Consider the following 56,151-nt stretch of genomic DNA (forward strand, 5'->3'; position numbering starts at 1 on the left):
ACCTCGGCATCGAGTCGGCACCCCTGGAGCGGCTGCGCGGACACCTGCTGTCGGTCGCGATCCCGGAGGACTCGCGGATGCACGGCGTCGAGGTGGGCGAGCTGCGCCTGCCGCCGGGGGCCGCCGTCACCCTCGTCGTCCGTGACGGAAAATCGTTCGTGCCCACGCCGACGACGGTCCTGCGGCACGGGGACGAACTGCTCGTGGTCGCCACCGACCCCGTCCGCGACTCCGCCGAACGCCGGCTGCGCGCGGTCGGCCGGGGCGGCAAGCTGGCCGACTGGCTGGGCGCGGGGAGCTGAGAGCGGGAGCTGAGCGCGGAGACGCCCGCGCGCGGGCAGGGGGTTTTCGGCGGGACGCGGGGGTGCACGTACCATGAGGGCACCTGATCGAACCAACTCTGCCTGACGCAGAGCTGGCGCGACCGTATGGCGGCCGGGACGCCCCCTTTCCATGGGCCTCGGTATCTACCGCAGTTCCGCGCAAGAGGACAGCTCTCGGCGCTCCCCGCGAGGCGAGTGAGCCGACGGGGCGCGCTGCCCCGGAGGCGAACGACCCATCACAAGGGGCCGCGCTACCAGGCGGCAGAAAGGCACGGCCGTGGCATCCACGGTCACCACCGAGCCGTCCGAGAACACGGCCGCACCGTCGCGCCCGGGCTACGGGCAGCTGCTGCGCACCCGCGGCGCCTGGACGTTCCTGCTCCCCGGCTTCGCGGCCCGCCAGCCGTTCGCGATGCTCACCCTCTCCCTCGTACTGCTCGTACGGCACACCACCGGGTCGTACGGCGCCGCGGGCGCGACGGCCGCCGCCACCGGCGTCTCCATGGCGCTGTTCGCCCCGTACAGCGGCCGCCTCGCCGACCGCTACGGCCAGCGCACGGTGCTGACCCCCGGCGTCCTTGTGCACGCGCTGTCCGCCCTGGGGATGACGGCGCTCGCCCTGTCGCACGCGCCCTTGTGGACGCTGTTCGCGGCGGCCGTGCCGACCGGCGCCTCGGTGCCGCAGATCGGCCCCATGGTGCGCGCCCGCTGGGGCGTCACCCTCGGCCGGTCGCCCCTGATGGCCACCGCGGCGGCCTTCGAGTCCGTCACGGACGAACTGACCTTCGTCGTCGGCCCGCTGCTGGCGACGGCCCTGTGCACCGGCGTCCACCCGGCCGCCGGTCTGGTCGCCGAGGCCGGGCTGACCCTCGTCGGCGGCCTGCTGTTCGCCGCGCGCAAGAGCACACAGCCGCCGGTGAACGACGACCGGCACGCGCGCGTGCAGCACGCTTCCGCGCTGCGCGTCCCCGGGGTGCGCGCCCTGGTGGCCGCCTTCCTGGGCATCGGCTCCGTCTTCGGCGGCATGCAGGTCTCGCTCGCCGCGTTCACCCAGTCCCTCGGCGAACCCGGCCTGAACGGCGTCCTGTACGGCGTCTTCGCCGCGGGCAACATGCTCTCCGGCGTCGTCTGCGGCGCGATCGCCTGGAAGAGCGCACCGCAGCGGCGCCTCGTCCTCGGCTACGCGGCGCTCGCCCTGACCGCGTCCGCCCTGTGGGCCGCCCACTCGGTGCTCGCCCTGGCGGGCCTCGGCCTGCTGGTCGGCATGTGTATCGCGCCCGCTCTGATCACCGGTTACACCTTGGTCGAGGGCCTGGTCCCGGCCGGGGCCCGCACCGAGGCGTTCACCTGGCTGACCGGGGCCGTCGCACTCGGCCAGGCGGCCGCGGTCACCGTCGCCGGGCAGTTGGAGGACCGCCTGTGGGGAGGCGCCGGTTTCCTGGTGCCGATGGCGGGGACCGTGCTCGCCCTGGCCACGCTGGTGGCGCTGCGCTCGCGGCTGGCCGCCCGGAGCGAGAGCCGCACCGTGACGCGTGGTGTGGGTCACCGCGCGGCGGTCCCGGTGGACTGATCCACCGGAATACGTCACACTGGATCGTCGTTAGCACTCATCGAGTGAGAGTGCCAGGAGGAAGACAGTGCCGACCTACCAGTACCAGTGCACCGAGTGCGGCGAGGGCCTCGAGGCGGTGCAGAAGTTCACCGACGACGCCCTCACCGAGTGCCCCAGCTGCGCCGGCCGCCTGAAGAAGGTGTTCTCGGCCGTCGGCATCGTCTTCAAGGGCTCCGGCTTCTACCGCAACGACAGCCGCGGCTCCTCGTCGAGCAGCAGCACGGCCTCGAAGTCGTCGAGCTCTTCGTCCTCGTCGTCCTCGTCGACCTCGTCTTCGTCCTCCTCCGACTCGAAGACGTCCTCGTCGTCCTCCTCGTCGTCGAGCTCGTCGAGCCCGGCCGCCTGAGACACCTCCCGCAGACCCTGCCGTCGGCCGACGGCGGGGTCTGCGGCGTTCCCCGGTGGGGATTCCCCCGCGTTTTGGCGGGCGGCTAGTGTGCTCACCATGGCGAACGCAGAGATCGGCGTAATCGGCGGCTCGGGCTTCTACTCGTTCCTGGACGACGTGACCGAGATCCAGGTGGACACCCCCTACGGGCCGCCCAGCGACTCCCTCTTCCTCGGCGAGATCGCGGGCCGGCGGGTCGCCTTCCTGCCCCGGCACGGACGCGGCCACCACCTGCCGCCGCACCGCATCAACTACCGGGCCAATCTCTGGGCGCTGCGCTCCCTCGGCGTCCGCCAGGTCCTCGGCCCCTGCGCGGTGGGCGGTCTGCGCCCCGAGTACGGGCCGGGCACCCTGCTCGTACCGGACCAGTTCGTGGACCGTACGAAGTCCCGCGCGCAGACGTACTTCGACGGGCTGCCGCTGCCCGACGGCACCGTGCCGAACGTGGTGCACGTGTCGCTGGCCGACCCCTACTGCCCTACCGGCCGGGCCGCCTCGCTGAAGGCGGCGCACGGCCGGGACTGGGAGCCCGTGGACGGCGGCACGCTGGTCGTGGTCGAGGGGCCGCGCTTCTCCACCCGCGCCGAGTCCCTGTGGCACCAGGCGCAGGGCTGGTCGGTGGTCGGCATGACCGGCCACCCCGAGGCGGCGCTCGCCCGTGAACTGGAGCTCTGCTACACGTCGTTGACCCTGGTCACCGATCTCGACGCGGGCGCGGAGACCGGCGAGGGCGTCTCGCACGACGAGGTGCTGCGGGTCTTCTCCTCCAACGTGGACCGGCTGCGCGGCGTGCTGTTCGACGCGGTGGCGGCGCTGCCGGACAACGCGGCACGGGACTGCCTGTGCACGGGCGCGCTCGGGGGAATGGATCCGGGGTTCGTGCTGCCGTAGTGGCCTTAGTGGGCCTTAGTGGGCCTTAGTGGCCTTAGTGGGGAGGCGGGCTCGGGCGGCGGCGTCGCTGGTGGCGGTGCTGCCGGACAACGCGACGGCGGCGTTGCCAGTGGCGGTGCGGAACGTCCCGTTCGGGTGAGCGAGTTGTCCACAACCGGCCGGTAGCCCACGGGCTCCGGCGAGCTTCGGCGTGAGGCCTCATTGTGGGGATCGCCAGCCGATTCCTCGCCGCAGGTGGTGACTTCCGATGCCGTTCCCGCCCGTTGTCCCGTCCGCTCACCGTCCCTTCCCTTCACATGCCGGCCCCGCCTCCGACACTCCTCCGCGCCCGGACGCCCCCGCCCCGTGCGAGGTGCCGCACTTCGCGCCGGTGCGGGTGCGCGGCGGGCGGTACCAGCTGCAACGGCTCGTACGGCACCGCAGGCGCGCACTGGCGGCCGGCCTCGCCGTCACCGCGGCGGCGCTCGTGGCCGCCGGGCCGCGCGCCGCGCCGGACCAGCCCCGCGGTGAGCGGCCACCGCGCGGACACCCCGCGGCGGATCCGGTACGACGCCACGGCGCCGGCTCGGTGGTGACAGTGACGGCGCCGGTGCGGATCGCCGACGCGGCCACCGTGCGGCTGCTGCGCCCCGGCGACCGGGTGGACGTCATCGCCGCGGGGGATCCAGCGACGGGCGGCGACGCCCGGGTGGTCGCGCGCGGGGCGCGCGTGGCAGAACTTCCGGAGGCTGTGGACGACGGCGGAGACACGGGCGCGCTGGTCGTGCTCGCGGTGCCCCGCTCCACGGCGGCCCGCCTCGTCGGGGCGGGAGCCACGGCACGGCTGGCGGTGACGGTGTGCTGAACGTCTCCGTCCGTCATTCCGGAACATGTCTGTCAAGTCCCCCGATCGAGCGAGTGAATTGGACAGGACGGCCCAGTCGTGCCGTAGGTTGCGGAGCGTTTTGTTCCACCCCCTGTGTATGCAAGGAGAGGCCTCGAGGTGAGCGAGAAGAAGGAACCGGGCATCTTGGAGGGCTTCAAAGCCTTCCTGATGCGCGGCAACGTCGTCGATCTGGCAGTCGCGGTGGTCATCGGCGCCGCCTTCACGAACATCGTGAACGCGGTCGTCAAGGGCATCATCAACCCGGTGGTCGGCGCGATCGGCACGCAGAACCTCGACCACTACAGCACCTGCCTGAGCTCGACCTGCAAGGGCACCGACGGCATCATGCTGATGTGGGGCTCGGTCCTCGGCGCCACGCTCCAGTTCGTGATCACCGCCGCGGTGGTCTACTTCCTGATGGTCCTGCCGATGGCGAAGTACCTGGCCCGGGTCGAGGCCCGCAAGAAGGCCAAGGAGGGGACGCCCGAGGTCATCGCGATTCCCGAGCAGAGCGAGGTGGACGTCCTCAGGGAGATCCGCGACGCCCTGGTCGCGCAGCGCGGCTCGGGCCACGACGCCCGCTAGCCGCGCGCCGGTCGCGGCGACCGAGCGGCGCAGGGACGGTACGCCTGTCCCGGGGGACCGTACCCTTGAGGCATGAGTACCGCCCCTGCCCCCCGGTCGAGCGACCCGAAGAACGCGCTGGTCTTCGACGACCCGCTGAACCAGCAGTCCTCGGACGACACGGACCGCGGGTGGGGCGAGCGGAGCGACAGCGACAGCGCCGCCGACCTCAAGCGCTTCCTCGACGAGAAGCCCCCGCACCACCTCTGAGCCGGCCCCATGGCCGCCGCGTTGGGAATTCGCCCCGGTTTTCTGTTCTGCTGAGGACCATGACGTCGAGTTCCGCACCGGGCCCCGCCTCCCCGGACGCACAGCATCACCCGCAGCACCCCAGACCCCTGCGCCGCCTGACCGCCCGCGGACGCACGGAGGCACACCGGGTCTCCTCACCGCTCGAGCTCTTCTTCGACCTGTGCTTCGTCGTGGCGATCGCCCAGGCGGGCATGGAGCTCGTCCACGCCGTGGCGGGCGGTCACGCCGGTGGCGGCGTTCTCAACTACGCGATGGTCTTCTTCGCGATCTGGTGGGCCTGGATGAACTTCACCTGGTTCGCGTCGGCGTACGACAACGACGACGTGCTCTACCGGGTCGTCACCCTGGTCCAGGTCGCTGGCGCGCTGGTGCTGGCCGCGGGTGTCTCCCAGGCCTTCGAGCACCGCGACTACCTTCTCGTCTGGCTCGGCTATGTGATCATGCGGCTGGCGATGGCCGCGCAGTGGCTGCGGGCGGCGCGATCGGCCGAGGGCACGGAGAGAACGGCGGCCCTGCGGTACGCGGGCGGTGTCCTGCTCTGCCAGGTCGGCTGGCTCGGCCTGGTGGTCCTGCCCGAGCCCGCGCGCCTCTGGGTGTTCCTGGTGATGGTGATCGTCGAACTGTGCGTGCCGCTGTTCGCGGAGAAGGCCCGCGCCACCACCTGGCACCCACACCACATCGCCGAGCGGTACGGGCTGTTCACGATCATCGTGCTGGGCGAGACGATCGCCGCGGCCACCGTCGCCGTGAAGTCCGCGTTGGCCGCGCACGGCGGGCTGGAGACCCTGCTGCCGATCGCGGCGGGCGGACTGCTGACCGTCTTCTCCGCCTGGTGGATCTACTTCGTGGTGCCCATCCACGGGTATCTGCGCTCCTCCAGGCAGGCGTTCCAGTGGGGGTACGGCCACTACCTGATCTTCGCCTCGGCCGCCGCGATCGGCGCCGGGCTGGAGGTGTCGGTCGAGCAGGCGGTGGGCGAGGCGAAGATCTCCACCCTGGCCGCCTCGGCGGCGGTGACCCTGCCGACGGCGCTCTACCTGGTGACCGTCTGGGTGCTCCACTCGCGCCACTTCAAGATCGGCCCCTTCCAGCAACTGCTCCAGCCGGTCACGGCGTTGCTGGTGCTCGGCTGCACCTTCCTCGATGAGTGGGCGGTGCTGGCGACGGGCCTCGTGTGCGCGGCGTCCCTGGCGGTCGGCGTGACCCTGGCCGCCCGCACGGGTCCGCGTGGGCGGCGAAGAGAGGCGCCCGCCACCGCCTGATCACTGCCGACCGGGCCCGCGCTGGGACAGACTGGCCGACATGACAGTTGACGCGCTGACGGATGTCGCCGGCGTCCGGGTGGGACACGCGACCCGCACCGGCGACGGCGGCCTCACCGGCACCACGGTCGTGCTGGCTCCGGAGGGCGGGATGGTCGCCGCCGTGGACGTGCGCGGCGGAGGTCCCGGCACCAAGGAGACCGACGCCCTCGACCCGCGCAACGTGGTGCGCCGGATCGACGCGATCGTCCTCACGGGCGGCAGCGCCTACGGGCTCGACGCCGCCTCCGGTGTGATGGCGTGGCTGGAGGAACGGGGACGCGGGGTGCGGGTCGGCCCGGATCCCGCGCACGTCGTCCCGGTGGTCCCCGCGGCCTGCGTCTTCGACCTGGGGCGCGGCGGCGACTTCCGGACGCGGCCGGACGCGGACCTGGGACGTGCGGCCGTCGAGGCGGCCGCGGCGAGCGCACCGGGCGTGCCGGTGGACGAGGGCTGCGTGGGGGCCGGCACGGGCGCCGTGGTAGGGGCGCTCAAGGGCGGCGTCGGGACCGCGAGCACCGTCCTCGACTCGGGGATCACGGTGGCCGCGCTGGTGGTCGCCAACGCGGCGGGATCGGCGCTGGACCTCGAAACAGGCGTGCTGTACGGGGAGTTGTTCCAGGGGCGCGTGCGCTACCCGGAGGCCGGTGTCCACGCGGTGGCGCGTGAGCGGCTGGCCGAGGCCGCCGCGAGGAACACCCCGCCACCGCTCAACACCACGCTCGCGGTGGTCGCCACCGACGCGGAACTGACGAAGGCACAGGCGCAGAAGGTGGCCGGCACCGCACACGACGGCATCGCGCGCGCCGTACGTCCGGTGCACCTGATGAACGACGGGGACACCGTGTTCGCGCTGGCCACGGGTGCCCGCCCGCTCGACGCCGGGGACCCGCTCGCGCTCAACGGGATCCTCGCGGCCGGCGCGGACCTGGTGACCCGCGCGATCGTCCGCGCGGTGCGCGCCGCCGAGCCGGTGGACGGACCGGGCGGATCATGGCCGTCGTACAGGGAGTTGTACGGCGGCCGATAACGGGCAGGTGGTGGACGGGGGTGGGAACTATCCGTACGGGCGGCGCGTTTTCGCGACGTACGTTTTCTCGGTTCCCGGACATGATGTCCGACCGAGGGGCTACGGTATGCACCCACCAGGTGACATGCAGCGACGCCGGGAGAAGCCTTGAGCGTTCCGTACGAGACGGCTGAGCACGAGCCGGCCGAGTCGCCCGAGTCTCCGGAGGAGCACCTCGCGCGGCTCCTCGGCCGTGCCCTGAACTCCTTCGAGCTGCCCGACGAGGTGATACGACAGCTCGACTGCGCGCTGGCGCACGACAGTTCGCTGCACTCCGCCCACCACAGCGCGGGGCTGCACCGCGAGACGTACCGCCACACCTGGCTGCTCCACGACGGTTCGGCGGTCACGCTGTGGGAGCTCGTCCACAACACGGCACCCGGCAGCGATCCGCAGCACGAGGTGTACGTCGACGAGGAGGAACTGCGCACCGCCACCGGGCGGTTGCCGCTGCCGCCGGAGACGCCGGACTTCGAACTGCCGGTACTGGTGCAGCTGTCGCCGATCCCCGAGCCGCGGCACATGTACGTGCCGGACGGCTCGGCCGACCACGCACGACGTCTGCTGCGCCGCGCGGAGAACGCGGACCGGCCGGACGCCGAGACGACCGCGCTGCTGGCGACGGCCCTCGCCCACCAGATCACCCAGGCCTTCGGCCGCCCGGGGCGCACCGCCCGGCCGGGACTGTCCTTCTCGCTCTACGAGCACGCGTTCCTGCTGCGCGACGGCAGGGAGCTGTCGCTCTGGGAGGTCGAGCACACGGCGACGCCCGACGGGCGCCACATGTGCGAGGTGTACGCGTCGGAGGACGCGGCCCGGGAAGCCATGGACCGCCGGGCCGCCCGCCACCGCTGAGCCACCCCGGAGCCACGCCTCGACTGACCCGACCGGCAACGACCGCACCTACCCGGCCCCGCACACAGATGAAGCCGGACTCCGGCACCCGGGGGGAAGGTGCCGAAGTCCGGCTCTGGGAAGGTCCCGCCGCCGGGGGCGCTTGCGTCGGGACGTGGTTGTGGGGGCCGACGGGGTCCGAGGGAGGGGGCTCGGACCCCGAACTCGTGGGCCCTGAAAGGTTGTTCCCGCGGGCTCACGGGTTGAAGCGACGGGACAGCGCCATGTTTGCGCCGTCTTCCGCCACCGGCGTGCGCGGGAGACCGGCGCCGTACGCCGCCTCCCCGCGCGCCGCCGGGACGGTCATGCCGCCGCGTCGAACCCGGTGTCGCGGGCCAGCTTCTTCAGTTCGAGCAGGGCGTGCTTCTCGATCTGGCGGATGCGCTCGCGCGTCAGACCGTGCTCCTTGCCGACCTCGGTCAGGGTGCGCTCCCGGCCGTCCTCGATGCCGTACCGCATCTTGATGATGGAGGCCGTGCGCTGGTCGAGACGGCCGATCAGGTCGTCCAGTTCCTCGCTGCGCAGGAGCGTGAGCACCGACTGCTCGGGGGTGACCGCGGAGGTGTCCTCCAGCAGGTCGCCGAACTGGGTCTCGCCCTCGTCGTCCACCGACATGTTCAGGGAGACCGGGTCGCGGGCCCAGTCGAGCACGTCGATCACGCGCTCCGGCGTGGAGCCGAGCTCGGCGGCGATCTCCGCGGGCTCGGGCTCACGGCCCTGCTCCCGGTTGAACTCCCGCTGCACGCGCCGGATCCGGCCGAGCTCCTCGACCAGGTGGACGGGCAGCCGGATCGTGCGGGACTGGTCGGCTATCGAGCGGGTGATCGCCTGACGGATCCACCAGGTCGCGTACGTGGAGAACTTGAAGCCCTTGCGGTAGTCGAACTTCTCGACCGCGCGCACCAGGCCAGCGTTGCCCTCCTGGATCAGGTCGAGCAGGGGCAGGCCGCTGCGCGGGTAGCGACGGGCCACGGCCACGACCAGGCGGAGGTTGGAGCGGATGAAGACGTCCTTGGCCCGTTCGCCCTCCGCGACCAGGGCCACGAGTTCGTCACGAGTGGCGTCCGTCGCGGACTCCTCGTCGCCGTCGAGGACATGCTGCGCGAACACGCCCGCCTCGATGGCCTGGGACAGCTCGACCTCCTTGGCGGCGTCGAGCAGCGGCGTGCGCGCTATCTCGTCGAGGTACATGCCGACCAGGTCGCGGTCGGCGATCTCTCCGCTGTGGGCGCGAACACTTGCCGAGTCGGCCGTCTCGCCGGTGGCGGACTTACGACGGGCGACGGCACGGGTTGCCATGCGTGCTCCCTTGCGATGGTGGCTAGCGGGTGGCTCCAGCGGACGCTCGGCACCCCGGAGCCTGTAGCCCGCTCCGAAACCCTCGGAGCTGTCGGTATCTCTCTCGGAACTCTCCCCGAGTGCCCTGCATCCGATGGAAACAACGACTGGAATCCGGACAGAATTCCCAACCTGCCCGCCAATTTTTCTGATCATGCAGTACCCTGTCGGCCCACATGGGAGGCACGATGCCGTCAGAGCGGACAGAGGTGCAGGTCAGGCCGGGGATCGAGAGCGACCTGGCGGCCCTGACGGACCTCTACAACCACTACGTGCGCGAGACGCCGATCACCTTCGACACGGCCCCTTTCGCGCCGGAAGAGCGCCGCCCCTGGCTGCTCTCCCACCCGGAAGACGGTCCCCACCGCCTGATGGTTGCCCGGGACGCGGACTCCGGGGACGTTCTGGGCTACGCGACCTCCAGTCCGTACCGCGCGAAGGCGGCGTACGGCACCTCCGTGGAGACGACGGTCTACGTCGCCCCGCATGCCGGTCGCCGGGGCGTCGGCACGCTTCTCTACAAGGCCCTCTTCGAGGCGCTGGCCGGCGAGGACCTGCACCGCGCCTATGCGGGCATCGCGCAGCCCAACGAGGCCTCGACGCGGCTGCACGAGCGGTTCGGCTTCCGGTACGTCGGCACGTACCGCGAGGTGGGCCGCAAGTTCGGCCGCTACTGGGACGTGGCCTGGTACGAGAAGGAGCTCTGACCCTCCGGACGGACCCCGGGCTCCGACCCCGGGCTCTCTCAGTCGAACTGCACCGACCGCTTCGCCATTCCCATCCAGAACCCGTCGATCACCGACTTCTGCGCCGCCGGCCCGCCGGCCTCCGCCGCGCCCATGGTCACGAACAGCGGGGCGAAGTGCTCGGTGCGGGGGTGGGCGTAGCGGCCGGCCGGGGCCTTGTGGAGGAAGTCCAGCAGGGCGTCCCAGTCGCGGTTCTCCAGCGCGCGGCGCCCCCAGTCGTCGAACTCGGAGGACCAGCTGGGCACAGCGCCCGCGTGCCGCAGCGCGGCCAGGTTGTGCGTGAAGAAGCCGGAGCCGACGATCAGCACGCCCTCGTCGCGCAGCGGCGCGAGCCTGCGGCCGATCGCCATCAGCCGGACCGGGTCGAGGGTCGGCAGGGAGACCTGGAGCACGGGGATGTCGGCGCCGGGGTACATCTCGACGAGGGGGACGTACGCCCCGTGGTCGAGGCCGCGGTCCGGGATGTCCTGCACGGGCATGCCGGGGGCGCGCAGCAGCTTGCGCACGGACTCGGCGAGCTCGGGGGCGCCGGGGGCCTCGTACGTCACGCGGTAGTAGTGCTCGGGGAAGCCCCAGAAGTCGTACACCAGGGGGATGGTCCGGGTGGCGCCGAGGGCGAGCGGGGCCTCCTCCCAGTGGGCGGAGACCATGAGGATCGCCTTGGGGCGCGGCAGAGCGGCGGACCAGGCGGCGAGCTGGCCGGGCCAGACGGGGTCGTCGGCCAGCGGCGGGGCGCCGTGACTGAGGTAGAGGGCGGGCATGCGCTCCTGGGCGGCGGCGGACATGGCGGCGACTCCTTCCCGGTCCTTCAACCGGTCCTTCCCGGTCCTTCCCGGTCCTTCCCGGTCCTTCCCGGTGGATGCCGAGACGGACACTCGACCGATTGCTTTAACTCTCAAGCAGCCTTCTGGAGAAACCGTACGCCCCACTTGTTCAACTTTCAAGGAGCCCCCTCGTACAGTGGACACATGACCCCGGCACCGGCATCCGACTCCTCTGCGCAGCACCGCTGGCTCACCGCCGAGGAGCAGCGCGTCTGGCGTTCGTACCTCCAGGCCACCACCCTGCTGGAGGACCACCTCGACCGTCAGCTCCAGCGTGACGCGGGCATGCCGCACATCTACTACGGCCTCCTCGTCCAGCTCGCCGAGGCCCCGCACCACCGGCTGCGGATGACCGAGCTGGCCATGCGGGCGAAGATCACCCGCTCCCGGCTCTCGCACGCGGTCGCCCGCCTGGAGCGCAACGGCTGGGTGCGCCGCGAGGAGTGCCCCGCCGACAAGCGCGGTCAGTTCGCGGTGCTGACCGAGCAGGGCGCCGACGTGCTGCGGCGCACCGCGCCCGGCCATGTGGACGCCGTACGCCAGGCCCTGTTCGAGCGGCTGACCTCGGCACAGCAGAAGGCCCTCGGCGAGATCATGGAGATCGTCGCCGAGGGCCTTCAGCCGAGCGAAGCGGGTGCGGACCTGCCCTGGCTCCGCTGAGCCGGGGCGGCCGGTCGCGTCAGTGGGCGACGACCGGCACCGCCACCTCGTCCTCGGCGCCCTCGGCCTTGCCCGCACCGCCGGAGGCCGCGACCGTACCGCCCGGGCGGCCGGCGTTGACCAGCGCGAACACGATGACCGCGGCGGCGCCCAGCATGCCGACGGCGAACCAGATCGCGGTGCTGTAGCCGTGCACCATGCCCTGGAGCTGGACCAGGCGCTGCTGCGGCGCGGTGGCCGCCGTCGCGATGTGGTCCTTGATGTACGCGGTCGTCGCGGAGGCGGCGATCGTGTTCAGCAGGGCCGTGCCGATCGCGCCGCCCACCTGCTGCGAGGTGTTGACCATCGCGGAGGCGACACCGGCGTCCCGGGGCTCGACGCCCTGGGTGGCCAGGGACATGGCCGGCATGAACGCCGTACCCATGCCGAGGCCGAGCAGCACCATCGCGGGCAGCACGAGCGCGGCGTACGACGAGCCGATCTCCAGCTGGGACAGCAGGAGCATGCCGACGCCGGCGGTCAGGAAGCCGGGGCCCATCAGCAGCCGGGGTGCGACCCGGTTCATCAGGCGGGCGCCGATCTGCGTCGAGCCGGTGATCATGCCGGCGACCATCGGGAGGAAGGCGAAGCCGGTCTGGATCGGCGAGAAGCCCTTCACGACCTGGAGGTAGTACGTCAGGAACAGGAAGGTGCCGAACATCGCGGTGATCGCGAGACCGAGCGAGAGGTAGACGCCGCCGCGGTTGCGGTCGGTGACCACGCGCAGGGGCAGCAGCGGGGCCTTGACCTTGGCCTCGGTGATCACGAAGGCGAGCAGCAGCACCGCGGAGGCGACGAACAGCGCGATGGTCACGGCGTCGGACCAGCCGTCGGACTCGGCGCGGGTGAAGCCGTAGACGAGGGAGACCAGGCCGAGGGTCGACAGGATCACGCCGGGGATGTCGAGCGGCGAGCGGTTGCGGCCGCCCTCCGGCTCACGGATGACGAAGTACGCGCCCGCGGCCGCGACGATCGCGAACGGGATGTTGACGAAGAACGTCCAGCGCCAGTCCAGGTACTCGGTCAGCACACCGCCGAGGATGAAGCCGACGGCGCCGCCGCCACCGGCGATCGCGCCGTAGATGCCGAACGCCTTGGCGCGCTCCTTGGCGTCGGTGAACATCACCGCGAGCAGCGAGAGCGCGGCCGGCGCGAGCAGAGCGCCGAAGACACCCTGGAGGGCGCGGGCGCCGAACATCATGGCACCGCTGGTCGCCACGCCGCCGAGCGCGGACGCCGCGGCGAAGCCGGTCAGGCCTATGACGAAGGCCCGCTTGCGCCCCCACAGGTCGGCGATCCGGCCGCCGAACAGGAGCAGCCCGCCGAAGGCGAGGGCGTAGGCCGTGACGACCCACTGCCGGTTGCCGTCGGTGATGCCCAGGTCGTGCTGGGCGGAGGGCAGGGCGATGTTCACGATGGTCGAGTCGAGGACGACCATCAGCTGGGCGAGCGCGATGAAGACGAGCGCCTTCCAGCGGTTGGCGTCAGCGTTGGGAACGCTTCGGGCGGTTTCGGACAAGGGGGTACCCACTTCGGGACTCCGTTACGGAAAAAGGGCGCGGAAAAGGACGAGGGAGACGTCTGCGGGAGACGTCCGGGTGAGACGTCTGCGGAAGACATCCGGGTGAAGACGTCTGCGGAAGCGGTCCGGGTGAGACGTCTGCGGAAGACATCCGGGTCGATGGAGGAGGGTCGTGACGGCTCGTCAGCGCTGACGGCCGAGGTACGGTCCTGAGCTGATCGGTCGGGTCATCCCTGGCGCAGGTCCTCCAGAGTCACAGCCGAGCCCGGCAGGGTGGATCGAGCCGGGGCCCGCAACCCGTCCAGGAACAGCTGCAGATGACGGTGGACGAAGCGGTCGACGCTGAAGCACGCCGCACCGGCCGGGGGCCGGCTGAGCTGGGCGACGGCGACCATCAGGTCACCGAAGCCGACGTCGCCGCGGAGGAGACCGGCCGCCCTGGCGCGGCCCATGAGCTCCTCGACGATCCGCTCGACACGCTGCCGGGCGGCCTCCAGGTCGGGGTGGTTCTCGTCGGACGTGCTGGAGATCATCGGACAGAGGGCGCTGATCCGCTCGTCGGCGCAGGCGTGCACGAAGTGCGACAGCGCCGCGAAGGCGTCACCGCCCTCGCCGAGGGCGTGCTCCGCCGCCCGTACCGTACGGTCCATGACCGAGCAGACGACCTCGCGGACGAGGGCGTCGCGGTCGGGGAAGTTGCGGTACACGGTGGCGTTGCCGACGCCCGCCCGACGGGCGATCTCGTCGAACGGCACGTCGGTGCCGTCCTCGACGAACATCTCCCGGGCGGCGGTGACGATCCGCTCCCGGTTGCGCAGGGCATCGGCGCGGGGCGCCTTGCGCTGCGCGGTACTCGGAGACGTCACGGTGGGCACGGCATTACTCCTCGATAGGCCGGCTGACGACCGGCACGCCGACTGACGACAGGCTGCTGGCGATCCGGGGAAGGAGTCCCCGTTTCGCTGGAACACACTCCTAAACGGGGAAGAGGTCCCCGGTTATTTCCCGGCTCGGGAAGATTCTTCGGGGATTTCTCGTGAGCTGGGCCACACCGTCGGGGGAGCGGGTGCTTTGCCGCCGCCGACGGGGTTGCCGTGCCGCGCGCCGAGAGGTCCGTCCCCGTGCTGTCGCCGACGGGGCTCCCCACGGTGCGGGGCACGAACCACACGCGTGGGCTCGTATCGGCAGAAGTCCACTGTGGACACACCTCCGCCGCCGGGATTCCCCCGTCTCACCCACGCGATGCCCACGATCGGCCTCACTCAGCGCGCGCCCAACGCCCGCCCGACACAGGGTGATCGCAAGGGTGCAGCCGAAGGACCGGCGGCTGCCGTGGAGCGAGAGGTCCATGCATGCAGCAGCCGATCAGCTGCCGCCGTGCGCCGGGCGCACGGCGGATACGCCCGCGCCGCGTGGCGGCCCTCGCGTCCGTGACCGCGCTGACCTTCGCGGTCAGCACGTCGGCCGGGACCGGGCACCTCGCGGTGGACTCCACCACGGCGGGCCCCGGCGCCCTCGCCCGCATCCGCGCCCTCAGCCCCTGCCTCATCAACGGCGCCCACGAGGTCCAGATGACGGAGGGCATCCCCACGCCGGGCGGCTACTCCCGCTCCACCGGCACGGTGCACGCCCTCACCCTCATGATCGACTTCTCCGACGCCCCGGGCGACGAGAAGGCCGTCGACCGCTTCCACGAGTTCTTCCCGCAGACCCGCGAGTGGTTCCGCGCCGCGTCGTACGGCCGTCTCGACTACCGCCCCGAGATCCCGATCAAGGACTGGCTGCGGATGCCGAAGCCGTTCAAGGAGTACGGCATAGAACGCGGCGCCCCCTTCGACCCCGGCTACCGCGAGCTGGTGCAGGACATCGTCACCACCGCCGACCCCAAGGTCGACTTTCGCGACTACGACCTCCTGAACGTACTGATCACCCCGAACGCCGGCCCCTCGGCCCTGGACACGGTCCTGTCGGTGACCTTCGCCGGCAACACCGAGGCCCCCGTCGCCGACGGCGTCCCCATCGCGAACGCGTCCTTCGTCTACTCCCGCCAGGACGACGGCTCCGGCTCCTACGACAAGACCGGCTACCGCGTCCTCCCCCACGAGAACGGCCACGTCTTCGGCCTGCCCGACCTCTATACACAGGACGGCGGCGGCGCGGTCGGCCACTGGGACATCATGAGCGAGGACTGGGGCGCCAACAACGACCTGCTCGGCTGGCACAAGTGGAAGCTCGGCTGGCTGGACCCGTCCCAGGTGAGCTGCGCGGCGAAACGGGGCAGCGCGGACTACACCCTGACGCCCCTGTCGGAGCAGGACGACGGCCACAAGATGATCTTCGTCCCGCTCGACGCCCGCACCGGCTACGCCCTGGAACTGCGCACCCGCGCCAGCAACGACGAGACCGTCTGCCACCCCGGCGTCCTCATCTACAAGGTCGACGCGAACATCGACACCGGCCGCGGCCCCATCACCGTCTACGACGCCCACCGCCACTCCGAGGGCTGCACCCGCAGCCCCAACGTCCACGCCGAACTCTCCGACGCCCCCTTCACCCCGGGCCAGACCTTCAAGGACCCCCGCAAACGAATAAAGATCGAGGTGACGGGCACCGACCCCAAGGGCGACTACAAGGTCCGCGTAACCCGCGCCTAGCCCCCACCCTGACCCCCACACCCCACCGTCCACATCCGGTACGCTGACGCCTGTCGCCTTCGTAGCTCAGGGGATAGAGCACCGCTCTCCTAAAGCGGGTGTCGCAGGTTCGAATCCTGCCGGGGGCACACGACTAAGGGCCAGTTCAGAGGATTGATCCTCTCGAACTGGCCCTTTGCCATGATCGCGGCCGTGCCACACACGTGCCACAAAGTCCACTAAGAGTCCGCAGCACCCCGTTCCTTGCGGATCATCGAACCGAGCCGATCGGCGATCTCGCGGTCACGGCCGTTGACCATGTGCTGATAGATCAGCGCAGCGCGGGGAGTGCTGTGGCCCATCCTGGTCATCAGCTCACGCAGGCTCGCGCCGGACGCGGCGAGGGTGTTCCCGGTGTGTCGAAGATCGTGGAAGTGCACGTCCGCCGTGATGGCCGCCTTCTTCCTGGCCTTGATCCAGTCGTCCCGGAAGTTGCTCCGCCGCAGCCGACCGCCCTGAGGGCCGAGGAAGACGTGACCCTCACGGCCAGGCCCGGCATAGGCGTCGAGATGGCGTGCCACGTCCGGCAAGAGTTCGGACGGGAAGGCCACCGGCCGGACACCAGCGTCAGACTTCGGCGCCTTGTCGAACAGGGCCCCCGTCTGCATCTCCGCCTGCGAGCGTCAAGCCCCGGCTGCGCTCCGCTTCGCCGGGCGCGCTTCCCGGCTCCGCTCCGGGCGCCGCTCCTGCCTTCGGCCCGCTCCGCCCGGGCTGCGCCGACGCGCGCCCACATGCGAAACAGGCCGGGTCGTGAGTCGAGAACCGCGGAGCGCGGCAACGCTCAAAGCATGCCTCCGGCGGGGGCGCTCAGGCTCCGAGATGGCGGGGGCGCCGTCCGCGAGTGCCGGCCGGAGTAGTGGCGTGCGTGGGGAGCTCCCATCCCGTCTGCCATCGACCCAGGCAGAGCCGAGCAGACGCGGCCCCTGGCGTCCAGGTCGTTCGTACAGTGGCGCGCTCCACCTGGCCGCCAGGAACCACGCCCGCTCCACGGTGTGTGGGTCGACGGCAGACGGGATGGGAGCTGGGGTGAGTGGTGGGTTGAGGTGGCCAGCAGCGCGGTCACTAGCCAGCCTTAGCGGCAAGTGCTGAAAGCGGTACCGCTGCCACCAGTGACCGGTCGAAGATAGGGGCATGGACGCGCAGAAGGTGACCTTACGGAAGATGACGCCGTCGGAGTACGACGCGGCGACTGAGCATCGCGAAGCCGAGACCATCCGGGAACTCGGCAATTTCATGCCCGAGGAGCTGGCACGGGAGCGTGCTCATCAGGGCACAGCGCGGTTCCTCCCCGACGGGCTCGACACGACTGGTCACCATCTCGTGGTCGCGGAGAACGGATCAGGCGAGGTCGTGGGGAACGCGTGGATCGGCCCGGATCCGCGCCAAGCTGCGGGCACTGCCAGCTCAGCTTGGCTGTACGACATCAACGTCTTCCCCGTGTTTCGGCGCCGCGGATACGGGTCCGCCATCCTCTCCGCCGCCGAAGAACTCGTTGCCCGTGAGGGCTGGACATCTCTCGGCTTGAATGTCTTCGGGGACAATGAGGCGGCCATTGCCCTGTATCACCGCAACGGCTACGACGTGGAATCCATGTCCCTGCGTAAGAGCGTGCAGCAGGCTCCTGACATCAGCAGCTGACACCAACAAGCACGAACAGCACCGGCCGACGCCGGACCCCGGAGGACGTACCACCGAGTCCAGGCCGGTTTGCCGGTGGTCACGAAGACCGGTGATCGACCTGATAAGGATGAGGCCGGACTGCAAAGCCAGCGTGGGACCGACACCAGTCGACGGAGGGCACTACGCCGACCTATGTCCAACGATGCGCCCGATCCTCTTCCAAGCTGGCGCTCCGGGGCTGAGCTGCCGAGTTGACTGCGTCATTCGACCACCGATGTACTTCCAGGCATGTCGGGAACGGATGACAGTCAGTCACTCGAAGCTCACCCTGCTGTCTCGCGGCCGGTGGTCGCGGCGCAGGACTACGTGGAGGGAAGGCTGACTCAGTACCAGAAGTGGTACGACAAGAAGGCCGTCAAGACGAAGGCGATGCATCTCCGGATGAGGACGATTTCCGTTGTCGGCGGAGCCTTGGTCCCCGTGTTAGTCAACCTCGACCTGTCATTCGCAAAACTTACGGCCACAGTTCTGAGCTTGATCGTTGTCGGCTCAGTCTCCTTGGAGAGCGTGTACCGCTACCGCGAACAGTGGAAGAACTACAGGTCGACCGAACAGCTACTTGGGCATGAACGGATCTACTTCGAAACCAAGGTGGGGCCCTACTCAGGGCTCTCGGAGAGCGAAGCCTTCACGACCTTGGTCGCCCGGGTAGAGAGCGCGATCGCCAACGAGAACTCTGCGACCCTCAACGTGATGACCTTGGGCGGCCAGGTAAGCGCTGACGTTCAAACGCCCCCCGGCATCCCAGGTGCCCGGCGAGAGCTTCAGTAGACCGGGCGTGCCACTCGTGTGCCAGAACAGGCGGGTACTCACGGGGAAGCGGGGTACGCACAGGCACAGCAGCCGAACACCAGTAAAGGCGGGAAACTGGCAGGTCACGCCAGCAGCCGCCCGCCCTCACTCCTAAAGCGGGTGTCGCAGGTTCGAATCCTGCCGGGGGGCACCACGTATTACCGCTCTGACCTGGGATTTCTCACCCAGGAAGGCGTTCTATTCGGCCTCGGACTGCTCGTCCGGGGCCGTTTGCGTGAGAGGTGCGTCAGCGGACGGGGAGTTGATCTCCGAAATACCTCCTAACGGATCAGCACCATCCGGCACGGACTCCGGACCGGGCTTCTCCGCGTCATCGGGCTCTGGCCCCACTTCGGGAGCGGTGTTCTCGGCGGTGGTGCGGGCGCGCGGTACGAGCTGTGCTGCGGCCTCAGCGATCGTCAGGTCCGCCTCGGGGAGCAGGTCGTGTAGGTGTCGGCCGTGATGGTGATCGAGGAGTGGCCGAGCATCTCCTGGATGCCCTTCAGGTCGGCCCGACCGCATGGGCGAGGGTCCCGGCATCGCCGGGTGACGTTGGCGAGGTGGAGCATCTCGCCGTTCTCCTTGGCGAAGACTCACGCAGCACGCGGAGCGGCCTCCCTATCTTCCGCTCTGCGAAAGGGACTTCAGCACGGCATCGAGGTCTACGCCTGCACCGTCGACGCACTCTCCCCCGGCAAGCGCCAGATGTTCGGCTTCCGCCTCCAGGTCGTCGGCCAGGCCACCGGCCACGTCGACTTGGCCGCGAGCCGTTGGGACACCACCCCTCGCGACAACACGGCGGCCGTCGCGGGCCGGTCTCAGTCCTGAGCCGTCGGGATCCGTCCCACCGTCGAGCAGGTCTGATCCGCCGGGGCGCGGGCGGCAGGTGCGGGGCGGCCCCGGTCCGTCCTGGTGACGGGCCGGGGCCGCGCCGTTCGTCTCAGCCTCAGGCTCAGCCGTTGACGCGCAGGGTCACCGCGGCGGTGTGCAGCTTGCCGTCCGTGCGGAACTGCAGGAACAGCCGCCACTTGCCCGGCTCGGGCAGTTCGGCGTGGAAGGACAGGTCGGGGCCGCCGCCCCGGGTGCCCCGGACCGCGGTCTCCGGGTGGAGGTGCGCGAACGCCTGGTCGCCCTCGTGGAAGGCGGTGAGGTGGGCGTACGTGTCCAGGTAGGGCTGGAGGTCGGTGACCGGCTTGCCCTGCCGGGTGATGCTCACGGTCAGCGGGTGGGCCATGCCGGCCATGGGCTCGCCCTTGACGGTGACGGTGTAGCCGTCGACCTCGGTACGGGTCGCGGGCGTCGGCAGCGGCGCCTTGTGTGCGTCGCCCGGGACGGTGACGGTGCGGCTGAGGACGTAGTCGCGGCCCTTGCCCGCCCCGCTGTCCGGGGCGAAGGACGCGAACATCCGCCAGCTGCCGGGCGTCAGCGCGGCGAGGTCCGCGGTCCAGGTGCCGTCGGCGGCCATGACGGGGTGCACATGCTGGAAGCCCGTCAGGTCCGAGCGGATCGCGTAGAAGTGCATCCGCTTGGCCTGGTCCGGGGCGAACGCCGTGACCGGCTTGCCGTCCGGTCCGGTGATGCGGAACGCGTAGCGGCCCGCCTCGGACGCCGGGAGCTTGCGGGTACCGGAGGTCAGGCGGTAGCCGTCCGCCGCGTCGGCCAGGCCGTCACGGACGGCCGCGTCGCCGTGGGCGGCGCCGGGCATCGAGCCGTGGTCCATGCCGGGCATCCCGCTCTCGCCGCCGCTCTCGCCGGTCGCGTGCGAGGAAGAAGGGGAACGGGAGGAACGGGAGGAGTGCGAGGCGTGCGAGCCGTGGTCCATGCCCGGCATGGAGGAGCCGGCGGAGTCTTCGGATCCGCCGCACGCGGCCAGCGTCAGCGCGAGTACGGCTGTTGTACCCGCCGCCGCTGCGGCGAGACGGAGCGGGGAACGGGTGGTGGTGAAAGACATGTGCGAGCACCTTCGGGGTGTCTGCGTGCCGCCGGAAGCGGCGCGCGAGTGATCAGGACGTGTCGTGCCCGCGGCCCGTCGTCCGGGCCCGGGCGGTACGTCCTGTCACGTCCGCGCGATGCACACCCTCAGGAGCAGATCGCGTCCGCCGCCCGGGGGTCCGCGACGCCCCGTCTCCCCCGCGGCCACCCGCCGTCCCGCCGACGCCCAGACGAGCGCGCCCGCCACGACCGCGACGGCCAGGGCCCATGGGGTCGGCAGCGGGAGGCGGTCGCGGGCCGGGGTTGCCACGCACTGACTGCCGTGCCGGTCCGGCACGGCGGGCGGGGCGAGTACCACCGCCGAGGAGTCCGCGCCCCGAGCCATACCCCGAACCATGGACCCGGTGGGGTGCTCGGCGAACGCCATGTGTTCGGCATGCGCCGGGAGCCCGGCGGGGTCCTCGACGTACGCCGCGGGCCCGGCATGCGCCGCGTGTCCGGCAGAGCGCTCGGCACGCGCCGCAGCCCCGGCGGAGTCCTCGGCGTACACCGCGCGCCCGGCAGAGTGCTCCGCATGCGCCGCAGCCCCGGCGGGTACCGGGGCCACGCTCAGCGACATCCCCGTGTGGCAGCCCTCGGCCGCAGCCGACGGTGTGCCGTGCATGAGGAACAGGCCGAACAGCACCGCGCACACGACCGCGGGCCAGGCGCCAGCCTGCCTGTGCGATCGCTCCGTACGCACCGCCGCCTCGCTCCCTGTCCTGCCGACGTCTGCCGACGTCCTGCCGGCGCACCTCGTGACCGGGGGCCGGTTCCGGTATGACCATACCCCCGCCCGGTACCCTCCCAGCGACCCCCTCACCTCGCAACCGGGGCGGGCCGACCGTGTGACCGGGCCGGACTCTCGGGGCACACCCGCGAGCGCGTCAGCGCGTGCGGATCGCGGCGCAGTGCACGCACTTCGTCGCAGCCGGGCGTACCTCCAAGCGCTCCGGCGGGATCCGCTCGCCGCATCCCTCGCACCGCCCGTAGTCGTCACGGTCGAGCCGCTCCAGCGCCTCGCCGAGTTTCTCCAGGTGGTCGCGCGCCTGCACCAGCAAGGCCGCCACATGCTGTCGCTCGAAGGCGGTGCTCGACCCCTCCGGGTCGTGCTCGTCGTCGACCGCCACCAGCGCCCGCGCCTCGACGATCGCGTCGAAATCGCGGCCCAGCGCCGCGATCTGCGCCTGGGTGGCGTCCGCCTCCGCCGACAGGCGCTCACGCATGGCCTCGCGTTCGGGCGGAGTGAACGCGGCATTACCGGCGATATCGCTCATTTACGCCACAACGCCGACCTCCGACTCCGCATTCCGCACCCCTCGATTCCGTACCGCGAGCGCCACCGTCACCGCGATCGACGCCGTCGCCATCACCGCCATCGCCGCCGCCGGTGACGTGACCTGCGCGACCGAGCCCGCCAGCGTCGCGCTCACCCCCTGCATCGTGAGCATGCCCGCCGAGTGCAGGCCGAGGGCGTGGCCGCTGAGCTCGTCCGGGGTCAGGGACATCAGGCGCTCCTGCTGGACGAGGCTTGCGCCGAAGCCGACCGAGGCGACGGCGATGCAGAACGCGGCGACCGGGAGCGGCGGGCGCATGGCGAGGGCGAGGTACGGCATGGCCAGCAGCAGGAGCAGCGGGGTGGTCAGCCGGGCGCGGAGGGAGGGCGGGAGCAGGCGGCCGACCGTCAGGTCGCCGGCCAGCATGCCCAGGGCCCCGCAGGCGAACAGCGTGCCGGCGGCGCCGGGGGCGTACGCCACGAAGAGGGACTCGCAGCCGACGACGAGGCCGTTGGGGATCCACAGCCCCAGGTAGGTCAGGCGGCGCGGGCGCGCGGACCACAGCAGCGCGTTGGTGCGCCAGGTCGCCGAGACCGAGAGGCGGCCCGCCGACCGGGGGCGGCGGTCGGTGAGGCCGAGGCGCAGGACCAGGGCGGCGGTGAGGTACAGCAGCGCCGACAGCAGCAGGGCGGTGCGCGCGGAGAGCAGGATGAGCAGGGCGCCGCCCGTCGCGTATCCGGTGATCTGCATGACCCCGACCATCATGTTGAACACCGAACGTCCCAGCAGATAGCCGCCCTTGGCGTCCTTGCCGAGGATCTCGTTCAGCAGTCCCCAGCGGACCCCGCCGCCCAGCGAGGCGACCAGGCCGAGGACGAGGATGAGGGCGAAGACGGCGCCGATCGGCAGGCCGGGCAGGGCGAGCACGGCCGTACCGGCCGCGAAGGCGAGCGCGATCCCGGCGAGCGCGGCCCGCGGTGGCAGCCGGTCGGAGCCCGACAACAGGACGGTGGCGCCCAGCACTTGGGCGAGCGAGGGGCCGAACATGCTGATCGCCGACAGCAGCGGCGAGCCGGTCGCCCGGTAGACGAGCGTGGCCAGGGCGAGTCCGCTCAGCGTCGAGGCGGCGGTCTGGGCGGCCGAGCCGAGGAAGAGGGGGGTGAACTCCGGGGTGCGGAAGAGACGCCGGTAGCCGGTGGTCGTGGTCATGTGCGGGAGTCTTCGGCGCACCGGCGTACGGCGGTTAGTGTTTCGCGTCCGCGCGAAACCTCGTGGGGACGACGGCCGCGGACGTCCGGAGGTCCCCTTGGGCTGGTGGCAGATCGACGCCGACACACTCGCCCGCAGCCGCTTCGTGCTCTCCCCGCTCGCCGAGACCTTCGCGAGCCTGAAGCTGCTGCACGCGGGCACGGGTACGCATCCCGGCGAAGAGGACTGGCTGCGCGCCCATCTGCCCGTGTACCGGGCGCGGTTGGCGGCCGATCCGGTCACCGCGCTGCTGCTGCGCGCGGGACTCGGCCGGGACTGGATCGCCGACTTCCTCACGCCCACGCCGAGGGACGGGGAGAGTTTCGAGGAGGCGCTCACCCGCGTGCGCTCGGCCTGTCCGGCCAGGGCGCGGGACCATCTGCGGGTCTCGCTGGGCGGCCCGCTGCCGTCCGCCCTGGAGCGCGACGACCTGCCCGAGCGCGCGGCCCGGCTCCAGGAGTGGGTCTGGGAGGAGGCCGTACGACCGTACTGGCCCCGGCGCCGGCGCATCCTGGAGGCCGATGTCGTCGCCCGGATCGCGCAGGTCAGCCGGGGCGGCTGGGCCATGGTGCTCGACTCGCTGCGGCCGGGTACGCGCTGGCTCGGCGAGAGCCGGTTCCAGGTCAACCTGCACGAGTACCCGCCGCGCGAGATCTCCGGCGCCGAGCTGGTCTTCGTCCCGGTCACTCCGCAGACCGGCTGGGTGGCGTGGGAGGAGCGCGAGCGCTACGCCGTCGTCTATCCCTGCACGGGCGTGCTCGCCGACGACCGCCGCAGGGCCGTTCCCGCCTCCCTCGGCAACCTGCTCGGCACGGCCCGCGCCGGAGTGCTCGCGCTGCTCGACTCCCCTTTGAGCACCACCCAGTTGACCGCCGTGACCGGACAGGGGCTCGGCTCGGTCGGACGGCATCTGAGGGTGCTGCTGGAGGCTGGACTGGTGGAGCGCCGGCGGGCGGGCCGGTCGGTGCTTTACTCCCGCACGGCGGCGGGCGAGGTCCTGCTGACCGCCGGGCGCCAGGCCGGCGGGTCGCGGGGCGGCGGGTCGCGGGGCGGCGGGTCGCGGGGCGGCGGGTCGCGGGGCGGCGGGTCGCGGGGCGGCGGGTCGCGGGGCGCCAGGCCGCCGGGGCGGCGGGCCCCCGAGCCGCCGGTCGCCGGTCGCCGGACGCCGGACCACCAAGCCACCAGCCGCCGGACACCGAACGCCGGACCACCAAGCCACCGATCGCCGGACGCCGGGCACCAAGCCACCGATCGCCGGACGCCGGGCACCAAGCCACCGGACGCCGGGCCACTGAGCCACCGGACGCCGGGCCACCAGACGCCGGGTCCCCAGGTCACCGCGCCGCCGGCACCACCGCGTCGTCCGGCGGGACTAGCATCCGCCCATGACGACTTCTGACAACACCGGCTCCGTGCTCGACGTCGAGATCGGTGCCCTTCAGGGCGGTTCCGCCGACCTCTCGCAGTACGCGGGCCAGGTGGTCCTCATCGTGAACGTGGCCTCCAAGTGCGGCCTCACCCCGCAGTACGCCGGCCTGGAGCGGCTCCACGAGCGGTACGCCGCCCAGGGGTTCACCGTCCTCGGGGTGCCCTGCAACCAGTTCCTCGGGCAGGAGCCCGGCAGCGCCGAGGAGATCGCCGAGTTCTGCTCGGCGACGTACGGCGTGACCTTCCCGCTGACCGAGAAGGTCGAGGTGAACGGGGAGAGCCGCCACCCGCTGTACGAGCGCCTGGCCGGCTACGCCGACGCCGAGGGCCACACCGGTGACATCCGCTGGAACTTCGAGAAGTTCCTGATCGGCCGTGACGGCACCGTCGCCGCCCGCTTCTCCCCGCAGACCGAGCCGGAGGCGACGGAGGTCGTCGCCGCGGTGGAGGCACAACTGGCCTGATCCGGCGGGGAGAAGGGAAGAGACGAGCCCCCTCGGCTAGGACGGCGGGCTGGTCGAGAGGGCTCTTCGGTGATGCTTGCTGTGCAGTTGTAGTTGTGGTTGTCGAGGGGCAGGGACGCCCTCCTTACACCTCGAAGCGTTCCGGCCGGTGCCCCCTTCAGGCCTTGACCGAGGCCACGAAGGTGTTCCACGCGTCGGCGGGGAAGGCCAGCGCCGGACCCTCGGGGACCTTGGAGTCGCGTACGGCGAGTTCCGCGGTCTCGGACGACCGGACCTCGACGCACGCCCCGTTCCCGGCGGAATAGGAGGACTTCGTCCACGTCTCCGTGGCGCCCTGAAGCAGTGCCATGTCCACTCCTGTAGCGAGTTGCTGTCGTGCGAATCACGCCAACCGTGTCCGACGGTTGGCGTGATCGACGCTACTCGGCAACACCCTCTTCCGGAGCAGTCGTTCACCCATGTGGATGGCATATTCCGGCGCGTCTTCCACCCGGGCGAGATGCCGGTGTACGATCCCGCGCCTCCCACCGGAACCGATCACCGGCGGCTCAGGAACGGGCGTACTCCTTCGCCACGTCCGAGATGTACTGGCGGGACTGGTCCACGTTCAGGGACTGGGCGCGCAGGTGCTCGTACATCACCGCGTACTTCTGCACGTCGTGCGCCTTCTCCAGGTAGAGGTCGCTGGTGACGCCCTCCAGGTAGACCACGCTGGAGTCGGCCGCGTCCACGAACTCCAGGATCGCGTACTGACCGTTGAGCCCCGGATGCGCGCCGACCTCGAACGGCAGGACCTGGACGGTGACATGGGGCAGCTGCGACATCTCGATGAGGTGCTCCAGCTGCTCCCGCATCACCAGCTTGCTGCCCACCACCCGGCGCAGCGCGGCCTCGTCCAGGACGACCCACAGCCGCAGGGGGTTGGTCTCGGCGGTGATACGTTCCTGTCGCCGCATCCGCACCTGGACCCGCTTGTCGATGTCGGCGGTCGAGGTCTCCGGCAACGCCCCGCGGACCAGGGCCTCGGCGTACGCCCGGGTCTGCAACAGGCCGGTGACGAGCTGGGGTTCGTACACACGCAGCGACTCGGCGTCCGTCTCCAGGCCGATGTAGACGCTGTACGGGATGTCGCCGAACGCGTGCCACCAGCCCTGCTGCCGCGAGTCGCGCGCCATCTCCATCAGGGAGTCGACGACCCGCTGGTCCTCGACCTCGTACACCCCGCACAGGTCGCGGACGTCGCGCTGACTGATGCTGCGCCGGCCGTTCTCCAGGCGGCTGATCTTCGACTGCGACACCAGCAGTCGCTCCGCCACCTCCTCCGCCGTCATGCCCTTGAGCTCGCGGAGCCTGCGCAGCTCCTGACCGAGCCGGCGCCGCCTGACGGTGGGATTGACATTGGACGCCACGGGACGTGCACCTCCGGCTGCCTGCCTGCGTACCTGCACCTGACACTTTGTGTATCTGCTGTTGAGCAGACTGCCACCAAGCCGCTCACCACCGCTGGGAAACGGTGGATATGCGGCGCGTACGCGTCAGTTGGGACGTTGTGGGGTGCGGTGGTACGTCCGTACGCAGGCCTGGGCAGTTGGGCAGCGTTGGGCAGCACTGGGCGACGCCGAACGGGGCGGCGAGGCCGGTTTGTTCCGGCCCCACCGCCCCGCTCGGCGTGGTGCGTGCCCTTCGATCCGGTCCGGATCAGTTCAGTGGGCCACGGCGCGCGCCGCGACGGCGCCGCGATGTGGCTGCATCGGAACACCGCGGGCGGGTTCCGCCGCGGGCCGGGGTCCTCCGGGCCCCTGCTGCCGGCCGGACGTGGCCGGGCCACGACGCGGCTGGGCCGCCGCGCCGTTCTGGACGTCCATCACGGCGTGCGCCACGAGGCCGCCCATGGGGTCGTGCCTGATCAGATCCCGCAGCCGGGAGCGGGACGAGCGTCCCTCGTTACCCGGATACAGGTGCTTGCCGAGACCGACCGCGTGAGCCAGGGCGGCGAGCGCCGCGGTCCGCGGGTCCGGCGGGACGCCGGTGCGGATCGCCGAGTCCAGCCGGGCCTTGATCTCCCGGCTGATGGCGGTCTCCGTGGCCTGGTAGCGCGTCGTCGGCAGCACTCCGCACATCTGACCCGGTACGGCGTGCACCATGCCGCACCGCTCCAGATGTGAGAGGTAGGTCTGACGGAGCCCGAGACGGGGCCCGCCAATCCAGTGGACGGCCCGCACCGGAGCGCCGCGCCTGCGCAGCAACTCCAGGGCGGAGTCCAAAGTTGGATCTCCAGTCGGCCGTGGTGCCACCACGGCGATACGATCCCCGTCTGGGGCTATCCGTCCGGCCAGCGCCAGCTCCACTAGCTGTGCTCCGGCCAGACCAAGGTCGAGCGACTGCGGCTGCGCAGTGGTACCCGTGGCCGGGTCCAGTGCCAGCAGCAGAAGCTCCTCCGGAATTGTTCTGCGGCTCCTGCCCATCCATGCCTCCCCGCGTGGATGAGAGACAGGGTGACGCCTCTCACATTGGTCTGTCGAGAGCGCGTGACCGGTTTGCGAGGGAACCGGCAGGTATGTCGTTCTCGTCTACCGCAGGAGCCAAGCCCCCACACAGGACACTGGTACACGGTTCGGACAGCGGCGGGGAGGCGCGGTCCGGGCGGTGGGTATCGACAAACGCACGCAGGGCGTGCGGCACATGGAGGAGGCATCGGTGGCGGGCGAGTCCCCCGACAGGTCGAAGCAGCGCGAGTCGTCGGCAGAACCGGAGTCGGGGAGTGCGGGTACGGTGACCGAGACGCGGGAGTCCGGGGCGCGCGAGGACGTCGATTCGGCGACGAGGGTTCTTTCGGTACGGGAGCTGAAGGCCGACGCCGAGGACTCGGCGGAGGCCGAGCAGGCTGAGGAGTCCGAGGAGGAGCCCGCGGAGGCCGAGCAGGCTGAGGAGTCCGAGGGGTCCGAGAAGGAGCCGGTTCAGGCCGAGGGCGGCGACGAGGGGGACTCGGAGGACGAGTCCGTCAACTCCGTTGCCGAGAAGGACGACAACGCCGCCGAGGCGGAGTCCGACGGCGACGATGACAACGAGGCCGAGGCTGAAGCTGAAGCTGAAGCTGAAGCTGAAGCTGAGGTCGAGCCTGCGACCGACGCCGGCGAGCCCGTCGCCGACGGCGACGACAAGGCCGACGACAAGCCCGAAGCCGGCGCTGACGACGACAGCGACAGCGACAGCGATGACTCCGGCTCGGACGCCGAGCCCGTCGATCACCCCACCACCGTCTTCAAGGCCGTACGCCCACCCAAGAAGCCGCAGGTCGACCAGCCGACCACCATGCTCAAGCTCGGCGGCGCGGCCAAGCCGGAGAAGACCGCCGAAGCACCAGAAGCACCGGAAGCACCCAAGACACCCGAAGCACCCAAGGCGACGCCCAAGACCCCAGAGGCACCGAAGCAGTCCCCAGAGTTGCCCCCCGAGCGCACCAGCAAGTTCGTCGCGCTCAAGCCCCTTGACGCGCCGTCCGGTACGCCGTCCGGTCCGCCGTCGCCCCGCAAGCCGGGCGCGCCCGGCAACAGCGCCACCGCCACCACCGCCATCCCCCAGATCGGCCCCGAGCGCACGACGCAGCAGCCGCTGCCGCCCAAGCCGCCGCTGGACCTGCTGGCGGAGCTGACGAACACGCCGCCGCCCCCGCAGACTCCGGTGCGCACGGCGATCCGCCGGGTCAAGATCTGGACCCCGCTGGTGATCCTGCTGGCGATCGTGTTCGCCGTCGTGCAGGCGGTCCGCCCGCTGCCCACGCCGACGCTCACCCTGACCGCCGCCGAGTCCTACCGGTTCGAGGGCGACCAGACCGCCGTCCCGTGGCCGTCGGGCGGCCAGGGCGCGCTCGACGTGGAGGGCATCGGTTCGTTCGGCTCGTCCGGGACGCGGAAGCCCGTGCCGATCGCCAGTGTCGCCAAGGTCATGACGACGTATCTGATCCTGCGCGACCACCCGCTCAAGGGCGACGGCGCGAAGATCCACGTCGACCGGAAGGCGCAGGACCAGGCGACCGCGGACGGCGAGTCGACGGTGGAGGTCCGCGCGGGCGACACCATCACCCAGCGGGAGGCCCTGGAGGGCGTCCTGCTCGCGTCCGCGAACAACATCGCCCGGCTGCTCGCGCGCTGGGACGCCGGGTCCGAGGAGGCGTTCGTGAAGAAGATGAACGCCGCCGCCAAGGACCTCGGGATGACCGGCACGACGTACACCGACCCGTCGGGGCTGCGGAAGACGACGGTCAGCACGGCCGTGGACCAGGTGAAGCTGGCGAAGGCCGCGATGCGCGACGGCTCCTTCCGGGAGATCGCGCGGATGATGGAGTACACCGACTACAAGGGCGCCAAGCACAGCAACTGGAACCGTCTGGTCGGCTACAACCACGTCATCGGCATCAAGACAGGCACCACCACCGCGGCCGGCGGCAACCTCGTGTTCGCGGCGACCAAGGAGGTCGACGGCGCGGAGCGGATGATCGTCGGCAGCGTGCTCGGCCAGGGCCCCGGCGGCGCGGACAACACGATCCTCAGCGGTGCCCTCGACGCGGGCGACAAGCTGATCCGGGCCGCGCAGGGCGCGCTGAAGCCGGCGACGATCCTGAAGAAGGGCGACGTCGTCGGGTACGTCGACGACGGGCTCGGCGGCCGTACCCCGGTCGTGATCACCCAGGACGTCACCGCCGTGGGCTGGGCCGGGCTGAAGGTCAAATTGTCCTTCGTCTCCGGCACCGTGCCCCACACCGCGAAGGCCGGCACCGAGGTGGGCTCGCTCTCCGTGGGTGACGGTTCGAAGGGCGCGGTGAAGGTGCCGGTCGCCCTGCAGAAGGACCTCGTGGAACCGGCCTACCAGGACAAGCTGACCCGCATCCTCTGAGCCGCGCCGGACGGCCCGGCACCCGCACCCCGTACGCACCAAGTACGCACCAGGTACGCACCCCGTCGACGGAGCCCATCCCAGGACCGATCCCGGGACCTCCGCGGCGGGGTGCATGCTAGCGTCCCGAATCGGGGCAGGTCGCCGCGCACGGGCCAGGGCCGCACACTGGACGGGAAGCGGCCGTGAATACCCGGGTGTGGTCGAGGGAATCGGCCGAGAACGAAGACCGGGACACGGGGAGAGCCTCAGGTGGCCACAACGGAGCCGACACACGACGCCGATCCGAGCCCGGCAGCGGGAGCCGGCCCGCGAATACGCCGGTCCGCGGCGGACACGGACGGCGACGAGGCCCGCCCGCGCGGCGGCCCGCACCCCGCCCCCGGCCCGCCTGGACGCCTGTACGACCGGATCTACGGCCGCATGTACGGCCCCGCCCTCGTCCGCTTCGGCCCCACCCTGCCCCGGCGCCTGCGCCTGCGCCTGCGCCTGCGCCTGCGCCTGCGCCTGCGCGACCGTCTGCCGAGGCACCCGGTCCTGACCATGACCGTGCTGGCGGCCCTGCTCCACGTCGTCTGGTTCTTCACCTTCGCGAGCGGCGGCGGCGACCTCGCCGCGCAGGACGCCTGGGCCGAGTTCGTCGGCCGGCACCCGGACTCGGCGTACAACCTCGCCTGGTACGGCGGCATGCACCCGGTGTCGTACAGCATGGTGTCGCCGTACCTGATGTCGGTCCTCGGCGTCCGTACGACGATGATGATCGCGGGGACGGTGTCGGCCGGGCTGCTGACGCTGATACTCGTCCGCAGCAGGTCGGTGCGGAACCCGCTGTGGGCGGGGCTGGGAGGAGTCCTCGCGCTGCTGTGCAACGCCGCGTCGGGCCGGGTCACCTTCGGGCTCGGCACGATGTTCGCGCTGGGCGCGGTCGCGGCCGTCTTCTGCTGGCCGTACCGCTGGCGCTTCAAGCGGTGGGCGAAGGCGCTGGCCGCCGCGCCGCTCGCCGCGCTCGCCACGATGGCGTCGCCGGTCGCGGGCCTGTTCGTGGGCCTGGTCGCGGCGGCGTTGTTCCTGCAGAAGCGGCGGCCGGGCGCCTGGGCGCTGGGTCTGGCACCGACGGTGGTGGTCGCCCTCTCTGCGTGGCTGTTCCCCTTCTCCGGCACGCAGCCGATGACGATCGGTTCGGTGTTCCTGCCGCTGCTGTACGGCCTGTTCTGCGCCTTCCTGGTCCCCAGGAAGTGGCGGACGGTCCGGCTGACGGCCGGCATCTACAGCCTCGCCGTCGTGCTGGTGTGGCTGGTCAGCTCGCAGATCGGCTCCAACATCTCGCGGCTGGCGATGCTGTTCGCGGGCGTCACGCTCGTCGCCGCGCTGCCGTTCGCCGCGCCGCGCTCGCGCCGCTGGTACGCGATCGTGCTGGCCTTCGCCGGTTTCGTCGGCTGGATCGGCTTCAAGTCGGTCGACGACGTGGTCCACACGACGCCCGCCGCGTCCTGGGCCCGGGAACTCGCCCCGCTCGTCCACCAGCTCCAGAAGGCGGGCGCCGAGCGGGGCCGCGTCGAGGTGGTCCCGGCCCGCTCCCACCGCGAGGCCTCCGCGCTCGCGCCGTACGTCAACCTGGCCCGCGGCTGGAACCGCCAGGCCGACATGGAGCGCAACCCGCTCTTCTACGACGACACCCTCAACTCGGCGAACTACCACGAGTGGCTGCGGCGCTGGGCGGTGCACTTCGTCGTGCTCCCCCGGGAGGAACCGGACGGCAACGGCGGCGAGCGGGAGCGGACGCTGGTGCAGCGCGGCATGCCGTATCTGCACCAGGTCTGGGGCGACGACAACTGGCGGCTGTTCCGGGTGACCGACCCGGTGCCGCTCGCCGAGCCGCACGCGGTGGTGGAGCGGGCGGAGCAGGGCGAGCTGACGGTCGACGTGGAGCGGCCGGGCCGCGTCCTCGTCCGCATCCCGTACTCGCCGTGGCTGAGCATCGTCGACGCCCACGGCACCGGCGTCGAGCCGCCGCAGGAGACGGAGGCGTCCAAGCGGCGGCCCGCGGGATCGGCGAGGACGTTCCGCAACACCGGCGGCTGTCTGACGGAGACCGCACAGGACGCCCAGGGCGACACCTGGACGGTGCTGGTCGCGCCGAAGGCGGGGACGTACCGGCTGGCGGCGCCCTATCAGCTGCCCCGGGGCACGCCGTGTCCGGAGGAGCTGCTGCGGTAGGCGCGGGCGGGCGGCGCTCAGGCCGTGCTCAGGCCGTGCTCAGGCCGTGCTCAGGCCCGTGGGTAGCGGGCCAGCCAGCCCGGCGATGCCCCGGCGGGACCGTGCAGCGCGGGGCCCTGGGTCATCTCCATCGCGAAGTCGTCGGCGAGTTCCAGGATCGTGGGGCGGCCCTCCAGCTCGGCCAGCCAGGCCGGGGGCAGCGCCGTCTCGCCGTGCAGGGCACCGAGCAGTCCGCCGGTGAGCGCGCCCGCCGCGCCGGAGGGTCCGCCCTGGTTCACCGCGAGGCACAGCCCGTGCCGTACGTCCTCGCCCACCAGGGCGCAGTAGACGGCGGCCGCCAGGAGACCGTCCGCCGAGCCGTCGCCGGCGAGCTCCTCGACCCGGGCGGGGGTGGGCATGCCCTGCCGTACGGCGCCCAGGGCGTGCTGGAGTCCGTCCGAGACGGGCTGGTGGCCGGGGCGGGCGGCGAGCAGGCCGAGCGAGCGCTGCACGGCGCCGTCCAGGCTCTCCCCGCGGGCCAGCGCGTGCACGATCACGGCGTACGCGCCCGCCGCCAGGTACGCGGCGGGGTGGCCGTGGGTCTGGGCCGCGCACTCGAGAGCCAGCTGGGCGACGAGCCGCGGCTCCCAGCCGACCAGCAGTCCGAAGGGAGCGGAGCGGGCGACGGCCTCCGGGCCCAGCTCGCCGGGGTTCCTCGGCGACTCCAGGGTGCCCGTCTTCGCGTCGGCGAAGCCGGCCAGCAGCGAGCGGGGCGGGTCGCGGCGGGCGTACAGCCACTCCTCACGGGCGAGCCAGCCGTCCTCCTTGCGGCGCTCGTCCGGACCCCAGTCGCGCTGGGTGGCCGCCCAGCGCAGATACGCCCGGTTCAGGTCGGTGGGCGGATGCCAGGCGCCGGTGTCGCGGCGGACCTGGGCGCGTATCAGCCCGTCCACCGTGAAGAGGGTGAGCTGGGTGTGGTGGCTGACGGCGCCGCGCCGGCCGTACCCGGGGGCCAGGTCGACGAGGCCCTCCGCGCCGTGGGCCGTGCGGATCTCCTCCACCGTGAGCCCGTCGGCGGGGGTGCCGAGAGCGTCCCCGAGGGCCACCCCGAGCAGCGTGCCGCGCACGCGGCCGCGGAAGTCCTGTTGTTCGGTGCGGCCCCAGACAGCACCGGATGTCGCACCCACCAAGACCTCCCATCGCGTCTCGTCCGTACGTATGACCGGCCAGCACTGTAATCGACCGGGAACGGTCCATTCAGGGCCCGGATCGGACGCGAAGTGTGGGTGAAGTGAGGGTCGAGTGATCCCTCCTGGTCAGAGCCGCGGCCGCCCGGACGGACACCACGACGACCGTCGGGGTCGGACGCCATGGACGACCGTCGGGTGGCCACCACGCGTGACGTGATGCCCACCCGACGATGCAGACTGGCGTCGCTGTCCGTCCCTCAGCGGTCGCCCTCGCGCTTGCGCCTGCCCGTCTGCGACAGGTCACTCCCGGCGACGGACCGGTCGTCCTCGGAGATCTTCTCGTCCGGCAGAAGCTGCCCTGCCTCGGATGCGACCCGCTTGCTCGTGTGGTGGCCCTTCTCGACGTCGGACAGGGCGCTGGCGGCTACCGAGCGCTCTTCTTCCGTGGCGTTCGGGTCGCGCATGATGCGTGCGGCCTCTGACGCGTCCATCTTGCCCGTCATGATTGCTCACCTTCTGTACCGGGGGCGCACCCCCTGGATCAGCGGCCGGTCATGAATCCCGCGAGATGAGCACACACCGGGATACGCCCCGGCACCCGGCCCACCGGGCATCACCACACGGCTCCGGCCACTCCCCATGCTATCGAGAATCGCCCGATATGCGACAAATGCCCCAGGGGGCCCAGATTCCTCAGCCGTACCAGGTGGCGTTGCAGACGTAGACACATTCATGACGGGGCACCGGCAGGAAACTGATGAAACCGCGCACAACTCCCGGCGGCAGCCCACTGGTCACGTACTCGGCGCTCGGGTTGTAGTCCCAGGACCAGTCGGTCACAACCCCGCCTCCGCCTCCGCGGCTTCCCGGATCGCACGGATCTCGGCGATCGCCTCAGCAGGGTCCAACTCACCGGCGTCCACGATCCGCTCACACTCCCGCAGCCGAGCGGCCCGAACAGGGTGTCGTTCGATCGCGACGAACACGGCCCAGGAGTGCACGAAGGCGCGCAATGGTGCCAGGCTCTGCGTCTGCTGGGCGTTGGTCGTGGCTTCGAAGAGGTGCTGCGTGAGCGCCGGAAGCCGACTGGGGGCGATCCGGGCCACCGCGCCCCGGAGCGCGTCCGGAGTCAACTCGGGCATGGGAATCAGCGGTCCGTACGGGCCGTCGCTCTGAGCGCTCACGGTGACCTCCGGTGCTGGTGGTTCGCTCCTCGTACGGTACTGGCGGAGACCACTGCATGTTGCCGTGACGGCGTGGACCACGTGATTTCGCTCCCGACATGCCTAGGCCGCCCGGCGCGCGCTGGCACGGCAGTCCCGGCAGCGGCCCCGGTGGGGTGAGCGGAAGGCTCGGTCGCAGGCGTCGCAGTTCTGGAGGGGGGTCGGATCGGGACGCCGCCGGGGCGGGGTCGAGGCGATCCAGGGGTGACGGCAGGAGGGCGGTGAGGCGGTGGGCCAGGAAGCGTCTCTAGAACTCTGTGTGTGCCTGTGGTTTCCAGGCTTTTCGGGCGCGGCGTGGCCGTGTGCGGTCGCTGCCGGTGGGTCCGAACCTCGGGGTGAGGGGGTGGACTTCGGTGGCGTGCAGGTGGTGGAAGCCGGTCCGCTGGGCAGCGCGGGTGCGTTGCCGACAGGTTCTGCGTGAGAGCCGCGTCCTTCCTGGTCCAGGACGGTGGCCCTGGACCAGGAAGGACGCGGGTACTCCATGACCTGGCACCGGCTGGGCTGCGGCTGGTGTCGTGGTGTCATGCCCCGCCGGACGCTGGACTGCCCCCGGGGTGGGGGTGGTGGCGGGGACCGTACGCACATCGGGCATACGGCGGGAAGTCGGTGAGGCCGGGGCCGGGTCGGTAGTGGCGCGCCGGTCATTGTGGTGGCGGGTGGCGCTGGGCCTGCGGGAGGTGGGGTGTCCCTTGCCCAAAGTGGTCTTCGGTCCGCTCCGGCGGGGCGCCGCGCTTGCTGCCTGGCGTTGTCGGCGCAGGCGGCGGTTGGTCTTCTTGGGGCGGCGGGCGACCGCGACGGTGCCCTCGACGGTGGTGCGGATGCTGCGGGTGCCGGTGGCGCGGTCGGCGGTGGTGTGGGTCTGGGCGAGCAGTCCGCGCGCCACGATCCTGCGGGCGGCCGCGTGGTCCCGGTCCAGGGACAGCCCGCAACGCGTGCAGTGGGCCCATTTCCAGCCGCGTTCGGTGAGGCGGTCGGGGGCGGGGTGGTGGGTGAGGGCGTGCAGGCAGGACGGGCACAGTTTGGAGGTGCCCCTCGCCGGGACGGTGACCACCGCGATCCCTGCCTTCGCGGCCAGGTGGCGCATCGCGGTGACCACCGTGCCGCGCACCTGCCCCGAGAGCCGGGCGTTGTTTCGGCGCCGGCCGCGCGCTTCGAGGGTGGCGAGGTCTTCGAGGTAGATGACACTCGCGCCGAGCGCCACCGCCTGATCGACAGCCCAGCGGGCGGCCGCCCAGGCCAGCGCGGCATTCAGCTGCCGGATGCGGGCACACACCCGCATGTGCTCGACTTCAAGGGCCTGGGCCCGGTGCAGGTGTTCGCCCCAGGCCGGGAAGGGCGAGCCGAGCCCGTCGGCCAGGGCCTGGTGACGTTCGCGTTTGGCGGCGAGGTGTTCGCGCTGTGTGCGCAGCCGATGCAGGTCGGCGCTGATCACCGTCGCGTCGAAGATCAAGGGCCGTCCGTCGGTGAGCACCGGGTGCGCGGCGGCGGGTCCGCTCAGGCGGCCCACCACCCCGGTGAGCAGGGTGTTGACGCCCCAGTCGAAGCCCAACGCGACCTGGTGCCCGCGCGCGGCGGTGGCCGCCACGGGCATCGAGTGCGGCAGATCGACGGCGATCCGTCCGCCGGTGGTGGGGCGCAGGGTTGGGGCGTGCAGCACCGCATCGGGTGCGATGGTGCCGGGCAGCCGGAAATCGATCACATGCCAGGCCCAGTCGCGGCCCGACGCAGGCGCGGCGCACAGAGGCAGCTTCAGGCGCAGTCGGGCGGTGACCGTATCCACCCGCTCCAGGGTGACCTGCTGGCGGTCCATCGCCGCCAGCAGCACCTGCCGGGCCACCTGTGGCGGACCTTCCAACGCGCACAGCCCATCGGGCAGCTGCCCGTGCTCGGCCAGGTAGGCGCGGATCTGCCGGGTGCGGTTACGGATCTCCGCGTTGCTCGCCTGTGCGGGCAGCAGCGCGCGCAACGCCGCCCACTCCGCCTCACTGCGCCGCCGCGGATCCGCGGGCCAGGAGTTAAGCACGGCGGCCACGATGGCCCGCCGGTGCAGCGCCAGCCGCAAGATCCGGGCCGCGTACTCCTGGACGCCCCGGTGCACCCGGTCCGAGAGATATACCCCGGCCGGCGGTGCCAGAGCCTGCGGCCAGTTCAGGCGGCGCAGTGCCATCCAGCCCTTGGACGGCAACACCTCACCGTGTTCGTCGACCCCGGCGGCCAGTACGTCCAAGGACTCCTCGTCCCACCGGGCGGCCACCAGTCCACGGGTCAACTCCTGACTCAACTCGGCCAGGAACCCCACTCTTTCCAGCAGATCCCGCTGCCCGACCCCCTCACCCGTCGCCTCCACCACACCGCGAAACGCGGTACACGTCGCCGTCGCCATCAACCTAGCCACGGCCCTCACCCACCACCCCAGCAGGAGCAGGAGCAGGAGCAGGAGCAGGAGCAGGAGCAGGATGTTCTACACGATTTCCGGCTTCGGCGAGACGCCGTCGGCGGGTCTCGCGCGAGCGCATTCCGTACATCCGGCCCGCGAAGGTGGCCACCAGTGACATGAAATCGTCCAGCAACTCCTCCATCCCCCCGGCCGCGCCCTTGGCGTGCACCACTTCCACCTCGACCCCGTGATGGGCCAGGACCTGCATCAGCCAGCCGGCACCGAACCGGGCAAGGCGATCCGCGTGCGTGACCCGCACATGCGTGAACTCCCCCGCCGCCGCCCGCTTCAGCAGTCGGTCAAGGCCCGGACGCGACTCCCGCAGTCCCGAGGCCCGGTCCTTGAACACCGCCACCACGACACCCGAAGCGGAGGACCGCAACTCCGTCTCCTGCGCGGCCAGCGACGAATCCTGCCCACTGGTGCCCGAAACGCGCACGTACAACGCCTCACGACGAGCACCACTCTCCCCGACGCCGGTCAGCGCGTCCAACGCCTCGACCCAGAAACTGCGTTCCCGCCCCACCCACACCACCGGGACCCTGCCCTCGTTCGCCCGCAGCCGCAACGTGCCCGGGTGCACACCCACCCGCCGGGCGGCCACCGCCAACCGAAGAAGCTCCATGCCCAACCACCTTCGGACCCCACCCGCGCCGACCCGCAAGAATCAGCAGAAAACACATTCAATCGGATGGAAAGCCAGCGAAACCCTGCGGATCACCTCCACATCCGATAAGCAGCATCACCCAGCCTGCTTAAGCAAAAGCCGCAACAGTTGAAGACCCTCTGCCGAGTGCCGTACTCCTTCCCGGGGAAGTCCCGCACAGAGAGTCCGCTGCACGTCGTCGGGGGCGACGCCCCGCCCCAGCCAGGCCGCCACGGCGGGCGCGAGGCGTCGTACGTCCCGCTCGGCGAGGTGGAGCCGCGGCTCGCGGAGAGGAAGCCCTGCCAGGACGTTGCGGGCGGCGCGGTGTGCGGGCAGCAGGTCGGGGGCGTCCGATGCCGTTACCGGTACCGATTGTTGTTCCGGCTCCTTGGTGTCCGGGGCCGGTTCGCGGCGAGGTGCGGGGGCCACGTGGAGCGTGCGGCTCGTACGGGGCTTGTTGTACGAGGTCGTACGGGTCACGATCTGCCCGGACGGCAGGCGCTCCTTGGTGCGGGACAGATAGCCGTACTTCTCCAACTCCCGCAAGGCGGCGGCGATCCGCGTCGCATCCTCAGGGAACTTCTCCGCCAGGACCTTGATGCCGACGAGAGAACCGGTCGGCAGCGACTGGATGTGGACCGCGAGCCCGATCGCCGTGAGCGACAGATCGGGGTGCTGGGCGAGATGGTCTCCGACCACCGTGAACTCTTGGTCATGACGTTCGTCCATATGCGCAACTCCGAGGCTGGAACGGGCGGATCGGCGGCGCATGGGCGCGCTAAGGTGCTGAGCAGTCATCGGGAAGGTCGTTTCTTCCTTGGTGATCAGGCCCTCGTCCGGGATGCCCGTCCCGGCGGGGGCCGATTCGTGTGTGCGATTACCTGTCGGGAATGACGCTGCCGAACCAATCACCCGACTCGCCAGCCGAATTGGCGACGATCACCCGACTGAGTGACGGTGCGTCACCAGGGGTGCGGTGAGTGACGGGCTGGGTGGGGAGGGTTTGGTTCTTTACCCCGGTTCTTTGTCTTTGGCGTCGGGCACGACCAGGTCACCGATCCACGCGATCCGGCACGAGTTCGGCCCAGACCGTCTTCGCACCAGCCTCTGCCGGATCGACGCCCCAGCGATGCGCGTACGCGGCGACGATCCGTAGACCCCGGCCCGCCTCCGCCTCACCGTCCACCGGGTCGAAGATATGCGGGACTTGGTCACCCCGGGCATCGGTCACCTCGACACGGAGAGTGCCGTCGTCGTACAACTCCAGCCCGAACCGGAAGTCCCTCCCCCTGACCCGCCCGTGGAGTACGGCGTTAGCCGCCAACTCGGCGACGACCTGCACCGCGTCCTCGAACGGGAGTCCCCACTCAACCAGTTGACGCTCCGCGAGAAGGCGGGCGAGCCGGGCGCCGCGCCGGGTCGCGGAAAGCTGAATCCTGAGGCAGGTTTTCTCATTCATGTCACCCAGCGTGGCGACTCGTACCTACGCTGAACAGCAACGACCACGGTACGGAGCGTGACTGTCCGGCCGACTGGCGTGGTCGTACGGCTCGTACGCCGGAAGGGGCAGGGGTGGAGGACGAAGAGGCCGAGGCCGTACTCAGGACGGTCGGGCGGCAGATCAAGATGTGGCGGGATGCCGCCGGTCTGAGGCAGTCCGAACTCGGTACGGCCATCGGGTACGGCGAGGAGATGGTCTCGTCGGTGGAGCGTGGGCGGAGGATTCCGAAGCCGGATTTCCTGGACAAGGCCGATGAGGTGCTGGGGGCGGGCGGGAAGCTCTCCTCAATGAGGGAGGACGTGGAGAGGGCCCGGTATCCGAAGAAGGTGCGGGACCTGGCGAAACTGGAGGAGGAGGCGGTCGAGCTTGGCTCCTACGCAAACCACTACGTGCACGGCTTGCTGCAAACTCCGGAATACACAAAGGCCCTCTTCACGATGCGGCGCCCCTCGTACACCGAGGACGAGATCGACCGTCATGTCAGCGCACGCATGGCACGCAAGAGGATCTTCGAGCGCGTACCGCGCCCCATCCTCACCTTCGTCCAAGAAGAGGTGACGCTGCGGCGGCCCATCGGAGGCAGAATGGTCCTGCGCCAGCAGCTCGAACACCTCCTGGAGCTGGCCGTGTTGAGGCAGGTGGAGTTCCAGGTGATGCCCACAGACCGCGAGGATCACGCAGGCATGGGTGGGCCCATCCGCCTACTGAAACTCCAGGACGGCAAGACTGTGGCTCATGAGGAAGGACAGACCTACAGCCGCCTGATCAGCGACCCCAGAGAAGTCCAGCCTGTCGAAATGCGCTATGGGATCATCCGATCCCAGGCTCTGACTCCTCAGGAGTCGCTGGCCTTCATCAAGAATGCGCTGGGAGAAGAGACATGACTGTCGCCCCGCTGGAGTGGTTCAAGAGCAGCTACAGCAGCAACGAGGGCCCCGACTGCGTCGAGGTCGCCATATCCCCCACCCACGCCACCATCCACGTCCGCGACTCCAAGAACACGCACGGCGCCCAACTCGCGTTCACAGACGCGACCTGGACCGAGTTCGTGGCATTCGCCGGCCGGTCCTCGGAACGTGGCTGACTAGCCGACGACCGCGACCTTCGTCCCCGTCGAACCGAACTTCCACAGCGCCGTGCCCGCCGCCCGCGACATCCGGATACCGCTCGTCTGCGCACCCGGCTCCGGCGGAGGCGGGGACGCGCCGTCGACGGCGTTGGAGAAGGCGACGTTGAGGCCGGACTTCACGGCGAAGTACAGGACGTGCTCGATCTGTACGTTGTCGGAGCCGGTGACGGCGTCCGTGCGGCTGGAGATCGCGTAGGTGCCGGGGTCGGGGCTCAGCGTGCCCGGCCAGACCTTGAAGGTGCGGGACGCCGTGTCGTTCGCGTCCACCAGCCACACGCGCTTCTGGCTCAGCGAGTACACGACGCGGCGGCCGACGCCCGAGGCGGCCGGCACCGCGGCCTCGACGGGCGGCGCGGTCGGCTTCGGGGTGGCGGACGGGCGGGCGCTCGCCGAGGCGGAGGCGCTCGGGCGCGCGTGCGCGGAGGCCGTCGGATGCGGCCCCTTCTCCGCTTGCACGGCGAGCACGACCACGGCCGCGGTCGCCCCCACCGTCAGGCCGGTGACCCAGGCCCACGAGGGCAGTCGGGCAGGCACGGGTACGTATCTCCTCAGAGCTCTGGGTCCCCCATCGACCAGGGGTCGGATCATCGTACTGAGCGTCCTTCCCCATGAGGACCCAGGGAGGCACCTCAGCCCTCGTCAGTCCAGCACCGGCAGCAACTCCGGAAGATGGCCGTCAGAGGCGGCAGCCGCACGCTGCCGCTCCTCGGGCACCTCGCCGTACAGCGTCGTGCGCGGGCGCGCCGGGCGGTCCGCCGCCTCCGCGACCGCGATCAGGTCCTTCACCGACTTGTAGGAGCCGTACGACGAACCCGCCATACGCGAGATCGTCTCCTCCATCAGCGTGCCGCCCAGGTCGTTGGCGCCGGAGCGGAGCATCTCCGCCGCGCCGTCCGCGCCCAGCTTCACCCAGCTCGTCTGGATGTTGGGGATGTGCGGGTGCAGGAGCAGCCTCGCCATCGCCGTCACCGCGCGGTTGTCGCGCGTCGTCGGACCCGGCCGGGCGATGCCCGCCAGGTACACCGGGGCGTTGGTGTGGATGAAGGGGAGGGTGACGAACTCCGTGAAGCCGCCCGTCTGTTGCTGGATCCCGGCCAGAGTCCTCAGATGCCCCAGCCAGTGGCGCGGCTGGTCGACGTGGCCGTACATCATCGTCGACGACGAGCGCAGGCCCAGCTCGTGGGCCGTCGTGATCACCTCGATCCACGTCGCCGTCGGCAGCTTGCCCTTCGTGAGGACCCAGCGCACCTCGTCGTCCAGGATCTCCGCCGCCGTGCCGGGGATGGAGTCCAGGCCCGCTTCCTTCGCCGCCGTCAGCCACTCGCGGATGGACAGGCCGGTGCGGGTCGCGCCGTTCACGACCTCCATCGGGGAGAAGGCGTGTACGTGCATCCCCGGGACGCGCTTCTTCACCGCCCGCGCGATGTCGAAGTACGCCGTGCCCGGCAGGTCCGGATGGATGCCGCCCTGCATGCAGACCTCCACCGCGCCCACGTCCCACGCCTGTTGGGCGCGGTCCGCCACCTGCTCCAGCGACAGGGTGTAGGCGTCGGCGTCCGTGCGGCGCTGCGCGAAGGCGCAGAAACGGCAGCCCGTGTAGCAGACGTTGGTGAAGTTGATGTTGCGCGTGACGATGTAGGTGACGTCCTCGCCGACGGCCGCGCGGCGCACGTCGTCCGCGATCCGGGTCAGCGCGTCCAGCGCCGGGCCGTCCGCGTGCAGCAGCGCGAGCGCCTCGGCGTCCGTGAGCCGGGTGGGGTCGTCGGCCGCCGTCGCCAGCGCCGCGCGTACGTCGGTGTCGATCCGCTCCGGCGCCATGCCGGGCGCGGCCGCCTCGCGCAGGGCGCCCCAGTCGCCGTACACCTCGTCGAAGTCGTCGCGCCGGTCGGACGTACGGCCCTCCGTGTCGATCGTCGCGTGGAGGTCCGTACGGCCGGAGGGCTGGAACGCCTCGTCCGGTTCCTGCCAGGGCAGGCCGGCGGGCAGCGCCTGCGCGCACGCCAGGCCCGTCTCCGGGTCCGCCAGCGCGCGCACGTGCGGGAGCAGGCGCGGGTCCAGCCAGGGCTCGCCCCGCGTGACGAACTCCGGGTAGACGCAGAGGCGTTCGCGCAGCTCGAAGCCTGCCGCCGCCGACCTGTGCGCCAACTCCTCGATCTGCGGCCAGGGGCGCTCGGGGTTGACGTGGTCGATGGTCAGGGGCGAGACGCCGCCCCAGTCGTCGATGCCGGCGCCGATCAGCCGCTCGTACTCGCTGTCCACCAGGTTCGGCGGTGCCTGCAGGCAGGCCGACGGGCCCATGATGAGCCTGGCCACCGCCACCGTGGCCACCAGCTCGTCCAGCTCCGCGTCCGGCATGCCGCGCATCGCCGTGTCCGGCTTGGCGCGGAAGTTCTGAATGATCAGCTCCTGGATGCCGTGGTACGCCCGCGCCACCTTCCGCAGCGCGAAGAGCGACTCGGCGCGCTCCTCGTACGTCTCCCCGATCCCGATCAGGAGCCCGGAGGTGAACGGGACCGAGGAACGGCCCGCGTCCTCCAGCACCCGCAGCCGGACGGCCGGTTCCTTGTCCGGGGAGCCGTGGTGGGGGCCGCCCGGCTCGGACCACAGGCGGGTCGCCGTCGTCTCCAGCATCATCCCCATCGAGGGGGCCACCGGCTTCAGGCGCTGGAAGTCCGTCCAGCTCATCACCCCGGGGTTGAGGTGCGGCAGCAGGCCCGTCTCCTCAAGGATGCGGATCGAGACGGCCCGTACGTAGGCGATCGTGTCGTCGTAGCCGTGCGCGTCGAGCCACTCGCGGGCCTCGGGCCAGCGGTCCTCGGGCTTGTCGCCGAGGGTGATCAGCGCTTCCTTGCAGCCGAGGGCGGCGCCCTTGCGGGCGATGTCGAGCACCTCGTCCGGGGACATGAACATCCCGTGCCCGGCCCGGCGCAGCTTGCCGGGGACGGTGACGAAGGTGCAGTAGTGGCACTTGTCCCGGCACAGCCGGGTGAGCGGGATGAAGACGCTCTTGGAGTACGTGATGACGCCGGGCCGCCCGGCCGCCTCCAGGCCCGCGTCCCGCACCCGGGCGGCCGACGCGGTGAGGTCCTCCAGTGCCGCGCCGCGCGCCTGGAGCAGCACCGCCGCCTCGGCGACGTCCAGGGCGACGCCGTCCCGGGCGCGCTTGAGCGCGCGGCGCGTGGCGTTCTCGGTCGGTCCGGTTCCGGAGGTCGCGGAAGTCGTCATTGTTTGAGCATACGTTCGGGGTGATCAGGACAAACGGGAGCCGCCGCCCGAGGGTGGCCGGTTACTTCCCCTTGCCCAGCCGTTCACGGCGGTGTACGAGGATGACGCCCCCCTCAACACCTCCTGCACCACCACTGCACCACCCATTCAGGCACCGCACGACGCGATCGCGATGGGAGCAGCAGCATGTGCGAGGACGAACACGGCCGCAGACCGGCCCCCGGCCCGGGGCGACGCGCCCTCTTGGTGACGGGAGCGGCGGCCGCGCTTACCTTGGAAGGCGTGAGCTTCGCCGCAGCCGACACCAGTGGTCCGCAGACCCGGACCTTGCGCGGCACCCTGCCGCCCGGCGCCCCGGACTTCGTGTACCTCCCGGTCGAAGTCCCCTCCGGCGTACGGGAGATCAGGGTCTCCTACACCTACGAGCGGCCGTCCGTCCCGGCCGGCACCACGGGCAACGCCCTCGACATCGGCCTCTTCGACGGCCGCGGCACCGACCTCGGCGGCCGAGGCTTCCGGGGCTGGTCGGGCGGCGCCCGCACCGAGTTCTTCGTCCGCGCGGACGACGCCACGCCGGGCTACATACCGGGCCCGGTGGACGCGGGCACCTGGCACCTCGTCCTCGGGCCCTACACGGTGGCGCCGCAGGGCCTGGCGTACGAGATCACGGTCACGCTCGTCCACGGAGAGCCCGGCGCCACTCCGCGCCAGGTGTATCCGCCCGAGCGGGCCCGGGGCCGCGGCCGGGACTGGTACCGGGGCGACTGCCATCTGCACTCCTGGTACTCCGACGGCCGCCGCACCCCCGCCGAGATCGCGGCGCTCGCGCGGGCGGCCGGTCTCGACTTCATCAACTCCTCGGACCACAACACTCATTCGGCGCACCCGCACTGGGCCGCCGAGGCCGGCGACGACCTGCTGATCATGCTGGGCGAGGAGATCACGACCCGCAACGGCCATGTGGTCGCGCTGGGCACCGACCCGGGCACCTTCGTGGACTGGCGCTACCGGGCCCGCGACAACCGTTTCGGCCGGTTCGCCCGCGAGATCCGCCGCGCGGGCGGGCTGGTCGTCCCGGCCCACCCGCACGCCACCTGTGTCGGCTGCGCCTGGAAGTTCGGCTTCGGGGAGGCGGACGCCGTGGAGGTGTGGAACGGCCCCTACACCCCCGACGACGAGGTCGCGCTCGCCGCCTGGGACGCCCAACTCATCGCCTCCGTACGGCAGAACCGGGCGTGGCTGCCGGCGATGGGCAACAGCGACGCCCACCGCGACCCGGACGTCGTCGGCTCCCCGCAGACGGTGGTCCTCGCCGACGACCTCACCCGCGAGGCCGTCCAGGAGGGCATCCGCGCGGGCCGCTCGTACGTCGCCGAGTCCAGGCACGTCACGATGGCGTTCACCGCGACCGGCGGGCGCGGTCAACTGGCCGGGATCGGGGAGCGGTTGGAGATGGACGCCGACACCCCGGTGACGGTGCGCCTGGAGGTCTCGGGCGCCCCGCGCTGCACGGTCCGCCTGGTGACGGACGAGGGCGTCCTGCTGACCAGCGATCCGCTGCCGGTGACGGGCTCGGGCGTGGTCGAGTGGCACACCACGCCGTCGTACGCGGCCTACGTACGGGCGGAGTTGCGGCACGAGACGGCGGCGGGTCCGCTGCCCGGTGCGCTGGCGGGTGTGACGAACCCGATCTTCCTGGGTCGCCGCCCCACCACGTAGAGACCGTGTGAGGACTGTGTGGACCAGCGTGATGCCCCTTGTGATCGGTGTCTCGCACGGCTGACGCAACCGCTGTGAACAAGGCAAACTGACGTAGTTGTTCGGAATGCCTAGGGGGACGAACGCATGGACGCTGGCCCGCGAGTTCCGGAGCAGCAGCGTCATCCCGGCTCCGGTGCGGAGCCGGCGGCGCTGTCGCTGCGGTTCAGTGTGCTCGGACCGGTGCGTGCCTGGCGCGGCGAGGAGCCGCTCAGCACGGGTTCACCCCAGCAACGGGCCCTGCTCGCCGCCCTGTTGCTGCGCGAGGGACGCACGGCGACCGCGGCGGAGCTGATCGACGCCCTGTGGGGCGCCGAGCCGCCGTCGCAGGCGCTGGCGGCGGTGCGGACGTACGCCTCCCGGCTGCGCAAGGCGCTGGATCCCGGGGTGCTGGTCAGCGAGTCCGGGGGCTACGCGGTGCGGGGGCTACGCGAGAGCGCGCTGGATCTGGCGCACGCGCAGGTCCTGGCGGCCGAGGCGGAGAAGGCGCGCGGCGGCGGGGACCTGCGCCAGGCGCGCGAGGTGCTGAACCGGGCGCTGGCGCTGTGGGACGGCGAGGTGCTCGCGGGCGTGCCGGGGCCGTACGCGGAGGCGCAGCGGGTGCGGCTGGAGGAGTGGCGGCTCCAACTCCTGGAGACGCGGCTGGAGATGGACCTGGACCAGGGCTGCCACGCCGAGGCCGTCTCGGAGCTGACGGCCCTGACGGCGGCGCACCCGCTGCGCGAGCGGCTGCGGGAGCTGCTGATGCTGGCGCTGTACCGCAGCGGCCGCCAGGCGGAGGCGCTGGCGGCGTACGCGGACACCCGGCGCCTGCTGGCCGACGAGCTGGGGGTGGACCCGCGGCCGGGCCTGCGGGAGCTCCAGCAGCGCATCCTGCGGGCCGACCCGTCCCTGGCGGAGCCGTCGGTGCCCGCCGTCGAACCGGCCCCGGCGCCCGTACGTCCGGCGCAACTTCCGGCGCAGGTACCCGACTTCACGGGCCGGGCGGCGTTCGTCGCCGAGCTGGGCGAGGTGCTGGCGTCGGCGGACGGCCGGGTGATGGCCGTGTCGGCGCTGGCCGGGATCGGCGGCGTCGGCAAGACCACGCTGGCGGTGCACGTGGCGCATCAGGCGCGTTCCGCCTTCCCCGACGGGCAGTTGTACGTCGACCTCCAGGGTGCCGGACCCCGGGCGGCGGAGCCGGAGACTGTGCTGGGCTCGTTCCTGCGCGCCCTCGGCACACCGGACTCGGCGATCCCGGACTCGCTGGAGGAGCGGTCGGCGCTGTACCGGTCGGTGCTGGACGGGCGGCGCGTGCTGGTCCTGCTGGACAACGCCCGCGACGCCGCGCAGGTACGTCCGCTGCTGCCCGGCACGGAGGGCTGCGCGGCGCTGGTGACGTCCCGGGTGCGCATGGTGGGGCTGGCCGGGGCGCGCCTGGTGGACCTGGACGTGATGTCGCCGGAGGAGGCGCTGTCGCTGTTCACGAAGATCGTGGGCGCCTGGCGGGTGGCCAGCGAGCGCGAGGCCGCCCTCGACGTGGTCGCGGCGTGCGGTTTCCTGCCGCTGGCGATCCGGATCGCGGCGTCCCGGCTCGCGGCCCGGCGGACCTGGACGGTGTCCGTGCTGGCGGCCAAGCTCGCGGACGAGCGGCGTCGGCTGGACGAGCTCCAGGCCGGCGACCTGGCGGTCAAGGCCACCTTCGAGCTCGGCTACGGCCAGCTGGAGCCGGCCCAGGCCCGGGCGTTCCGGCTGCTGGGGCTGGCCGACGGCCCGGACATCTCGCTGGCGGCGGCCGCGGCGGTGCTGGACCTGCCCGCGGAGGACACCGAGGACCTGCTGGAGTCCCTGGTGGACACCTCCCTGCTGGAGTCCGCCGCCCCCGGCCGCTACCGCTTCCACGACCTGGTCCGGCTCTACGCCCGCGCCTGCGCCGAACGCGACGAACTGCCGCCCGGCGAGCGCACGGACGCGCTGTCGCGGCTGCTGGACTTCTACCTGGCGACGGCGGCCGGGGTGTACGCGATCGAGCGGCCGGGCGACCGGCTGGTGGACCACCTGGAGCGGACCTCGTACCCGGGCCTGGCGTTCGCCTCGCGGCACGCCGCCCAGGACTGGCTCTACGCCGAGGCCCACTGCGTGATGGCGTGCGTGCGCCAGAGCGTGGACGGGCCGGGGCTGCGCCGGGCCGTCGATCTGCTGTGGGCCTCCAAGGACCTGGCGGAGTCGGGCGCGAACGCGCGCGCGTACGAGGTGGCCGCGCGGGCGGCTCGTGACGCCGCCCACGCGGCCGGGGACGTCCGGGCGGAGGGCCGGGCCCGGACCGCGCTCACCAACGTCCACCTCGTCGGCGGCCGGTTCGGCGAGGCGGACCAGGAGGCCCGGCTCGCCATGGAGCTGGCCGCCGACGCCCACGACCCGCTGCCGAGCTGCTGCGCCCCCAACGACCGCGGGATCATCGCGATCTACCAGAACCGCCACGCCGACGGCGAGCGCTATCTGGAGCAGGCCATCGAGAACTTCCGGGCCGACGGCAACGACGTCGGCGAGGCCAGCGCCCGCTGCAACCTCTCCCGGATCCATCTGGCCATGGGCCGCACCGCCAGCGCCATCGAACTCGCCCAGCAGGGCATCGACATCTACGACCGGATGGGGCTGACTCTGCGCCTGGCCAACGGCCGCTACGCGCTCGGCATCGCCCTGACCGAGGCCGGTCAGCTCGCGGAGGCGCTCGGCCAACTCACCGCCGCCCTCGCGCTGTTCCACGAGAACCGCCAGCCGCTGTGGGAGGGCGTCACCCACTTCCGTATCGCCGAAGTGCATCTGGCGGGACGCCGGTTCGGGCTGGCCGCGCGCCACGCGGAGCAGGCCATCGCGCTGCGCGGCATCGGCGGGGAGTGGCGGCGCGGGACGGTGCTCACCGTGCTCGGCAAGGCGCTCTCCCGCCTCGGCCAGCCCGACCGCGCGAGCGCCTGCTGGGGCGAGGCCCTGTCCATCTTCGAGCAGCTCGGCTCCCCGGAGGCGGACGAGGTGCGCGGGCTGCTGGCCCCGACCGCGGTGGCCTAGGGCGGCAACGCCGCGGCGACCATGGGGCGTTCATCATTCGTTTATCGGCTCCCGGCACTGTTGCACTCATCGATCCGCCGCATCGGGGGCTGGCGGATCGCGGTGAGGTCACACCGTTAAGGTGAACGGCCCGGACCGCCCGTCCGACGGCCCTCGGGGGAGTCGTCAGGCGGGCGGTTTCGCTCGTTTGCAGCACGACTTGCTGGAGTTGGTGAACATGAGTAAGACGAAGAAGAGCGACGTCATCAAGCCGCTCGACAACCACGCCTCCCTCGTGGAGGAGGGTGCCGTCGACACCACGACGGACCCGGCCGGGGCCACGACGGCCGCTGCGGACAAGACCGCCACGGTCAAGCCGCTCGACAACCACGCCTCCGACGAGACCGCCTGAGTCTTCGCCGACGGGGGAATCCGGCCGCGGTGGCACCGACAGGTGCCTGCCGCGGCCGGCGCGTTTCCCGGGGCGGGGCGGCCGCCCTACGCCGTACGCGCCGTCCCCGTGCCCTTCTCCGCGTCCAGGGCGTAGACGCAGCGGTCCTTGCTGCACGCGTACACCACGCCGTCCTTGACCACGGGTGAGCCGGTGATCTCGCCGCCGGTCGCCAGCTTCCAGCGCAGCCGGCCGTCGTCGGCCTTGAGCGTGTAGAGCAGGTGGTCCGTGGAGCCGAAGTGGATGCGGCCTTCGGCGACCGCGGGGGCGCCCACGATGTCGCCGCCCGCCTGGAAGCGCCACTTGGGCGTGCCCGTGACGGCGTCCAGGGTGTACAGGCCCTTGCCGCTGCCCACGTGGACGTGCCCGGCGGCCACCAGGACCGGCTCGATGGAGGTGCGGGCCTCGGTGGCGATGCGCCAGCGGTCGCGGCCGTCGGCGGCGTCGAGGGCGTACACCGTGCCGAGGTAGTCGGCGAGGTAGAGGCCGCCGCCGGTCACCGCGGGGCCGGGGACGAAGGCGGGCGGGCACAGGAAGGCCGCGGGGGCCTCGAAGTGCCAGCGCACCATGCCGCTCGCCGCGTCGATGGCGAGCACGCGCGTCCCGGCCGAGATGTACACCTGGCCGTCGGGAGCGTGGGTCAGGCGGATCGGTACGCCACCGCAGGACGCGGCGTCTCCGATGGGGTACGACCAGCGCTCCTCGCCCGAGCGGGCGTCGAGGGCGCGCAGCCGGCCGTCCTGCCACACGAAGACCCGGCCGTCGTGGACGGACGGTCCGGCCTCGGGCGACTCGAAGTCGGTCTGGCAGCCGGAGATCTCCCACAGCTTCTGACCGCCGGCGGCGTCCCAGGCCTGGGCGCCGCCGCCGCGGGTGCCGGTGACGACCGTGCCCCGGTCGGCCTGGAGGGAGTACACCCAGGCGTCCGTGGACAGCCGCCACAGGTCGGTGCCCTCGCGGGCCTGAAGGGCGAAGAGGGTGGGGCCGTCGGAGGCGTGGATACGGCCGTCCGCGACCGCCATCGACCAGGCGACGTCGCGGGTCTTGAAACGGCGTCGGCCGGTGGCCACGTCCAGGGCGTGCACCTCGAAGGAGGTGACGTAGACGAGGTCGCCGTCGACGGCCGGGGTGCCCCAGACGTCGTTGGACATGCGAAAGCGCCACGGGCGCCAGCCCGCCCCGGGCTCCGGGGGCGCAGGCGGGGCCGGCGGGACGACGGGATCGGCGCCGTTGACGCCGGCGCGCGGGCGCGACCAGTGAGCGACCAGGCCGGCCTCCGGCGGCGGTGCCTTGACGGCGGCGGCGCGGGCGTCGGCGACGCGCGGGCCGGGCCCGATCGGCACCTGGGCGCCGGCCAGCCGCACCGGTCCGGTGTCATGGCCGCCGGCGGTCACGGGGACGGGCGCGGGCCCGGCGGGGGCCGGGACGGCGGGGTCGTACGGCGGCGGCGGGGGCACGGCCGCACGGCCGCCGCTGCGCGGTCCGGCCGGGGGCGCGGACGGCCTGACGGGCGGGCGGCCGCCGCGGCGGGCCTCGATCAGGCTGACCGCCTTCTCCGGCAGCCACGCGGACGCCGTACCGCTGTCGTCGGAGCCGGCGCCGAACAGGTGCGGGGCGAGCTGGGCCTGGAGGTCGGCGGGGTTGGGCCGGCCCGTGGCCTCCATCTGCATGCAGGACTCGATGAGCGGGCGCAGCTCGTCCGGGAGCCCTTCGAGGTCCGGTCCCTCGCGCAGCAGCATGAAGACGGTCTCGACCGGGTTGGCGCCGTGGAAGGGCGGGTGGCCGGTGGCGGCGAAGACCAGCATCGAGCCGAGCGAGAAGACGTCGCTCGCGCCGGTCACGCTGCGCGAGTCCTTGGCCTGCTCCGGGGACATGTACGCGGGCGTGCCGACGGCGACGTTCGTCATCGTCAGACGGGTGTTGGAGACGCCGGAGGCGATGCCGAAGTCGATGACCCGGGGGCCGTCCTCGACGACGAGCACGTTGGACGGCTTGAGGTCGCGGTGGACGAGCCCGGCGCCGTGGATGGACTGCAGCGCCTCCGCGACGCCCGCCGCGAGCCAGCGCACCGCCTGGGCCGGCAGCGGCCCGCACTCGTTCACTATCTCCTCGAGGGAGGGCGCGGGTACGTACGCGGTGGCGAGCCAGGGCACGGCCGCGCGCGGATCGGCGTCCACGACCGCGGCCGTGTAGAAGCCGGAGACCGCCCGTGCCGCCTCCACCTCGCGGGTGAAGCGGACCCGGAAGAGCTGGTCCTCGGCGAGTTCCGTGCGGACCGTCTTGATCGCCACGCGCCGGCCGGACGCCGAGCGCGCGAGATACACCAGTCCCATTCCGCCGGCACCCAGCCGTCCCAGCACCTCGAACGGCCCGATCCGCCGCGGGTCGTGCTGCGTCAGCTGATCCACCACTTGCCTGCCACCTCCCCGTACGAGCCGCGTCACCCACATATGTACGCGACCCCGTGCAGCGTCTCACCACCGCACCGCCGAGGCGGCACGCACCCTGATTCTTCCTGGCCGGAGCACTGGTTGCGAACCCGGGGCAATATCGGGGTGTCCCGCTACAAGTGCGACAAATCACCGGCTTGTCGACGCCTCAGCGCTGGAGCAGCGCGAAGGACGCCCCCTGATTGTCGACGACGACGGCCACGCGTCCGTACGACGCGTCGAAGGCGGGCACCTGCACCCGGCCGCCGAGCCGGCGAACGTCCTCGGTCGCCGTATCGCAGTCGTCCACCCGGAAGTGCACGAGCAGGTGCGGCGGCATCTCGGCCGGGAAGGCGTCGGAGACGGGGGCGCGGCCGAACTCGGGCACGGCGCCGGGGCCGAACAGGGCGTCGTGGAACAGGGCGCCGTAGAAGGCGTTGGCCATCTCGGTGTTCCGGGCGTAGAGCTGCACCCAGGCGAAGGTGCCGGGCTCGTCGCGCCGCCCGAAGCCCGGGTGGCCCCCGGCCTGCCACAGTCCGAAGACGGCGCCCTCGGGGTCGGTGACGAGCGCGGCGGTGCCGAGGCCGCCCTCGGTGGGCAGCGGGGCCGTCACCACCTGGCCACCCGCCGCGAGGATCCGCCGGGACAGCGCCTCCGCGTCCGGGGTGGCGAAGTAGACCGTCCAGACGGTCGGCATGCGGCCGTCCGACTTGTGCGACAAGGCGGCGACGGGGGCGCCATCCTGCCGGCCCCAGACGGTGCCCAGCACCGGGGCGTCCTCGTCGAAGGTCCACCCGAAGAGCTCACCGTAGAAGCGCTTTCCCGCCGCGACGTCGGGCAGCTGTGCGTCCGCCCAGCACGGGACGCCCTCCCCGAATCCCGATGCGCTGTTTTCGGCCATATCCACAAAGTAACCGGCTCCCGCGCGCCCCGCAGGACCAAGGAAACCGGGCCCCGCACCGGCCCGCACCCCATTTGCAGTCGGCCAAATCGCGCTGGGATCCCCCCTCGGTAAGCTGACGGCATGACAGGACAAGTGCGTACCGTCGACGGCCGCGTGGCCGGGAGACGTGGGCAGGCGACCCGCCAGAAGCTGCTCGACTGCCTCAGCGAGATGCTCAGCTCCTCCCCGTACCGCGACGTCAAGGTCATCGATGTCGCCCGGAAAGCGGGCACTTCGCCCGCGACCTTCTACCAGTACTTTCCGGACGTCGAAGGTGCCGTCCTGGAGATCGCCGATCACATGGCCGCCGACGGCGCCGGGCTGGCCGAGCTGCTGGAGGGACGCAGCTGGGTCGGCAAGGCTGGCTGGCAGACGGCGCAGGAACTCGTGGACGGATTCCTCGACTTCTGGCGCAAGCACGACGCCATCCTTCGCGTCGTCGATCTCGGCGCCGCCGAAGGGGATAAACGTTTCTACAAGCTCCGCATGAAGATCCTCAGTTCGGTGAACAGCGCCCTGTCGGACGCCGTCGCCGAGCTCCAGTCCAAGGGCAAGGTCGACAAGGACGTGAACCCGGCGGCGATCGCGGGCTCGCTGGTCACCATGCTCGCGGGCGTGGCCTCGCACCAGAAGGGCTTCCAGACCTGGGGCGTCAAGCAGGCCGAACTGAAGCCGAACCTGGCGCTGTTGGTGTATCTGGGCGTCACGGGCAAGAAGCCGGCGAAGTAACACCCTTTCGAGATCACACGTCCTGTCTGGCGGGCGTGACGCTCGCCGGAGTGATACTCACCCCATGTCGGCAACCGATCTCCACCATCTCCTGAGGTCACTGCGGGTCTGGGCGCCCGGCGTCACGCGGCTGCCCGCCTTCGACCCGGAGACCGCACCCTCCGCACCCCTCCCGCTGTTCACGACGTGGTTCGCCGAGGCGGTGGACGCGGGCCAGCCCGAGCCGCACACCATGTCGCTGGCCACGGCGGGCGAGGACGGCAATCCGGACGTACGCATCGTGATGCTGCACGGCGCGGACTCGGACGGCTGGTCCTTCGCCACCCACGCCACGAGCCGCAAGGGCCGTCAGCTCGACGCCCGCCCCTACGCGGCCCTGGTGTTCTACTGGCCGGTCCTGGGCCGCCAGGTCCGGCTCCGCGGCCCGGTCACACAGTCACCGCCCGAGGAGGGCCAGGCGGACCTCCACGCACGCTCCACGGGAGCGCTGGCCGCCGCACTGACGGGACAGCAGAGCGAAGTCCTGCCGTCCGTCGCGGAGTTGCGCGAGGCGTCCGAGGCCGCCTGGGAGCAGGCCCGCCTCGACCCGGCGACCCCGGCCCCGACGTGGACGCTGTACCGCCTGCGCCCCGACGAGGTCGAGTTCTTCCAGGGAGACGCCGAGCGCCGGCACGTGCGCCTCATCTACCGGCGGGCGGACGGACGTTGGATCCGAGAGCTGCTGTGGCCGTGAGGCCACAGGTTCCACCCGCTCCCCCTACATCCGTGATCGATTCGCAACCGATTCCCGTCTTGACCGAGACCCATCAAGCTGCAAGGTGATTACGCTCGCGCTCATGAGCGACTCCAGCACGCCCCCGCACTCCTTCGGGCCTCCCACCGGACGGCCCGTCTACGTCATCGGGGCCGGACCCGGCGGCCTGGCCGCCGCCTACGCGTTGCGCGCGCGGGGCGTGCGGGCCGTCGTCCTGGAGAAGTCCGACCGCGTGGGCGCGTCCTGGCGGCGGCACTACGACCGGCTCCATCTGCACACCACCCGGCGCCTGTCAGGTCTGCCAGGACTGCCGATCCCGCGGCGGTTCGGGCGGTGGGTGTCGCGGGACAACGTGGTGCGGTACCTGGAGAAGTACGCCGAGCACCACGAGCTGGAGATCGTCACCGGCGTCGAGGTCTCGCGCGTGGAGCGCGCGGCCGACGGGGACGGCTGGCTGCTGCGCGCCTCCGGCGGCCGTGAGCTGACGGGCCGCGCGGTGGTCGTCGCCACCGGCTTCAACCACACCCCGCGCGTGCCCGACTGGCCCGGACGCGACACGTACACCGGCGAGTTCCTGCACGCGAGCGCCTACCGCGACGCCCGGCCCTTCGCCGGACGGGACGTCCTCGTCGTCGGCGTGGGCAACACCGGCGCCGAGATCGCCGTGGACCTGGTGGAGGGCGGCGCCGCGCGCGTCCGCCTCGCCGTGCGCAACGCCCCGCACATCGTGCGCCGCTCGACCGCGGGCTGGGCGGCCCAGTACACCGGCATCCTGGTACGCCGCCTGCCGGTGCGCCTCGTCGACCGGCTCGCCCGGCCGATGGCGAGGCTCAGCACCCCGGACCTGTCCGCCCACGGCCTGCCCCGCCCGGACACCGGCCTGTACAGCCGGGTCCGGCAGGGCGCCATCCCCGTGCAGGACGTCGGGCTCATCGACGCCGTGCAGCAGGGGCGGGTGGAGATCGTGGCCGCCCTGGAGGGGTTCGAGGACGGCAAGGTGGTGCTCGCCGACGGCGACCGGATCTCCCCGGACGCCGTGATCGCGGCGACCGGTTACACCCGGGCTCTGGAGGAGCTGGTGGGGCATCTCGGCGTGCTGGACGAGCGGGGCCGCCCCGTGGCCCACGGCCCGCGCACCGCCGCCGACGCCCAGGGCCTGTACTTCACCGGCTACACCAACCCCATCAGCGGCATGCTCCGCGAACTGGCGCGGGACGCGGAGAGGATCGCGCGGGCCGTCGCCCGGAAGCGGGCCTGAGCCGGCGCGCCAGGACCCTGAGCCGGCCGGCTCAGGCGGGCAGGGGCGGCGCCCAACGGCGCCATGTGGCGACCGGAGGCCGCCCCGCGCCAGGGGGCTGGTCGGGCACCTCGGCGTGCTCGACGCGCGCGGAAGACCCGTCGCCCAAGCCGCCCGCACCCCGGCCGGACTCAGGCGGGCACGGCCGTCGTCCGGCGCCGCTTGATCATCAGCGCCATCAGCGTGGCCGCCGCGCACAGGGTGCCGGAGGCGTACCAGACGACGTCGTACGAGCCGAAGGCGTCGCGGGCCACACCGCCGAGGAAGGCGACCAGTGCGGCGCCGATCTGGTGGGAGGCGAGGACCCAGCCGAAGACGATGGCGCTGTCCTCGCCGTACTGCTCGCGGCACAGGGCCAGCGTCGGCGGGACGGTGGCGACCCAGTCGAGGCCGTAGAAGACGATGAAGAAGACCATCGGCGGGTGCACGCTGGGCCCCGACTGCCCCAGCAGCATGGGCAGGAAGAGCAGCGAGACGCCCCTGAGCCCGTAGTACACGGCGAGCAGACGGCGCGCGTCGAAGCGGTCGGTGAACCAGCCGGAGGCGATCGTGCCAGCCACGTCGAACACGCCGACGACCGCGAGCAGCGAGGCCGCCGCCGTGACCGGCATGTCGTGGTCGTGGGCCGCGGGCACGAAGTGGGTCTGGATCAGGCCGTTGGTGGAGGCACCGCAGATCGCGAAGGTGCCGGCCAGCAGCCAGAAGGGGCCGATGCGGACCGCGGAGGACAGCACCGTGAGCGCGCGCCGGGCGGCTCCGGTGACCGGGGGCGGCTTGGGTGTGAACTCCCGTGCGCCGTACGGCTTCAGGCCCACGTCGGCCGGGTGGTCGCGCAGCAGCAGCCAGACGAACGGGACGACGGCGAGGGCGGCCAGGGCGACGGTCACGGCGGCGGGGCGCCAGGAGTAGGTCTCGATCGTCCAGGACAGGATCGGCAGGAAGATCAGCTGGCCGGAGGCCGACGCGGCGGTGAGGATGCCGCTTACCAGGCCCCGGCGCTCGGTGAACCAGCGGTTGGTGACGGTCGCGGCGAAGGCGAGCGCCATCGAGCCGGAGCCCAGGCCGACCAGCACGCCCCAGCACAGCATGAGCTGCCAGGGCGCCGTCATCCACACCGTCAGGCCCGAGCCGAGCGCGATCACGGTCAGCGCGACGGCGACCACCCGGCGGATGCCGAAGCGGTCCATCAGCGCGGCGGCGAAGGGCGCGGTGAGCCCGTACAGCGCGAGGTTGACGGAGACGGCGGCGCCGATGGTGCCGCGCGACCAGCCGAAACCCTCGTGCAGCGGGTCGATGAGCAGTCCGGGCAGGGAGCGGAAGGCCGCCGCGCCGATGATCGTGACGAAGGTGACGGCGGCGACGAACCACGCGCGGTGGATGCGCCGGGGTGATCGGAACGGCTTCGGCTGCCGTACAGCGGTTGCG

The 56,151-nt window shown here is 71.7% G+C and carries 52 protein-coding genes, 1 tRNA gene and 2 pseudogenes (2 of these 55 cut by a window edge); 29 read left to right on the forward strand and 26 right to left on the reverse strand.

Annotated elements, in window-relative coordinates:
* The 10 genes and pseudogenes from QFZ74_RS13355 to QFZ74_RS13400 form a co-directional block, all read left to right on the forward strand.
* Positions 1–379, forward strand: a pseudogene (locus QFZ74_RS13355) (potassium/proton antiporter); it begins 1,189 nt to the left of the window's first position.
* Between the two features lie 221 nt (positions 380–600).
* Positions 601–1,893 (forward strand): MFS transporter, encoded by a 1,293-nt coding sequence (locus QFZ74_RS13360; protein WP_307621042.1) that lies wholly within the window; start codon positions 601–603, stop codon positions 1,891–1,893.
* Positions 1,894–1,960: 67 nt separating this feature from the next.
* Positions 1,961–2,281, forward strand: a complete 321-nt coding sequence (locus QFZ74_RS13365) for an FmdB family zinc ribbon protein (RefSeq protein ID WP_307621043.1) — start codon at positions 1,961–1,963, stop codon at positions 2,279–2,281.
* Positions 2,282–2,380: 99 nt separating this feature from the next.
* On the forward strand, positions 2,381–3,214 hold the full coding sequence (locus tag QFZ74_RS13370; protein ID WP_307621044.1) for an S-methyl-5'-thioadenosine phosphorylase: 834 nt from the start codon (positions 2,381–2,383) through the stop codon (positions 3,212–3,214).
* Positions 3,215–3,566: 352 nt separating this feature from the next.
* Positions 3,567–4,058, forward strand: coding sequence for a hypothetical protein (locus tag QFZ74_RS13375; protein ID WP_373462380.1), 492 nt, complete (start codon positions 3,567–3,569; stop codon positions 4,056–4,058).
* 138 nt (positions 4,059–4,196) lie between these two features.
* Positions 4,197–4,664 (forward strand): large conductance mechanosensitive channel protein MscL, encoded by a 468-nt coding sequence (gene mscL, locus QFZ74_RS13380; protein WP_307621046.1) that lies wholly within the window; start codon positions 4,197–4,199, stop codon positions 4,662–4,664.
* Between the two features lie 72 nt (positions 4,665–4,736).
* Positions 4,737–4,913, forward strand: coding sequence for a hypothetical protein (locus tag QFZ74_RS13385; RefSeq protein WP_307621047.1), 177 nt, complete (start codon positions 4,737–4,739; stop codon positions 4,911–4,913).
* A 59-nt stretch (positions 4,914–4,972) separates the two neighbouring features.
* Entirely contained in the window at positions 4,973–6,217 is a 1,245-nt protein-coding gene (locus tag QFZ74_RS13390; protein ID WP_307621048.1) for a low temperature requirement protein A, read from the forward strand.
* Positions 6,218–6,257: 40 nt separating this feature from the next.
* Positions 6,258–7,286 carry a P1 family peptidase gene (locus tag QFZ74_RS13395; RefSeq protein ID WP_307621049.1) on the forward strand — a complete coding sequence of 343 codons (1,029 nt, stop codon included), beginning with the start codon at positions 6,258–6,260 and terminating at the stop codon, positions 7,284–7,286.
* Positions 7,287–7,433: 147 nt separating this feature from the next.
* On the forward strand, positions 7,434–8,180 hold the full coding sequence (locus tag QFZ74_RS13400) for a DUF6227 family protein (RefSeq protein WP_307621050.1): 747 nt from the start codon (positions 7,434–7,436) through the stop codon (positions 8,178–8,180).
* 342 nt (positions 8,181–8,522) lie between these two features.
* On the opposite strand, the gene QFZ74_RS13405 is transcribed toward QFZ74_RS13400, so the two are convergent.
* Entirely contained in the window at positions 8,523–9,518 is a 996-nt protein-coding gene (locus tag QFZ74_RS13405) for an RNA polymerase sigma factor RpoD/SigA (RefSeq protein WP_307621051.1), read from the reverse strand.
* A gap of 227 nt (positions 9,519–9,745) precedes the next feature.
* On the opposite strand from QFZ74_RS13405, the gene QFZ74_RS13410 reads away from it, so the two are divergent.
* Positions 9,746–10,264 carry a GNAT family N-acetyltransferase gene (locus QFZ74_RS13410; RefSeq protein ID WP_307624137.1) on the forward strand — a complete coding sequence of 173 codons (519 nt, stop codon included), beginning with the start codon at positions 9,746–9,748 and terminating at the stop codon, positions 10,262–10,264.
* A gap of 38 nt (positions 10,265–10,302) precedes the next feature.
* Here the strand turns inward: QFZ74_RS13410 and QFZ74_RS13415 are convergent, their stop codons facing one another.
* Positions 10,303–11,088, reverse strand: a complete 786-nt coding sequence (locus QFZ74_RS13415; protein ID WP_307621052.1) for a dioxygenase — start codon at positions 11,086–11,088, stop codon at positions 10,303–10,305.
* A 183-nt stretch (positions 11,089–11,271) separates the two neighbouring features.
* Between QFZ74_RS13415 and QFZ74_RS13420 the strand changes: the two genes are divergently transcribed.
* Positions 11,272–11,787, forward strand: coding sequence for a MarR family winged helix-turn-helix transcriptional regulator (locus QFZ74_RS13420; RefSeq protein WP_307621053.1), 516 nt, complete (start codon positions 11,272–11,274; stop codon positions 11,785–11,787).
* A gap of 19 nt (positions 11,788–11,806) precedes the next feature.
* On the opposite strand, the gene QFZ74_RS13425 is transcribed toward QFZ74_RS13420, so the two are convergent.
* Both QFZ74_RS13425 and QFZ74_RS13430 read right to left on the reverse strand, forming a co-directional pair.
* Entirely contained in the window at positions 11,807–13,357 is a 1,551-nt protein-coding gene (locus QFZ74_RS13425) for an MFS transporter (protein ID WP_373462381.1), read from the reverse strand.
* Positions 13,358–13,575: 218 nt separating this feature from the next.
* Entirely contained in the window at positions 13,576–14,214 is a 639-nt protein-coding gene (locus tag QFZ74_RS13430) for a TetR/AcrR family transcriptional regulator (protein WP_307624139.1), read from the reverse strand.
* A 486-nt stretch (positions 14,215–14,700) separates the two neighbouring features.
* Between QFZ74_RS13430 and QFZ74_RS13435 the strand changes: the two genes are divergently transcribed.
* Together QFZ74_RS13435 and QFZ74_RS13440 are read left to right on the forward strand one after the other, a co-directional pair.
* Positions 14,701–16,002 carry a M6 family metalloprotease domain-containing protein gene (locus QFZ74_RS13435; RefSeq protein ID WP_307621054.1) on the forward strand — a complete coding sequence of 434 codons (1,302 nt, stop codon included), beginning with the start codon at positions 14,701–14,703 and terminating at the stop codon, positions 16,000–16,002.
* Positions 16,003–16,057: 55 nt separating this feature from the next.
* Positions 16,058–16,130 (forward strand) — tRNA-Arg (locus QFZ74_RS13440).
* A gap of 90 nt (positions 16,131–16,220) precedes the next feature.
* Here the strand turns inward: QFZ74_RS13440 and QFZ74_RS13445 are convergent.
* Positions 16,221–16,562, reverse strand: a complete 342-nt coding sequence (locus QFZ74_RS13445) for a tyrosine-type recombinase/integrase (protein ID WP_307621055.1) — start codon at positions 16,560–16,562, stop codon at positions 16,221–16,223.
* 610 nt (positions 16,563–17,172) lie between these two features.
* Between QFZ74_RS13445 and QFZ74_RS13450 the strand changes: the two genes are divergently transcribed.
* Together QFZ74_RS13450 and QFZ74_RS13455 are read left to right on the forward strand one after the other, a co-directional pair.
* Positions 17,173–17,679 carry a GNAT family N-acetyltransferase gene (locus QFZ74_RS13450; protein ID WP_307621056.1) on the forward strand — a complete coding sequence of 169 codons (507 nt, stop codon included), beginning with the start codon at positions 17,173–17,175 and terminating at the stop codon, positions 17,677–17,679.
* Positions 17,680–17,949: 270 nt separating this feature from the next.
* Positions 17,950–18,492 (forward strand): DUF4231 domain-containing protein, encoded by a 543-nt coding sequence (locus QFZ74_RS13455; RefSeq protein WP_307621057.1) that lies wholly within the window; start codon positions 17,950–17,952, stop codon positions 18,490–18,492.
* 440 nt (positions 18,493–18,932) lie between these two features.
* Here QFZ74_RS13455 and QFZ74_RS13460 read toward each other — a convergent pair whose 3' ends face one another.
* Positions 18,933–19,082: a hypothetical protein gene (locus QFZ74_RS13460; RefSeq protein WP_307621058.1), complete on the reverse strand. Its 150-nt coding sequence runs from the start codon at positions 19,080–19,082 to the stop codon at positions 18,933–18,935.
* A 13-nt stretch (positions 19,083–19,095) separates the two neighbouring features.
* Between QFZ74_RS13460 and QFZ74_RS13465 the strand changes: the two genes are divergently transcribed.
* A complete protein-coding gene (locus QFZ74_RS13465) occupies positions 19,096–19,341 on the forward strand; it encodes a hypothetical protein (protein WP_307621059.1) in 246 nt (81 codons plus the stop codon).
* Positions 19,342–19,465: 124 nt separating this feature from the next.
* On the opposite strand, the gene QFZ74_RS13470 is transcribed toward QFZ74_RS13465, so the two are convergent.
* From QFZ74_RS13470 to QFZ74_RS13485, 4 genes are all read right to left on the reverse strand, one after another.
* Positions 19,466–20,464 carry a hypothetical protein gene (locus tag QFZ74_RS13470; RefSeq protein ID WP_307621060.1) on the reverse strand — a complete coding sequence of 333 codons (999 nt, stop codon included), beginning with the start codon at positions 20,462–20,464 and terminating at the stop codon, positions 19,466–19,468.
* 105 nt (positions 20,465–20,569) lie between these two features.
* On the reverse strand, positions 20,570–21,187 hold the full coding sequence (locus QFZ74_RS13475) for a hypothetical protein (RefSeq protein WP_307621061.1): 618 nt from the start codon (positions 21,185–21,187) through the stop codon (positions 20,570–20,572).
* A gap of 184 nt (positions 21,188–21,371) precedes the next feature.
* A complete protein-coding gene (locus QFZ74_RS13480) occupies positions 21,372–21,761 on the reverse strand; it encodes a TraR/DksA C4-type zinc finger protein (protein ID WP_307621062.1) in 390 nt (129 codons plus the stop codon).
* Positions 21,762–22,970 carry an MFS transporter gene (locus QFZ74_RS13485; RefSeq protein WP_307621063.1) on the reverse strand — a complete coding sequence of 403 codons (1,209 nt, stop codon included), beginning with the start codon at positions 22,968–22,970 and terminating at the stop codon, positions 21,762–21,764.
* Between the two features lie 97 nt (positions 22,971–23,067).
* Here QFZ74_RS13485 and QFZ74_RS13490 point away from each other — a divergent pair.
* Both QFZ74_RS13490 and QFZ74_RS13495 read left to right on the forward strand, forming a co-directional pair.
* Positions 23,068–24,024, forward strand: a pseudogene (locus QFZ74_RS13490) (ArsR/SmtB family transcription factor); the annotation flags it as partial.
* Between the two features lie 370 nt (positions 24,025–24,394).
* Positions 24,395–24,901, forward strand: coding sequence for a glutathione peroxidase (locus QFZ74_RS13495; protein WP_307621064.1), 507 nt, complete (start codon positions 24,395–24,397; stop codon positions 24,899–24,901).
* Positions 24,902–25,058: 157 nt separating this feature from the next.
* Here the strand turns inward: QFZ74_RS13495 and QFZ74_RS13500 are convergent, their stop codons facing one another.
* From QFZ74_RS13500 to QFZ74_RS13510, 3 genes are all read right to left on the reverse strand, one after another.
* On the reverse strand, positions 25,059–25,250 hold the full coding sequence (locus QFZ74_RS13500) for a DUF397 domain-containing protein (RefSeq protein WP_307621065.1): 192 nt from the start codon (positions 25,248–25,250) through the stop codon (positions 25,059–25,061).
* Positions 25,251–25,449: 199 nt separating this feature from the next.
* A complete protein-coding gene (locus QFZ74_RS13505; RefSeq protein WP_307621066.1) occupies positions 25,450–26,310 on the reverse strand; it encodes a helix-turn-helix transcriptional regulator in 861 nt (286 codons plus the stop codon).
* Between the two features lie 294 nt (positions 26,311–26,604).
* Positions 26,605–27,366, reverse strand: a complete 762-nt coding sequence (locus tag QFZ74_RS13510; RefSeq protein ID WP_307621067.1) for a GPP34 family phosphoprotein — start codon at positions 27,364–27,366, stop codon at positions 26,605–26,607.
* Between the two features lie 217 nt (positions 27,367–27,583).
* Between QFZ74_RS13510 and QFZ74_RS13515 the strand changes: the two genes are divergently transcribed.
* A complete protein-coding gene (locus QFZ74_RS13515; protein WP_307624140.1) occupies positions 27,584–29,794 on the forward strand; it encodes a D-alanyl-D-alanine carboxypeptidase in 2,211 nt (736 codons plus the stop codon).
* A gap of 252 nt (positions 29,795–30,046) precedes the next feature.
* The gene (locus tag QFZ74_RS13520; RefSeq protein ID WP_307621068.1) at positions 30,047–32,011 is read left to right on the forward strand and encodes an MFS transporter; all 1,965 of its coding nucleotides are present in this window, start codon (positions 30,047–30,049) and stop codon (positions 32,009–32,011) included.
* Between the two features lie 50 nt (positions 32,012–32,061).
* On the opposite strand, the gene QFZ74_RS13525 is transcribed toward QFZ74_RS13520, so the two are convergent.
* The 8 genes from QFZ74_RS13525 to QFZ74_RS13560 form a co-directional block, all read right to left on the reverse strand.
* Positions 32,062–33,177 carry an ADP-ribosylglycohydrolase family protein gene (locus QFZ74_RS13525; RefSeq protein ID WP_307621069.1) on the reverse strand — a complete coding sequence of 372 codons (1,116 nt, stop codon included), beginning with the start codon at positions 33,175–33,177 and terminating at the stop codon, positions 32,062–32,064.
* Positions 33,178–33,437: 260 nt separating this feature from the next.
* Entirely contained in the window at positions 33,438–33,683 is a 246-nt protein-coding gene (locus QFZ74_RS13530; RefSeq protein ID WP_307621070.1) for a hypothetical protein, read from the reverse strand.
* Between the two features lie 190 nt (positions 33,684–33,873).
* Positions 33,874–34,020, reverse strand: a complete 147-nt coding sequence (locus QFZ74_RS13535; protein ID WP_307621071.1) for a hypothetical protein — start codon at positions 34,018–34,020, stop codon at positions 33,874–33,876.
* Positions 34,017–34,364, reverse strand: a complete 348-nt coding sequence (locus tag QFZ74_RS13540) for a hypothetical protein (protein ID WP_307621072.1) — start codon at positions 34,362–34,364, stop codon at positions 34,017–34,019. The genes QFZ74_RS13535 and QFZ74_RS13540 overlap by 4 nt, the downstream gene beginning before the upstream one ends.
* A 286-nt stretch (positions 34,365–34,650) precedes the next feature.
* Positions 34,651–36,753, reverse strand: a complete 2,103-nt coding sequence (locus tag QFZ74_RS13545; protein ID WP_307621073.1) for a zinc ribbon domain-containing protein — start codon at positions 36,751–36,753, stop codon at positions 34,651–34,653.
* Between the two features lie 37 nt (positions 36,754–36,790).
* Entirely contained in the window at positions 36,791–37,465 is a 675-nt protein-coding gene (locus tag QFZ74_RS13550) for an IS607 family transposase (protein WP_307621074.1), read from the reverse strand.
* A 117-nt stretch (positions 37,466–37,582) separates the two neighbouring features.
* Complete coding sequence (locus QFZ74_RS13555) at positions 37,583–38,215, reverse strand: helix-turn-helix domain-containing protein (RefSeq protein WP_307621075.1); 633 nt, start codon at positions 38,213–38,215, stop codon at positions 37,583–37,585.
* A 322-nt stretch (positions 38,216–38,537) separates the two neighbouring features.
* Positions 38,538–38,945 (reverse strand): ATP-binding protein, encoded by a 408-nt coding sequence (locus QFZ74_RS13560; protein ID WP_307621076.1) that lies wholly within the window; start codon positions 38,943–38,945, stop codon positions 38,538–38,540.
* Between the two features lie 113 nt (positions 38,946–39,058).
* On the opposite strand from QFZ74_RS13560, the gene QFZ74_RS13565 reads away from it, so the two are divergent.
* Positions 39,059–39,871, forward strand: a complete 813-nt coding sequence (locus QFZ74_RS13565; protein ID WP_307621077.1) for a helix-turn-helix transcriptional regulator — start codon at positions 39,059–39,061, stop codon at positions 39,869–39,871.
* On the forward strand, positions 39,868–40,071 hold the full coding sequence (locus QFZ74_RS13570) for a DUF397 domain-containing protein (RefSeq protein ID WP_307621078.1): 204 nt from the start codon (positions 39,868–39,870) through the stop codon (positions 40,069–40,071). The genes QFZ74_RS13565 and QFZ74_RS13570 overlap by 4 nt, the downstream gene beginning before the upstream one ends.
* Here QFZ74_RS13570 and QFZ74_RS13575 read toward each other — a convergent pair whose 3' ends face one another.
* Positions 40,072–40,650, reverse strand: a complete 579-nt coding sequence (locus QFZ74_RS13575) for a hypothetical protein (RefSeq protein ID WP_307621079.1) — start codon at positions 40,648–40,650, stop codon at positions 40,072–40,074. It abuts the gene before it with no gap.
* 105 nt (positions 40,651–40,755) lie between these two features.
* Positions 40,756–43,341, reverse strand: coding sequence for a bifunctional FO biosynthesis protein CofGH (locus tag QFZ74_RS13580; protein WP_307621080.1), 2,586 nt, complete (start codon positions 43,339–43,341; stop codon positions 40,756–40,758).
* A gap of 186 nt (positions 43,342–43,527) precedes the next feature.
* Here QFZ74_RS13580 and QFZ74_RS13585 point away from each other — a divergent pair, with 186 nt between their 5' ends.
* The 3 genes from QFZ74_RS13585 (at position 43,528) to QFZ74_RS13595 (ending at position 48,535) form a co-directional block, all read left to right on the forward strand.
* Positions 43,528–45,060 carry a CehA/McbA family metallohydrolase gene (locus QFZ74_RS13585; RefSeq protein ID WP_307621081.1) on the forward strand — a complete coding sequence of 511 codons (1,533 nt, stop codon included), beginning with the start codon at positions 43,528–43,530 and terminating at the stop codon, positions 45,058–45,060.
* A 126-nt stretch (positions 45,061–45,186) separates the two neighbouring features.
* Complete coding sequence (locus tag QFZ74_RS13590; RefSeq protein WP_307621082.1) at positions 45,187–48,144, forward strand: AfsR/SARP family transcriptional regulator; 2,958 nt, start codon at positions 45,187–45,189, stop codon at positions 48,142–48,144.
* 217 nt (positions 48,145–48,361) lie between these two features.
* A complete protein-coding gene (locus QFZ74_RS13595) occupies positions 48,362–48,535 on the forward strand; it encodes a hypothetical protein (protein WP_307621083.1) in 174 nt (57 codons plus the stop codon).
* Between the two features lie 86 nt (positions 48,536–48,621).
* Here QFZ74_RS13595 and QFZ74_RS13600 read toward each other — a convergent pair whose 3' ends face one another.
* The gene (locus QFZ74_RS13600; RefSeq protein ID WP_307621084.1) at positions 48,622–50,985 is read right to left on the reverse strand and encodes a PQQ-binding-like beta-propeller repeat protein; all 2,364 of its coding nucleotides are present in this window, start codon (positions 50,983–50,985) and stop codon (positions 48,622–48,624) included.
* Positions 50,986–51,172: 187 nt separating this feature from the next.
* Positions 51,173–51,904: a VOC family protein gene (locus tag QFZ74_RS13605; RefSeq protein WP_307621085.1), complete on the reverse strand. Its 732-nt coding sequence runs from the start codon at positions 51,902–51,904 to the stop codon at positions 51,173–51,175.
* A 135-nt stretch (positions 51,905–52,039) separates the two neighbouring features.
* On the opposite strand from QFZ74_RS13605, the gene QFZ74_RS13610 reads away from it, so the two are divergent.
* The 3 genes from QFZ74_RS13610 (at position 52,040) to QFZ74_RS13620 (ending at position 54,687) form a co-directional block, all read left to right on the forward strand.
* The gene (locus tag QFZ74_RS13610; protein WP_307624141.1) at positions 52,040–52,675 is read left to right on the forward strand and encodes a TetR family transcriptional regulator; all 636 of its coding nucleotides are present in this window, start codon (positions 52,040–52,042) and stop codon (positions 52,673–52,675) included.
* A gap of 64 nt (positions 52,676–52,739) precedes the next feature.
* Complete coding sequence (locus QFZ74_RS13615; RefSeq protein ID WP_307621086.1) at positions 52,740–53,408, forward strand: pyridoxal 5'-phosphate synthase; 669 nt, start codon at positions 52,740–52,742, stop codon at positions 53,406–53,408.
* 103 nt (positions 53,409–53,511) lie between these two features.
* Complete coding sequence (locus QFZ74_RS13620) at positions 53,512–54,687, forward strand: NAD(P)/FAD-dependent oxidoreductase (RefSeq protein WP_307621087.1); 1,176 nt, start codon at positions 53,512–53,514, stop codon at positions 54,685–54,687.
* Positions 54,688–54,857: 170 nt separating this feature from the next.
* Here the strand turns inward: QFZ74_RS13620 and QFZ74_RS13625 are convergent, their stop codons facing one another.
* A protein-coding gene (locus tag QFZ74_RS13625; protein WP_307621088.1) for an MFS transporter crosses the window boundary here: on the reverse strand, positions 54,858–56,151 show its 3' portion. It continues 20 nt past the right edge of the window; only the last 1,294 of its 1,314 coding nucleotides appear in the window; its start codon lies beyond the right edge, outside the window — the gene reads right to left on this strand; its stop codon occupies positions 54,858–54,860.

The organism is Streptomyces sp. V3I7, assembly GCF_030817495.1.
Lineage (GTDB): Bacteria > Actinomycetota > Actinomycetes > Streptomycetales > Streptomycetaceae > Streptomyces.

What these genes read in the sequence shown, in the direction of transcription:
- QFZ74_RS13370 (WP_307621044.1), top strand. Translation starts at nt 2,381, where the DNA reads ATGGCGAACGCAGAGATCGGCGTAATCGGCGGCTCGGGCTTCTACTCG.
- QFZ74_RS13385 (WP_307621047.1), top strand. Translation starts at nt 4,737, where the DNA reads ATGAGTACCGCCCCTGCCCCCCGGTCGAGCGACCCGAAGAACGCGCTG.
- QFZ74_RS13390 (WP_307621048.1), top strand. Translation starts at nt 4,973, where the DNA reads ATGACGTCGAGTTCCGCACCGGGCCCCGCCTCCCCGGACGCACAGCAT.
- QFZ74_RS13395 (WP_307621049.1), top strand. Translation starts at nt 6,258, where the DNA reads ATGACAGTTGACGCGCTGACGGATGTCGCCGGCGTCCGGGTGGGACAC.
- QFZ74_RS13405 (WP_307621051.1), bottom strand. Translation starts at nt 9,518, where the DNA reads ATGGCAACCCGTGCCGTCGCCCGTCGTAAGTCCGCCACCGGCGAGACG.
- QFZ74_RS13410 (WP_307624137.1), top strand. Translation starts at nt 9,746, where the DNA reads ATGCCGTCAGAGCGGACAGAGGTGCAGGTCAGGCCGGGGATCGAGAGC.
- QFZ74_RS13415 (WP_307621052.1), bottom strand. Translation starts at nt 11,088, where the DNA reads ATGTCCGCCGCCGCCCAGGAGCGCATGCCCGCCCTCTACCTCAGTCAC.
- QFZ74_RS13420 (WP_307621053.1), top strand. Translation starts at nt 11,272, where the DNA reads ATGACCCCGGCACCGGCATCCGACTCCTCTGCGCAGCACCGCTGGCTC.
- QFZ74_RS13435 (WP_307621054.1), top strand. Translation starts at nt 14,701, where the DNA reads ATGCAGCAGCCGATCAGCTGCCGCCGTGCGCCGGGCGCACGGCGGATA.
- QFZ74_RS13450 (WP_307621056.1), top strand. Translation starts at nt 17,173, where the DNA reads ATGGACGCGCAGAAGGTGACCTTACGGAAGATGACGCCGTCGGAGTAC.
- QFZ74_RS13455 (WP_307621057.1), top strand. Translation starts at nt 17,950, where the DNA reads ATGTCGGGAACGGATGACAGTCAGTCACTCGAAGCTCACCCTGCTGTC.
- QFZ74_RS13460 (WP_307621058.1), bottom strand. Translation starts at nt 19,082, where the DNA reads ATGCTCCACCTCGCCAACGTCACCCGGCGATGCCGGGACCCTCGCCCA.
- QFZ74_RS13470 (WP_307621060.1), bottom strand. Translation starts at nt 20,464, where the DNA reads ATGTCTTTCACCACCACCCGTTCCCCGCTCCGTCTCGCCGCAGCGGCG.
- QFZ74_RS13480 (WP_307621062.1), bottom strand. Translation starts at nt 21,761, where the DNA reads ATGAGCGATATCGCCGGTAATGCCGCGTTCACTCCGCCCGAACGCGAG.
- QFZ74_RS13485 (WP_307621063.1), bottom strand. Translation starts at nt 22,970, where the DNA reads ATGACCACGACCACCGGCTACCGGCGTCTCTTCCGCACCCCGGAGTTC.
- QFZ74_RS13495 (WP_307621064.1), top strand. Translation starts at nt 24,395, where the DNA reads ATGACGACTTCTGACAACACCGGCTCCGTGCTCGACGTCGAGATCGGT.
- QFZ74_RS13500 (WP_307621065.1), bottom strand. Translation starts at nt 25,250, where the DNA reads ATGGCACTGCTTCAGGGCGCCACGGAGACGTGGACGAAGTCCTCCTAT.
- QFZ74_RS13510 (WP_307621067.1), bottom strand. Translation starts at nt 27,366, where the DNA reads ATGGGCAGGAGCCGCAGAACAATTCCGGAGGAGCTTCTGCTGCTGGCA.
- QFZ74_RS13515 (WP_307624140.1), top strand. Translation starts at nt 27,584, where the DNA reads ATGGAGGAGGCATCGGTGGCGGGCGAGTCCCCCGACAGGTCGAAGCAG.
- QFZ74_RS13530 (WP_307621070.1), bottom strand. Translation starts at nt 33,683, where the DNA reads ATGACGGGCAAGATGGACGCGTCAGAGGCCGCACGCATCATGCGCGAC.
- QFZ74_RS13550 (WP_307621074.1), bottom strand. Translation starts at nt 37,465, where the DNA reads ATGGAGCTTCTTCGGTTGGCGGTGGCCGCCCGGCGGGTGGGTGTGCAC.
- QFZ74_RS13555 (WP_307621075.1), bottom strand. Translation starts at nt 38,215, where the DNA reads ATGGACGAACGTCATGACCAAGAGTTCACGGTGGTCGGAGACCATCTC.
- QFZ74_RS13560 (WP_307621076.1), bottom strand. Translation starts at nt 38,945, where the DNA reads ATGAATGAGAAAACCTGCCTCAGGATTCAGCTTTCCGCGACCCGGCGC.
- QFZ74_RS13570 (WP_307621078.1), top strand. Translation starts at nt 39,868, where the DNA reads ATGACTGTCGCCCCGCTGGAGTGGTTCAAGAGCAGCTACAGCAGCAAC.
- QFZ74_RS13580 (WP_307621080.1), bottom strand. Translation starts at nt 43,341, where the DNA reads ATGACGACTTCCGCGACCTCCGGAACCGGACCGACCGAGAACGCCACG.
- QFZ74_RS13585 (WP_307621081.1), top strand. Translation starts at nt 43,528, where the DNA reads ATGTGCGAGGACGAACACGGCCGCAGACCGGCCCCCGGCCCGGGGCGA.
- QFZ74_RS13590 (WP_307621082.1), top strand. Translation starts at nt 45,187, where the DNA reads ATGGACGCTGGCCCGCGAGTTCCGGAGCAGCAGCGTCATCCCGGCTCC.
- QFZ74_RS13595 (WP_307621083.1), top strand. Translation starts at nt 48,362, where the DNA reads ATGAGTAAGACGAAGAAGAGCGACGTCATCAAGCCGCTCGACAACCAC.
- QFZ74_RS13605 (WP_307621085.1), bottom strand. Translation starts at nt 51,904, where the DNA reads ATGGCCGAAAACAGCGCATCGGGATTCGGGGAGGGCGTCCCGTGCTGG.
- QFZ74_RS13615 (WP_307621086.1), top strand. Translation starts at nt 52,740, where the DNA reads ATGTCGGCAACCGATCTCCACCATCTCCTGAGGTCACTGCGGGTCTGG.
- QFZ74_RS13620 (WP_307621087.1), top strand. Translation starts at nt 53,512, where the DNA reads ATGAGCGACTCCAGCACGCCCCCGCACTCCTTCGGGCCTCCCACCGGA.